Source organism: Pseudomonas sp. TAE6080 (assembly GCF_018732265.1).
In the GTDB taxonomy this organism is placed as follows: Bacteria; Pseudomonadota; Gammaproteobacteria; order Pseudomonadales; family Pseudomonadaceae; genus Aquipseudomonas; species Aquipseudomonas brenneri.
The window spans coordinates 1-41,015 of sequence record NZ_JAHIDY010000047.1 but is presented as its reverse complement, the minus strand read 5'-3'; the positions used below and the strand labels follow the sequence as shown (position 1 = coordinate 41,015).

General features: G+C 59.5%; 34 protein-coding genes, 1 tRNA gene and 1 pseudogene. 19 read left to right on the top strand and 17 right to left on the bottom strand.

What is annotated here, in order from left to right:
- The first annotated feature begins 163 nt into the window (after positions 1-163).
- The gene (locus tag KL786_RS25475) at positions 164-1,462 is read left to right on the top strand and encodes an MFS transporter (RefSeq protein ID WP_154842026.1); all 1,299 of its coding nucleotides are present in this window, start codon (positions 164-166) and stop codon (positions 1,460-1,462) included.
- Between the two features lie 77 nt (positions 1,463-1,539).
- Positions 1,540-2,430 carry a bestrophin family protein gene (locus KL786_RS25470; protein WP_215519388.1) on the top strand — a complete coding sequence of 297 codons (891 nt, stop codon included), beginning with the start codon at positions 1,540-1,542 and terminating at the stop codon, positions 2,428-2,430.
- Positions 2,431-2,485: 55 nt separating this feature from the next.
- Here KL786_RS25470 and KL786_RS25465 read toward each other — a convergent pair whose 3' ends face one another.
- Positions 2,486-2,995 (bottom strand): DUF2938 domain-containing protein, encoded by a 510-nt coding sequence (locus KL786_RS25465; RefSeq protein ID WP_215519387.1) that lies wholly within the window; start codon positions 2,993-2,995, stop codon positions 2,486-2,488.
- Between the two features lie 112 nt (positions 2,996-3,107).
- Here KL786_RS25465 and KL786_RS25460 point away from each other — a divergent pair, with 112 nt between their 5' ends.
- Together KL786_RS25460 and KL786_RS25455 are read left to right on the top strand one after the other, a co-directional pair.
- Positions 3,108-3,794, top strand: a complete 687-nt coding sequence (locus KL786_RS25460; RefSeq protein WP_215519386.1) for an ArsR/SmtB family transcription factor — start codon at positions 3,108-3,110, stop codon at positions 3,792-3,794.
- Positions 3,791-4,228 (top strand): N-acetyltransferase, encoded by a 438-nt coding sequence (locus KL786_RS25455; protein WP_215519385.1) that lies wholly within the window; start codon positions 3,791-3,793, stop codon positions 4,226-4,228. The genes KL786_RS25460 and KL786_RS25455 overlap by 4 nt, the downstream gene beginning before the upstream one ends.
- On the opposite strand, the gene KL786_RS25450 is transcribed toward KL786_RS25455, so the two are convergent.
- On the bottom strand, positions 4,222-4,839 hold the full coding sequence (locus tag KL786_RS25450) for a helix-turn-helix domain-containing protein (protein ID WP_215519384.1): 618 nt from the start codon (positions 4,837-4,839) through the stop codon (positions 4,222-4,224). The genes KL786_RS25455 and KL786_RS25450 overlap by 7 nt on opposite strands.
- Positions 4,840-4,997: 158 nt before the next feature.
- On the opposite strand from KL786_RS25450, the gene KL786_RS25445 reads away from it, so the two are divergent.
- The 3 genes from KL786_RS25445 (at position 4,998) to KL786_RS25435 (ending at position 7,690) form a co-directional block, all read left to right on the top strand.
- Entirely contained in the window at positions 4,998-6,134 is a 1,137-nt protein-coding gene (locus KL786_RS25445; RefSeq protein WP_215519383.1) for an NAD(P)/FAD-dependent oxidoreductase, read from the top strand.
- Positions 6,135-6,161: 27 nt separating this feature from the next.
- Positions 6,162-6,545, top strand: a complete 384-nt coding sequence (locus tag KL786_RS25440; RefSeq protein ID WP_215519382.1) for a RidA family protein — start codon at positions 6,162-6,164, stop codon at positions 6,543-6,545.
- Between the two features lie 83 nt (positions 6,546-6,628).
- Positions 6,629-7,690 carry a YkvI family membrane protein gene (locus tag KL786_RS25435; protein ID WP_215519381.1) on the top strand — a complete coding sequence of 354 codons (1,062 nt, stop codon included), beginning with the start codon at positions 6,629-6,631 and terminating at the stop codon, positions 7,688-7,690.
- On the opposite strand, the gene KL786_RS25430 is transcribed toward KL786_RS25435, so the two are convergent.
- From KL786_RS25430 to KL786_RS25415, 4 genes are read right to left on the bottom strand one after another with little or no spacing between them, the layout of a single operon-like run.
- Positions 7,687-8,796: an agmatine deiminase family protein gene (locus KL786_RS25430; protein WP_215519380.1), complete on the bottom strand. Its 1,110-nt coding sequence runs from the start codon at positions 8,794-8,796 to the stop codon at positions 7,687-7,689. The genes KL786_RS25435 and KL786_RS25430 overlap by 4 nt on opposite strands.
- A gap of 20 nt (positions 8,797-8,816) precedes the next feature.
- Positions 8,817-9,902 carry an extracellular solute-binding protein gene (locus KL786_RS25425; protein WP_215519379.1) on the bottom strand — a complete coding sequence of 362 codons (1,086 nt, stop codon included), beginning with the start codon at positions 9,900-9,902 and terminating at the stop codon, positions 8,817-8,819.
- A 1-nt stretch (position 9,903) separates the two neighbouring features.
- A complete protein-coding gene (gene aguB / locus KL786_RS25420; RefSeq protein ID WP_215519378.1) occupies positions 9,904-10,812 on the bottom strand; it encodes an N-carbamoylputrescine amidase in 909 nt (302 codons plus the stop codon).
- Positions 10,813-10,816: 4 nt separating this feature from the next.
- Positions 10,817-11,869, bottom strand: a complete 1,053-nt coding sequence (locus KL786_RS25415; protein ID WP_215519377.1) for an agmatine deiminase family protein — start codon at positions 11,867-11,869, stop codon at positions 10,817-10,819.
- 135 nt (positions 11,870-12,004) lie between these two features.
- On the opposite strand from KL786_RS25415, the gene KL786_RS25410 reads away from it, so the two are divergent.
- From KL786_RS25410 to KL786_RS25400, 3 genes are all read left to right on the top strand, one after another.
- On the top strand, positions 12,005-12,877 hold the full coding sequence (locus tag KL786_RS25410; protein ID WP_032859362.1) for a LysR substrate-binding domain-containing protein: 873 nt from the start codon (positions 12,005-12,007) through the stop codon (positions 12,875-12,877).
- A complete protein-coding gene (gene mug, locus KL786_RS25405) occupies positions 12,870-13,382 on the top strand; it encodes a G/U mismatch-specific DNA glycosylase (protein ID WP_215519376.1) in 513 nt (170 codons plus the stop codon). The genes KL786_RS25410 and mug overlap by 8 nt, the downstream gene beginning before the upstream one ends.
- A 171-nt stretch (positions 13,383-13,553) precedes the next feature.
- On the top strand, positions 13,554-15,761 hold the full coding sequence (locus KL786_RS25400; RefSeq protein WP_215519375.1) for a TonB-dependent receptor: 2,208 nt from the start codon (positions 13,554-13,556) through the stop codon (positions 15,759-15,761).
- Between the two features lie 52 nt (positions 15,762-15,813).
- Here the strand turns inward: KL786_RS25400 and KL786_RS25395 are convergent, their stop codons facing one another.
- Complete coding sequence (locus KL786_RS25395) at positions 15,814-16,275, bottom strand: hypothetical protein (RefSeq protein WP_215519374.1); 462 nt, start codon at positions 16,273-16,275, stop codon at positions 15,814-15,816.
- A gap of 132 nt (positions 16,276-16,407) precedes the next feature.
- Between KL786_RS25395 and KL786_RS25390 the strand changes: the two genes are divergently transcribed.
- From KL786_RS25390 to KL786_RS25380, 3 genes and pseudogenes are all read left to right on the top strand, one after another.
- Positions 16,408-16,483: transfer RNA gene (locus KL786_RS25390), tRNA-Asn, on the top strand.
- Between the two features lie 172 nt (positions 16,484-16,655).
- On the top strand, positions 16,656-17,978 hold the full coding sequence (locus KL786_RS25385; RefSeq protein WP_032903730.1) for a tyrosine-type recombinase/integrase: 1,323 nt from the start codon (positions 16,656-16,658) through the stop codon (positions 17,976-17,978).
- Positions 17,979-18,887: 909 nt separating this feature from the next.
- Positions 18,888-19,432: pseudogene (locus tag KL786_RS25380) on the top strand (integrase domain-containing protein); the annotation flags it as partial.
- A gap of 161 nt (positions 19,433-19,593) precedes the next feature.
- Here the strand turns inward: KL786_RS25380 and KL786_RS25375 are convergent.
- The gene (locus tag KL786_RS25375) at positions 19,594-20,283 is read right to left on the bottom strand and encodes an isochorismatase family protein (RefSeq protein WP_032903729.1); all 690 of its coding nucleotides are present in this window, start codon (positions 20,281-20,283) and stop codon (positions 19,594-19,596) included.
- Positions 20,284-20,404: 121 nt separating this feature from the next.
- Here KL786_RS25375 and KL786_RS25370 point away from each other — a divergent pair, with 121 nt between their 5' ends.
- Positions 20,405-21,304: a LysR family transcriptional regulator gene (locus tag KL786_RS25370; protein WP_032903728.1), complete on the top strand. Its 900-nt coding sequence runs from the start codon at positions 20,405-20,407 to the stop codon at positions 21,302-21,304.
- A gap of 33 nt (positions 21,305-21,337) precedes the next feature.
- Here KL786_RS25370 and KL786_RS25365 read toward each other — a convergent pair whose 3' ends face one another.
- From KL786_RS25365 to codB, 8 genes are all read right to left on the bottom strand, one after another.
- Positions 21,338-22,843: an NCS1 family transporter gene (locus KL786_RS25365; RefSeq protein WP_032903727.1), complete on the bottom strand. Its 1,506-nt coding sequence runs from the start codon at positions 22,841-22,843 to the stop codon at positions 21,338-21,340.
- Positions 22,844-22,996: 153 nt separating this feature from the next.
- Positions 22,997-24,766 (bottom strand): hydantoinase B/oxoprolinase family protein, encoded by a 1,770-nt coding sequence (locus tag KL786_RS25360; RefSeq protein ID WP_032903726.1) that lies wholly within the window; start codon positions 24,764-24,766, stop codon positions 22,997-22,999.
- Positions 24,767-24,783: 17 nt separating this feature from the next.
- Complete coding sequence (locus KL786_RS25355; RefSeq protein ID WP_215519373.1) at positions 24,784-26,874, bottom strand: hydantoinase/oxoprolinase family protein; 2,091 nt, start codon at positions 26,872-26,874, stop codon at positions 24,784-24,786.
- Between the two features lie 102 nt (positions 26,875-26,976).
- The gene (locus KL786_RS25350) at positions 26,977-28,311 is read right to left on the bottom strand and encodes an MFS transporter (RefSeq protein ID WP_032903724.1); all 1,335 of its coding nucleotides are present in this window, start codon (positions 28,309-28,311) and stop codon (positions 26,977-26,979) included.
- Between the two features lie 161 nt (positions 28,312-28,472).
- Positions 28,473-29,735, bottom strand: coding sequence for a beta-ketoacyl synthase N-terminal-like domain-containing protein (locus KL786_RS25345; RefSeq protein WP_081036845.1), 1,263 nt, complete (start codon positions 29,733-29,735; stop codon positions 28,473-28,475).
- Positions 29,736-29,990: 255 nt separating this feature from the next.
- Positions 29,991-31,235 carry a cytosine deaminase gene (codA, locus tag KL786_RS25340; protein WP_032903721.1) on the bottom strand — a complete coding sequence of 415 codons (1,245 nt, stop codon included), beginning with the start codon at positions 31,233-31,235 and terminating at the stop codon, positions 29,991-29,993.
- Positions 31,232-32,455: a PucR family transcriptional regulator gene (locus KL786_RS25335; RefSeq protein ID WP_032903720.1), complete on the bottom strand. Its 1,224-nt coding sequence runs from the start codon at positions 32,453-32,455 to the stop codon at positions 31,232-31,234. The genes codA and KL786_RS25335 overlap by 4 nt, the downstream gene beginning before the upstream one ends.
- Positions 32,452-33,717 (bottom strand): cytosine permease, encoded by a 1,266-nt coding sequence (gene codB / locus KL786_RS25330; RefSeq protein WP_032903719.1) that lies wholly within the window; start codon positions 33,715-33,717, stop codon positions 32,452-32,454. The genes KL786_RS25335 and codB overlap by 4 nt, the downstream gene beginning before the upstream one ends.
- Before the next feature lie 564 nt (positions 33,718-34,281).
- Between codB and KL786_RS25325 the strand changes: the two genes are divergently transcribed.
- A complete protein-coding gene (locus KL786_RS25325) occupies positions 34,282-34,905 on the top strand; it encodes a hypothetical protein (RefSeq protein WP_215519372.1) in 624 nt (207 codons plus the stop codon).
- A 15-nt stretch (positions 34,906-34,920) separates the two neighbouring features.
- On the opposite strand, the gene KL786_RS25320 is transcribed toward KL786_RS25325, so the two are convergent.
- On the bottom strand, positions 34,921-36,153 hold the full coding sequence (locus tag KL786_RS25320) for a CaiB/BaiF CoA transferase family protein (RefSeq protein ID WP_215519371.1): 1,233 nt from the start codon (positions 36,151-36,153) through the stop codon (positions 34,921-34,923).
- A gap of 282 nt (positions 36,154-36,435) precedes the next feature.
- On the opposite strand from KL786_RS25320, the gene KL786_RS25315 reads away from it, so the two are divergent.
- The 4 genes from KL786_RS25315 to KL786_RS25300 all read left to right on the top strand — a co-directional run bounded on the left by KL786_RS25315 (position 36,436) and on the right by KL786_RS25300 (position 40,851).
- On the top strand, positions 36,436-37,293 hold the full coding sequence (locus KL786_RS25315; RefSeq protein WP_215519370.1) for an IclR family transcriptional regulator: 858 nt from the start codon (positions 36,436-36,438) through the stop codon (positions 37,291-37,293).
- Positions 37,294-37,362: 69 nt separating this feature from the next.
- Positions 37,363-38,517: an acyl-CoA dehydrogenase family protein gene (locus tag KL786_RS25310; protein ID WP_215519369.1), complete on the top strand. Its 1,155-nt coding sequence runs from the start codon at positions 37,363-37,365 to the stop codon at positions 38,515-38,517.
- 198 nt (positions 38,518-38,715) lie between these two features.
- The gene (locus KL786_RS25305) at positions 38,716-39,990 is read left to right on the top strand and encodes an MFS transporter (protein WP_215519368.1); all 1,275 of its coding nucleotides are present in this window, start codon (positions 38,716-38,718) and stop codon (positions 39,988-39,990) included.
- Positions 39,991-40,122: 132 nt separating this feature from the next.
- A complete protein-coding gene (locus KL786_RS25300) occupies positions 40,123-40,851 on the top strand; it encodes an alpha/beta fold hydrolase (protein WP_215519367.1) in 729 nt (242 codons plus the stop codon).
- Positions 40,852-41,015 lie beyond the last annotated feature (164 nt).

Sequence of the window (41,015 nt, the reverse complement as noted above, 5' to 3'; positions counted from 1 at the left end):
TCCACCGCTATCGCAGCCTCGCCGGGGCTCGACAGCTCCCACATTTGATCTTCATTGCCTTGGCAGGTCGGTGCTGACTATGCCAATGACACTTTTGAAGTAAGCCGCTCCGGGCTCTTTCCTGATAATCGAGCGATCACTGACGAAATGCCGAGGCCCCGCCATGACGCGTTCATCTACCGAACAGGTCCCGCCGCAAACCCTGAGAAAAGTCATTGTCGCCGCCGGTATCGGCAATTTTGTCGAGTGGTTCGACTTCGCCGTGTATGGCTTTCTCGCCACCACCATCGCCCAACAGTTTTTCCCCAGCGGTGATGCCAGTGCGGCGCTGCTCAAGACATTCGCGGTGTTTGCCGTGGCCTTTGCCTTTCGGCCCCTGGGTGGGATTTTCTTCGGCATGCTGGGCGATCGCATTGGCCGCAAGCGCACCCTGGCGATGACGATTTTGTTGATGGCCGGGGCGACGACCTTGATCGGCCTGCTGCCCACCTATGCCGCGATTGGGGTCACGGCGCCGATCCTGCTGTCGCTGATCCGCTGCGCCCAGGGCTTTTCCGCCGGCGGTGAATACGCCGGGGCCTGCGCCTATCTGATGGAGCACGCGCCCAGCGACAAACGGGCGTGGTACGGCAGCTTTATCCCGGTGTCGACCTTTGCCGCCTTCGCCTCGGCGGCGGTGGTGGCCTATGCGCTGGAAGCCTCGCTGTCAGCCGAGGCCATGGGCAGTTGGGGCTGGCGCCTGCCGTTCCTGATCGCCGCGCCACTGGGCCTGGTGGGCCTGTACCTGCGCTGGCGGCTGGATGAAACCCCGGCGTTCCAGGCGGTAAAGCAAGAGCATGCCGTGGCCCACTCGCCGCTCAAGGAAACCCTGCGCAACCATGGCGCAGCGATCTGCTGCCTGGGCGCCTTTGTGTCGCTGACGGCGCTGTCGTTTTATATGTTCACCACCTACTTTGCCACGTACCTGCAAGTGGCCGGTGGCCTGAGCCGAGCGACAGCGCTGCTGGTGTCGCTGATTGCGCTGATCTTCGCCGCGGCGATATGCCCGGCAGCCGGCTGGTATTCCGACCGCGTCGGGCGGCGCGTCACGGTGATGACCGCCTGCGGGCTGTTGATGGTGGTGGTGTATCCGTCGTTCCTGATGGCCAGTTCCGGCTCGTTTGCCGCGTCCATCGTCGGCGTGATGCTGCTGGCGGTGGGGGCGGTGTTGTGTGGCGTGGTCACGGCCGCCCTGCTCTCGGAAACCTTTCCGACCCGCACGCGCTACACCGCCTCGGCGATCACCTACAACATGGCCTATACGATCTTCGGCGGCACTGCGCCACTGGTGGCAACGTGGCTGATCAGCACCACCGGCAGCAACCTGTCACCGGCGTTTTACCTGATTGCCGTGGCCTTGCTCGCACTGGCCGGTGGCCTGGCCCTGCCGGAAACCTCGCGCATTTCCCTGCACGAGGCCTGACAAACGACGAACCTTTCTTGCGCAAACACCGTCCGAGCTAGGGCACTGATGCTTTTCGCCCGCTCGGAGGTTTGTGTTTGAAAGCTGCCATCGTCAAAAAGTACCGGCTGATTATCAAGACCATGGGGTATGTAGGCTGGGCATTGTTCTGGCTGCTGCTCTGGGACATTGCGGTCACCGTGGACTTCATGCTGTTCCTCAACGCCAAGATCAACCTGCCGCTGATGCCCCTGACGCTACTCGGTTCGGCGCTGGTGGTGCTGATCAGTTTTCGCAACACCAGCGCCTACAACCGCTGGTGGGAAGCGCGCACGCTATGGGGCTCGATGGTCAACAATTCGCGCAGTTTTGCGCGGCAGGTGCTGACGTTGCTCGATGACCCCGACAGCGAGGTCAACCCGATCAAGTCGACCCTGCTGCGCCGCCACGTGGCCTATGTGAATTGCCTGGCCGCGCACCTGCGGGGTGAGCCGTGCCCGGAGGAAGTGCGGGCGTTTATTCCCATGGATGAGTTCGCGCGCAACGGTGCCACCAACAACTTTGCCAACGACATCCTCACCGGCTCTGCCGCCTTACTGGCCCGGGAGTACAAGGCCGGGCGCCTGGACAGCATTCGCCTGGCGCGGCTCGAATCCACCATGGTCGAGTTGTCCAACAGCCAGGGCGGCATGGAACGCATCGCCAATACACCACTGCCCTACCCGTATGTGTATTTTCCACGGCTGTTTATTTCGCTGTTCTGCCTGATCGTGCCGGTGGGGCTGGTGGAGTCCCTGGGCTGGTTCACCCCACTGGCCTCGACGGTGGTGGGGTTCATGCTGCTGGCCATCGAACGCATCGGCACCGACCTGCAAAGCCCGTTTCGCTCCAGCGAGCACCAGATCCAGACCGAAGCCATCTGCGAAACCATCGAGAAAAACCTGCAGTCGATGCAGCGTGATTCGCTGGATGAGGGGCGCAATAGCTGACGCCTCTTGCCACAGGGTATGTGGCTGCCATTAAAAAGCCTGCATGTTACGAGGATCAATGAGCAACGTGCGCAGACCCTGTAAGCAGGACCAGCGCCCAGGCGGCCAGGTACAGACCCACTCCAAACACCCCATGGGCCAGCGTGCTGCGCAACCGCGCAGTATTAGGCCTGGGGGTTCTGGACGCCGCGATGCCGGCCCCCATCGCCGGTTGCAAAACGAAGAACGGCGCGACCACTGACAGCACACCAAAGGCCAGGGCCGGCAGCAATGTCGGCTGTCGCGCCCATTCAAGCCCCACCATCAACAGCAGCAATGCCGCAAAGAACACCCCGATCAGGTAATGGGTGACCCAACCCAACAATCCCTCCCCCGGCACCGCTGATGATTGGGCGATCCCCGCATGCATCCAGCGCCCACGCGGCAGGTGGCCGACCCAGCGACCGACCATGGAAAAATCCAGGGACGGCACGCCAAGGCAACGCTTGAGCAACAATGCCCAAAGATCCATAACCAGGGTCGCACCGGCCCCGATAACCACCGAATACCCAACAAACTCAAGCATGCCGCGCTTCCTTCTGATCGTGGACGGTGAACGCAGCAGAGAGGCTTAGGCGTCACCCAGACAAACATTCAATTAATTGATTGAATGTTTGGCCGATGCTAGGATCTTTGCCATGAAACCGTCAAGCCCCCTATTCCCCGCCGATCACTTCACCGCCCTGGCAGACATCGCCCGGACCCTGGGCCATGCCCATCGTCTGGCGTTGCTTGAACACATTGCCCAGGAAGAACGCTCTGTCGAACAACTGGCGCAACTGTCCGGCGTGTCTGTCGCCAATGCCTCGCAGCATTTGCAGCAACTCAAGCGCGCGGGCATCGTGCAGACGCGTCGCGATGGCAAACGTGTGCTGTACAGCCTGGGGGCCGGGCCGGTGGCACCTTTGCTGGAAGCATTGCGGGGCTTCCTGGCGTTCCAGCATGCCGAGATACGCGAGGTCGCCCTCGACAGTCTTTCGCGACGTGACCGCCTGGAGGGCATCTCCATCGAGGAGCTGCTGATGCAGATGCAAAGCCAGAGCGTGGTGCTGCTGGATGTGCGCCCCGAAGATGAGTTCGCTTCAGGGCACTTGCCCGGTGCGCTCAACATCCCGGCGCAGGCCCTGCAACAGCGTTTGGCCGAGCTGCCCAAAGGCAAGCACGTGGTCGCCTACTGCCGCGGGCCTTATTGCGTACTGTCCACCGATGCCATCAACACCTTGCACGCCCATGGCTTACCCGCGCGCCGGCTGCGTGCCGGGTTTGACGACTGGAAAGCGGCCGGACTGAGTGTCGAACAACCCCCTGCAAGACTGGAAAAATGATCCGACTCCTGGAACCCAAAGACCTCGACTGCGTCCTGCAAATCTGGCTGGATGCCTCGCTCATCGCCCACGACTTTATCGACCCCGCCTTCTGGCAATCGCAGGTCGAGAACATGCGCAACCTGTATATCCCGGCCTCACAAACCTACGTCATGGAGCGCGATTCAAGGGTCGTGGGTTTCTACTCGCTGCTCGATAACCAGATGGCCGCGCTGTTTGTCGCCCCCGACTGCCAGGGCCAGGGCATCGGTAAACGCTTGATGGCTCACGCCAGGACGCAGCGCCCCGTGCTGACCCTGGCGGTGTATAAAAACAACACCGCCAGTTGCCAGTTCTACCTGTCGCAAGGGTTTGTAGTCACCCATGAACAGGTCGATGAACACAGCGGCCAAGTGGAATATTGGATGAGCAGTGGCGCCTGCGCGCCTCAGTAATCCATCATCACCACCATCACTTCAGCGTCCGCCTCGCTTTCCGCCAGGTAGATATGACCGATGCCGCTGTTGAAATAAGCGGTTTCGCGGCAGCCAATGCTGATGGACTCGCCCGTTTCGAATTGAATCCGCACCCGTCCGGACAGCACCACCGCAAACTCCTGGCCGGGATGGCGGATGTAGTCGTCGAACTGGGTCAGTTCACGGGCGAAGATGCGCGCGTACATCGGCGTCATGCGCCGCCCGGGGAAGTCCCCTGCCATCGGGTGGTAATCATAATTGCCCGTGCTGTAGCCCGCCGCGCTATCAATGGCGGTGCTGACCACTGTGGGCTGCAGCAGGTTCGCCAGCGCCTTCACCGGGCTGAATAACTGCGCAATATCCACACCCAGCGCACGCGCCGCTGCCGCCAGCTTTTCGTAGCTCACCGAGACCTGCGCCAACTCCATCTTCGACAGGGTCGACAGCGCCACGCCCGAACGCTCGGACAACTGCTTGAGCGTCAGCTTCTGGTCTTTGCGGATCCCCCGCAAACGCGCGCCGACCTGGCTGCGATCTATCAGCGGATGGTCCGGGGAACACGAAGCGGGCGCTGTCTGATCGGAACTCATGCGGGCTCTCTGTCGTACAAAAAACGGTGCGGGGATTAGGGCCGGAATATTAACCCACGACGAAGGCTTGACTGGAAAATTCTCATATTCTACATTTCTCTTATGTGAGAATTATCAAAAACGAGAAAACTTCATTCGCACACACAAGGGACGTCGGCATGCAGGACAGTGATTGTTTCGATTTCGCCATCATCGGCGGCGGCATTGCGGGCGCGTCACTGGCCTATCGCCTGGCCGGCGAAGCCAGTGTGGTGGTGCTCGAACGTGAGAGCCAGCCGGGGTATCACGCTACCGGGCGGTCTGCCGCCATGTTCATGGAAACCTACGGCACTGCGCAGATTCAAGCGCTGACCCGCGCCAGCCGGGCCTTCTACGAGCAACCACCGGCAGGCTTTACCGAGCACGCGCTGCTGGAGCCACGCGGCTGCCTGTATGTGGCCAGTCACGAGCAGCAGTCGTTACTGCAAAAAACCTTCGACAGTCATCAGGCAAACACGGCCAATGTTTCGCTGATTGATCGCGAACAGGCGCTGGCATTGGTGCCTTGCCTGCGTCCGGAAATCATCGCCGGCGCCATGCTTGAAACCGAGGCCCGCGACCTTGATGTGCATGCGCTGCATCAGGGTTTCCTGCGGGCCATGCGTCGTGCCGGGGGTGTCTTGCAGTGTGACGCGCAGTTGAGCACCGCCATCCGCCAGGGCCGGCATTGGCTGCTGACACTTACCGACGGCCGACAATTGCGGGCCCGCAACCTGGTCAACGCCGCTGGCGCCTGGGCCGATCAGGTGGCGCAACAATGCGGCGTAGCACCGATCGGCCTGCAACCCTGTCGGCGTACCGCCTTTACCTTCGACGGCCCCGAAGGCCTGGACTTTTCACGCTGGCCCGCCGTTATCGGCATCGATGAAAGCTTTTACTTCAAACCCGACGCCGGCCAACTGCTGGGCTCACCGGCCAACGCCGACCCGGTCCCGCCACAAGACGTGATGCCCGAAGAGCTGGATATCGCCACCGGGATTTATCACATCGAAGCCGTCACCTCCCTGAGCATTCGGCGGCCACGCCACAGCTGGGCCGGCCTGCGCTCGTTCGTGGCCGATGGCGATCTGGTGGTGGGCTGGGACGAGCGCTGTGAAGGCTTCTTCTGGCTCGCTGCCCAAGGCGGTTATGGCATTCAGTCGGCGGCCGGGGTCTCGCAACTGGCCTATGCCCTATTGCTCGATCAACCCTTGCCTGAGGCGCTGCGGCGCCAGGGCGTCGACCCCCAGCGCCTGGCTCCCGCCCGCTTGCGCTGATCATTCACTCTGCCGAGGTTCCCTGTCATGCCAGAAAGTCTCCAGCGTTATCCCAGCCACCTGCCCTACCCGTTTTCCAAAGCCATTCGGGTGGGCGATCTGTTGTACCTCTCCGGGCAAGTGCCCATGGACCCGAAAGGTGAAGTGGTACGCGGCGATATCCAGCTGCAAACCGAAGCCGTCATGAGCCGCATCGGTGAAACCCTCGCCGAATGCGGCGTGGGGTTTGACCAAGTGGTAAAGGCTACGGTGTGGCTGTCGGACATGCAGCACTTCGCCGGTTTCAACGAGGTGTATGCGCGCTACTTCAAACAAGGTTTCCCGGTGCGCTCCACCGTCGGGGCGCAACTGGCGCTGGGGGTCGATGTAGAAATCGAAGTCCAGGCCTGGGTGGGCCCGCCAACCCGCTGATACCTGGCGCAACGCGTTTCATTGAGGTGTTTCACAAGCCAGCTCGCACGCCCCTTAACAACAACAATTCAAGGGAAGTCGTCATGAAAGAAAGTCTGAAGATTGCCGGTGCATTTGTCGGTGTGATCGTCGGTGCGGGGTTCGCCTCGGGCCGGGAACTGTTGCTGATGTTCGTCGATTTCGGCGTGTGGGGATTACTCGGTGCGGTGCTCAGCGCCGTACTGTTCACCTTCCTCGGCATGGCGCTGGCGGGCATGGGAAGCCGCCTGCGCGCCACCTCCCATAAAGATGTGGTGTATGCACTGTGCGGGCGCCACCTGGGGGTGTTGGTCGACCTGATGATCACCTTTTTCATGTTTGCGGTCACCGTGGTCATGCTGGCGGGCGGCGGGGCATTGCTGGAACAACAGTTCGGCATCCCGGCCACACTGGGCAGCGTGGCGGTCACCCTGGTGGTGATCGTTATCGTGTGCCTGGACGTGCACAAGGTCATCGGCCTGATCGGCTCGGTCACGCCGTTTTTGATCCTCACAGCCGTCGGTGTAGCGCTCTACGGCGTTGCCACCCGTGGCCAGGGCTTCGCAGAGCTGGATCAACTGGCCAGCCGCCAGAGTGCCGGTGCCAGCCATTGGCTGCTCGGTGCATTGCTGTACGTGTCCTATAACATCGTGGCCGGCGTACCGATCCTGGCGATCATGGGCGGCGCGGCGAAAAGCGAAAAACAGGCGGTCTGGGGCGGGATTCTCGGCGGCGCCATATTAGGCCTGCTGATGCTGGTGATGAGCCTGGGACTGTTGTCGCGCCTGGACAGCGTGGCGGATCTGCCGATGCCAATGCTGTCCATCGCCAGCGAAGTCTCTCCGGCCCTCGGGCTGCTGATGGCGGTGATTATCTTCCTGATGATCCTCAACACCGCCGTCGGCACCTTGTACTCTTTCTCGGCCCGCCTGCTGCCACCCGGCACCCGCACATTCCGTATCGGTTCGGCCGCCTTCGCGGTGCTGGCCTTTGCCGGCAGTCTGATCGGTTTTATCAGCCTGGTCGGCCAGGTGTATCCGCTGTTTGGCTACCTGGGTTTCTTGCTGATCGCCGCCGTGTTGATTGGCTGGTTGCGCCTCGGGCGCCTTGCCGGGGCAACGGGCTAAACCCAAGGCTGGTGACTGGTCACGCAGTGAATGCCACCGCCGCCGGCCGCAATAGCGTCGATATCCAACTGCACCACCTTGCGTCCCGGATAGAGCCGGGACAACAGGTCGAACGCCTTGCGGTCGGCAGCTTTGTCGCCAAACTGCGGCGCGATCACGGCGCCATTGACCACGAAATAGTTGATGTAACCCGCCGCATAATCCGGGTTGTCACGGCTAAAGCGGTTGCTGCGTGGGTTGAGCGGCGGCGACACGGTGTGTACTTGCAATGGCCGGCCATCGGCATCGCTGGCCTGCTTGAGAATGTCCAAGTGGGCCAAGGTGACTTTGTGGTCGTAGGACTCAGGGTCGGTGTCCAGGTTGGCGATGACCACGCCCGGCGTGACAAAACGTGCGTAAAAGTCGACATGGGCGTCGGTAATGTCCTTGCCCTTGATGCCCGGCAACCAGATGATCTTGCGCAAGCCCAGCCGGGCTTTCAGTTCGGCCTCCACATCGGCCTTGCTCCAGCCAGGGTTGCGGTTGGTATTGATCCAGCTGCTTTCAGTCATGATCCCGGTGCCATGACCGTCCACTTCGATGGCACCGCCCTCGCCCACCCGTTCGCTGCGGATATAGGTTGCGCCTGCCAGCTCGGCAACGTGAGCTGCCAGTTCGGCATCGTCGGCGTGCTGCTGCTTGTTGCCCCAGCCGTTGAAGTTGAAGTCCACCGCGCCCAACTGGCCCTGGTCATCCACGACAAAGTTGGCGCTGGTGTCACGCATCCAGATGTCATCCAGTTCGGCGTGGACGAAAGTGATATTGCGGGTGCCGCATTTTTCCTCGGCCAGCTCGCGCTCCTCTTCGCGGCAGAACACCGTCACCGGCTCGTACTCGGCAATGGCCCGGGCGATACGGCCCAGGGCGTCCTGCACAGCGGGAGTGAAGTCTTCGTGAATCGCCTCCTGGGCGCCAAAAGCGATAAAGGCGCGCTGGTGTTTCTCGCCCTCATCGGGCATGAACCAGCGGCCCTGGAGCGCCGCCTGCACGGGCAAGCCCATGGACGCGACGGCGCCCAGGCTGGCCACCATCGCGGCCTGTTTGATGAATTGGCGACGTGTGCTCATGTGTACCTCTGTGTGAACCTTCATTGACCGATGGCCGTCTTGAATTTAGTCCAAACCCGCATGCGTGCACGCATGTCGGCCTGGGGAATGTCCTGCCCGGCCACCAGCCGCTTGAACGTGGCGTCGTCCGGGTAAATCTGTGGGTTGTTGCCCATGGCCGGCTCAACGCTGGCGCGGGCCTTGGCATTGGCCGTGGGGTAGCCGGTGAAATTACTGATGGCCGCCATGTTCTCTGGGCGCATAACAAAGTTGATGAACGCGTAGGCGTATTCCGGATGCCGCGCATCCACAGGAATGGCCATGGTGTCCATCCACACCGTCGTGCCCTCGCGAGGGATGTGGTACTGGAACTGGGCTTTTTTACCCGCCGCATCGGCCGCCCGTTGCGCCTGGGTCATGTCGCCGCTGTAGCCCAGGGACAGGCACAGGTTGCCATTGACCAGGTCGCTCACCGGCTGCGACTGGAACTTGCGGATAGAGGGCCGCAGCTTGAGTAGCAGTTCGCTGGCCGCCGTCAGGTCCTCGGGCTTGGCACTGCGCGGCTCGCGCCCCAGGTAGATGAGCACGACGGCCAGCACTTCATCCGGCGAGTCGATCAACGAGATACCGCAGTCGGCAAATTGGCGGGCCAGCTCTGGCTTGAACAACAGGTCCAGGCTGTTGACCGGCGCATTCGGCATGCGTTGTAGGATCTGCTCCGCGTTATAGGTCAGGCCAATCGTGCCCCAGGTGTAAGGCACAGTAGCCTGATTGGAGGCTCGATAATGACTGCGCAGCTGTTGCAGGCCCGGCTCGATATCATCCAGCGCCTCAAGCTTTGCCGGATCCAGCAGTTGCAGACTGCCGGCACGCATCAGGCGCTCGCCCACGGTGTCGCCGGGGAAGATCAGGTCGTAGCCACTGCCACCGGCCATCAACTTGGCCTCCAGGGTCTCGCTGCCATCCATCACGTCGTAGATCACCTGGATCCCGGTTTCGGCGGTGAAACGGGCCAGGGTGTCTTCGGCAAAATAGTCGGCCCAGTTGTACAGGCGCAGGATCTTTTCGTCGGCCTGTACCGTCGGGATGACGATGCTCAGGGCCAGGGTGCAGTGGATCAGCTTCATGTCATACCCCTTGGGTCTGCCAGCGTGGGTGCAGGTGGCGACCGTCCTGGGTCAGCAAGCCGCCATACATGTCCGGGCGGCGGTCACGGTAGATGCCCCAGGTCAGGCGCTCTTCGGCCATGGCCGCCAAGTCCAACTGCTGAACCAGCACACCGCTGCTGTCACGGTCGGCCTCGGCCAGCAGCGCGCCTTTGTGATTGCAGATAAACGACGAGCCGTAGAAGTCCATCTGCAAGCTCGCATCGGTGGTCGCCACTTCCCGGCCGACACGATTGGCCGCCACCACCGGCAGCAGATTCGCGGCAGCATGCCCGCGCATTGCCATCTGCCAATGGTCACGGGAATCCAGGCTGGCACAACCGGGCTCGGAACCGATAGCAGTGGGAAACAGCAACACCTCAGCCCCCAGCAACGCCAGGCAACGTGCGGTCTCGGGGAACCACTGGTCCCAGCAGATGCCCACGCCGAGGCGGCCGAACGCGGTGTCCCAGACCTTGAAGCCGGTGTCGCCGGGGCTGAAATATTCCTTCTCCTGATAGCCGATGGCATTGGGGATATGGGTCTTGCGATACACCCCCAGCAACTGACCGTCGGCATCGGCCACGCTCAATGAATTGAAGTAGGCATTGCCGGCCTTTTCGAACCAGCTCAACGGCAGCACCACTCCCAGTTCTTTGGCCAGCGCGGCGAAGCGCTTGAGCACCACGCTGTGGCGGTACTCCTCGGCCAGAGCCAAATGTTTGTGCTGTTGTTCGATGCAGAAATACGGCGTGGCGAACAGTTCTTGCAGCAGGATGACCTGGGCACCCTGGGCCGCCGCTTCACGCACCAGTCGCTCGGTTTGATCAAGGTTGTGCTGCAAGTCCCAGGTGCAGGGCATCTGGGTAGTGGCGATGCTCAACAGCGTCATGGCATCACCCCTGTACCGGCCAGGCCGGCTGTTGCTGGGTGATGCAATGCACACCGCCGCCGCCATGGGCCAGGTGATTGATGCGCACCGGCACCACCACACGATCTGGGAATGCCTGGGCCAGCACATCAGCCGCCACTTGATCCGCCGCGATGCCATAGGCCGGCATGATGATCGCGCCGTTGGCAATATAGAAGTTGGTGTAGGACGCGCAAAACACCTCGGCGTCGGCATCCACTGCCTCGCTGGCTTCATAGAGTTCGATCAACTCGAACCGGCGGCCCTGGGCATCGGTGGCCAACTCCAGGGCGCGGCGGTTTTCCCTGGCCACCTCGGCGTACACCGAGCCCTGATCATGGGTGGCGTCGACCAGCAACACGCCAGGTCGGGCAAAGGCACATACGCCATCGACATGGCCATCGGTCATGTCCCCGGTGACATACTGCGGATCCCCCGGCAGCCAGATGGTTTTTGTCACCCCCAGCCAGCGCGCAAAGATCGCCTCCATCTCGGCTTTGCTCATGCCCGGGTTGCGGTTGGGGTTGAGCAACACCGACTCGGTGGTGATCAGCGTGCCCTCACCGTCCACATGAATCGCCCCGCCTTCATTGCTCAACGGCGTGCCGAAACAAGGCAGGCCCAAATGGTTAAGGGTACGCCGGGCCAGGCCCTCATCCAGGTCGTGGGCCGACTTGCCGCCCCACGCGTTGAAACGCCAACTGACACCGGCCAGGCCCAGTTGCGGGTGGCCAATGAAACTGGGGCCGGAGTCGCGGCACCAACTGTCGTTGACCGCCAGCGCGATCAGTTCAATGTTGGGGCCGCACAGGGCTTGGGCACTGTCGAGTGCAGACGGGTCAACCACCAGTTTCACCGGCTCGAAGCGTGCGATGGCATTGGCGACCCGGGCAAAATCCTCCTGCACCTGGGCCAGGGTCACGCGCCACCCGGATTCCCAGAGCGCCTGGTTATGGGGCCAGACCATCCAGGTCGCGGCATGCCGGGCCCATTCCGCCGGCATCCACCAGCCGCTGTGTGGCATCTCGTTATGCAGCATGAAAACCCCCTTCTGAGTTAAGCCTTTGTGTTCACCAAAAACGGCGTACACGCTATGGGGATCCATGCTACGTTTGGCCAAACCGCCAAACAAACGATGGATTTTGCTGGAAAATGATTAGAAAAACTTATCAGCATGCTTAAGCACTGGCCGCCCCTGGGGGCACTGCGTGGCTTTGAAGCGGCCGCGCGGCTGGGCAGTTTTCATAAGGCTGCCAACGAACTGCACCTGACCCAATCGGCCATCAGCCAGCAGATCCGCAGCCTGGAAGCGTACCTGGAACAGCCGTTGTTCTTTCGCAATGGGCGCAGCGTCGCCCTGACCGATGCCGGCCATGATTTCCTCAGCACCACCCAGGCCCTGTTGCAGCAACTGTCGGTGGGCGTGCGTCGACTGGGGCAGTACCGCAAGGCCAATCAACTGGTGCTCAACACCACGCCCGCCTTTGCCCGCCACTGGTTACTGCCGCGCCTGGGGGATTTTCGCCGGCGCCATCCGGACGTGGACTTATGGCTGTTCAGCACCGATGAAGTGCCGGACATGGCCACCCAGACCATCGACCTTGCCGTGCGCGATGACATCAGCGCCCAGGCCGAGTGCAGCTTCAAAGTGCTGCATGCCGACCGCCTGTATCCCGCCGCCCATCCCAGCGTACTGACCCTGCCCCGCGAACAGCGCACGACCCTGCACGGCGAGCGGGAAATGGACTGGAGCCATTGGGCGGTGGAGGCCGGGATCGATGTCGGCCAGCAGGACCAGGGCCTGAATTTCTCCGACCCCGGCCTGTTGCTGGACGCGGCCTGCGGCGGCCTGGGCATCGCGCTGGTCAGCCAATTGCTGAGCCAGCACGCGCGGGACAATGGCCTGCTGCAACCTTTGGTCGAAGCGACCATTCGCGGCCCCAACTGGGCCTTGCTGACCCACCGTGACAGCGAAAACGACCCATTGGCGCGCAGCTTCAGCCAGTGGCTGATAGGCAACCTGACGCCTGGAGGCTCGGATGAGTGAGGGGCTGGAAGATATTCTGAGCGAACGGCTGGCGGTGATCTTTTGTGGGATCAACCCCGGCATGCTCGCCGCTGCCCAAGGCCATCACTTCGCCGGGCGCGGCAACCGCTTCTGGCGCACCCTGCACCTGGCCGGGTTTACCCCGCATCAAGTGCCCCCCGAGGAGGATCGGACGATCTTGCAGTACGGCTGCGGGCTGACCACGGTGGTAGAGCGGCCAACGGCGCGGGCGGATCAGTTATCGCTGGATGAGTTCAAGGCGGCGGCCGAAGGGTTTGAACACAAGATCCGCCGCAACGCCCCGCGCTATGTGGCGTTTCTGGGCAAGGCGGGGTATTGCGCGTTGTCGGGCCAGCGGGAGGTCGCCTGGGGACTTCAATCCGGGACACTGGGGGATGCTGCGGTGTGGGTACTGCCTAATCCCAGTGGCAGAAACCTCGCATTTACGCTGGACCAACTGGTGGATGCCTACCGTCAGTTGCGCCAGGCAATGGGTCGCAGATAACCAACATCTCTCACAAAAGGGGTCGCCTTGATAACGCCGCTTTACCTGAAAGAGGCCGGTGCAAAGTTCCCATAGACACACCTCAATATGTAACATTTTATGCCAAAAACGTTTTTAGCATAAATTCTCAAATAGTATCTGTTCTCATTTTAATAATTGAGAATAGTTCCCATGCGCGCCGACACCCCCCCTCCGCTCCCACAGCGTCACCTTCTGGCTTCTACCATCAGCGTTGCCATCGCCTCGTCTTCCGGCTTTGCTATCGCCGCCGAAGGCCAGAAGGCCTTGCAATTGGATAGCATCAAGATCGAAGCCGCGCGCAAAGACTCCAGGACCGAGCACTCGGCGTCGAGTAAATATGTGGCTCCGCTACTCGATACGCCGCAAACCATCACCGTGGTGTCGCCTAAAGTGATTCAGGAGCAACAGGCACTGAGCCTGCGCCAGGTGCTGTCCAACGTGTCCGGCATTACCTTCAATGCCGGTGAAGGGGGTGGCGGTTCTGGGGACAGCATTAACATCCGCGGCTTCTCTGCCAACAGCAACATCCAGATCGATGGCCTGCGCGACAGTGCGCAAACCAGCCGCACCGATACGTTCAACGTCGAACAAGTGGAAGTGATCAAAGGCCCCAACTCGGTATTCGGCGGTGCCGGCACCACAGGCGGCAGCATCAATATCATCAGTAAACAGCCTCAGGATCAGGCATTCACCCGCCTTGGCGGCAGTATCGGCACCGACAACTACTACCGTCTGACACTGGACACCAACCAGCCGCTTGAGGGTGTGGGCGACAACAGCGCGGTGCGCCTCAACCTGATGGGGCATCAGAACGATGTCGCCGGCCGTGAAGAGATCGATCGGGAACGCTGGGGGATCGCGCCGTCGCTGCGGTTGGGCTTCAACGAATCTACAAGCCTTACCCTCAGTGCATTTCACCAAGTCGATGACAATTTGCCGGACTACGGCGTCCCGGCGCTCGACGGCAAACGTTTGTCCGGCGTTGACCGCGATGCTTACTTCGGCTGGAAGAATCTCGACAAGGAGAAGCTCGAACAAAGCGCCTTCACCGCCAACTTTGAACATGACTTCAACGACAACCTGCGCCTGCAAAACCTCACACGCTACAGCCGTACTGACCGCGATACCATCGTGTCGGCCTCGCACGTCAACACCGGCGGCGTGCCAGCGGGCCGCTACCGCCCGGCTGGCCCACAAGCTTATGGACGTGATGCCATCACCGAAATGTGGATCAACCAAACCAACCTGATCAGCAACTTTCAACTTGCCGGAATGCGCCATGACCTGGTGACCGGTGTTGAAATCTCCCGTGAAACCCTGGACCTGAAAACCTACAACCACGGCCTCGGTACCTCTTTGTACCCCGGCAACGGTTATGACCTGGGCAACCCGCCTGGCCACTGGAGTGGCCCGGTCAACAAAACCACCAGCGGTTACACCGAAACCAAACTGACCGACAAAGCGTTGTACCTGTTCGACTCCATCGCCCTGCATGAGCAATGGGACCTCAACCTGGGCCTGCGTTACGACAAGATCGAAGGCCGGGCAAACGGATACACAGGCACCCACGTAAAAACCTCCAGCCTATCCTCCACCGACGAAAAACTGAGTGCCCGCACCGGCCTGGTGTACAAGCCGACCGAGAACGGGCGCTTCTATGTTGCCTGGGGCAACTCTTTCAACCCATCGGCAGAAAACCTGGCATCAAACGGCGGCGGCTTGAGTGCGGCGACCGAAAACCTGGCGCCGGAGAAAAATGAGACCTGGGAGCTGGGTACCAAATGGGAACTGTTGGACAAACGCGTGGAACTGGATGCCGCACTGTTTCGTGTCGAAAAAACCAACGCTCGCGAAACGATGTCTGACGGCTCCACCCAGTTGGCCGGCAAACAACGCGTGCAAGGCTTCGAACTCGGCGTGACCGGTCGCGTCACTGAACTGTGGGATGTGTTCGCCAACTACACCTTCCTCGACAGCGAAACCCTGGATGCCGCCAACACGCCAGCCGGTAATGATCGCAAAGGCCAAGCCCTGGGAAATACGCCACCGCACTCATTCAACCTGTGGACAACCTATGAACTGCCGGCTGGCTGGTCTGTCGGTTATGGTGCGCGGTATGCCAGCAAACGAAATGTGACCTCCAGCACCACCGCCAAGCTGGATGCCTTCTGGGTGCACAACGCGATGGTGGGTTATCAGGTCAACGACGATTTGGAGCTGCAGTTGAACGTCAATAACCTGTTCAACAAGGACTATGTCGAGCGAGTACGCCAGCAGAACGGCAACGCTGCACGCTCCTCCGCTATTGAATATGGCGATGCGCGCTCAGCGATTGTTTCGGCGACCTACTCGTTCTGATCAGAACCATTCATACCCCCGCTCACGCGGGGGCTCGGGCCAGGCACGCCGCCTACGCCCGCTCGGAAAGCGGAACACTGCTGGGCAGCAGGCTCAGGACATAAGCCACTCGTGATGCACTGCCCAGGTTCACGATGAAGGTGAACGGCGAGTCGGTGAATTCAAAAATCAGGTTGAAGGTGCCATAGGCGCTGCGCGTGTCCACCAGCAAAATATCGTGAAACATGCGCTGCTTTTGCCGAAAAACCCGATAAATCAACTGCTGACCATCAAGGCGAAACATCGGGTTAAGACTATTGGAAGCCACAGCCACCCAAGGAACACGCCTCAACCCGGTAAAAGTCGCCAACACTGGAATCGCCTTACCATCAAGACCCGTGCCAAGGGCGTAGGCAGGCGCTGCCGACTTGGGTTTTCGTAGCTTTTTAAACAGCCAGTACATGAACCAAAACGACAAGCCCTGGGCGATGATCACCATTGCGCCGAAAGCTAACTCTACCCAACTGAAACTCATGAATTTTTCCTTGGGCAGTCAGCACCGAAGGTATTGCGGTGATAGGCAATCCGTTGCGTACCCTGCCATGCACAGCCATAAAAAACACGAAACGTTTGACTTATCCTTTTCAATCAGTAAGATACGCCGCATTCCGCGATAGCTCAGTTGGTAGAGCAAATGACTGTTAATCATTGGGTCCCTGGTTCGAGTCCAGGTCGTGGAGCCATACAAGGTTCCAGAGAAGGCTTCTAAAATCTCTGAAACCCCCGAAAAACCCGCCTTATGGCGGGTTTTTTCGTTTTGGCGTTCCGTCGGACTCGGGTGAATTCTGGTGGATTCCAACTGTTTTAAGGGTAGAGTTTGGGGTAAAGGTCAATTCGATAAAAGGGAGTACCCTTATGTCGCGCACCACTGCTCCACTCTCCGATTCCGCTTGCCGTTCGGCCAAGCCCACAGACCGCGCCTACAAGCTTTTCGACGGCGACGGCCTTTACCTTCTAGTCCAACCCAATGGCCGCAAAGGCTGGCGGCTCAGATACGTCAAACCTGATGGACGCGAAGGACTGACCTCATTCGGTAACTACCCTGTCGTTGGCCTTGCCGATGTGCGCCGCAAGCGCTTGGAGGTCAAGCGAATGCTGGCGGATGGCATTGATCCCATAGGAGCCAAGAACCAAGCCAAGACGGAAGCCCTGATCAAAGGCCGCACCTTTGAAAGCGTTGCGCTGGACTGGCACACGGAAATGTCAGCCAAGTGGGCACCAGACTATTCCAAGACAGTGATGAGTCGCCTCAAAACCCACCTCTTCCCGCTGATCGGTGCCCGCGCCATTGTCGACCTAGACACCCACGACCTTATGCAGCCCTTGGAAGCGATCAAGAAGCGAGGAACGATAGACGTTGCTTTAAGGGTACAAAACTACCTGCAGAGCATCATGCGCAAGGCAAAGCGCCTCCGGCTTATCACCGTAAACCCTGCTTACGACCTCGAAGGCTCGATCAAAGCCCCGCGGGTCGTCCACCGCCCCGCTTTACCCTTATCGCGCTTGCCTGAATTGCAAGAACGGATCGACACCTATAACGGCCGCGCACTTACCCGGCTGACGGTCATGCTATCTCTGCATGTGTTTGTACGCTCCAGCGAACTGCGCTTCGCCCGCTGGAGCGAGTTCGACCTCAAGCGTGGCGCCTGGGAAATACCCGACACGCGGCCAGCGCTGGAAGGCGTACCCTTTTCCACAAGGGGTACGAAGATGGCAGGTGATATCCATCTTGTACCCTTATCGCCGCAAGCCGCAGCCCTGCTCGAACAGATCCATGTCCTCACAGGCAAATTTGACTTGGTCTTCGCAGGCGACACCAATTCTTGGAAACCGATGTCCGAAAACACTGTGAACAGCGCGCTTCGGAAGATGGGGTACGACACCAAAACAGAGATCTGCGGGCATGGCTTTCGTTCGATGGCCTGCAGCGCACTGATTGAGTCGGGCTTGTGGACGGATGCAGCCATCGAGCGGCAGATGAGCCACAAGGAACGCAACAACGTCCGAGCGGCCTACATCCACAAGGCCGAGTTCATCGAGGAGCGCAGGCTGATCATGAACTGGTGGAGTCGGTACCTTGAGGCTAATCAGCAGGAGCATGTCAGCCCACGCGAATTCGCCAATCAGACGGGTGCGAACGTCACTCGACTAAAAGCAAAACATGGCGCAACTGAGTAAGCGCTCGGTCTTCATATCTCGGTGATCCGCTTGTCCACGCGGGTCCCTCCAAGCAGGGCTGCAACGCCGCCCTGCTTGGAGGGACCTCACTTAAAAAATCTGAAAGCCCACGCAACCGTCTGCAGAAAACCACGGACTTCCAGAGGTGGATAATTTCATCCGCAGCCGCAGAGCTCTCGAAAATTCGAGCCTTGACCCTACCTATCCGCAGGCGTAGAAAAGATCGTGCAAGCGCTGTCGTTGACAGCAACCCAGGTAGCCAGAACCTTTAAGGCTACGCCACACCGTGGTGGTTCTCCCCCAAGTGCGATTAGCGTCCGGCAGCTCGCACGGTCACTACCCATGTGATGGATGCCTACTTCTTCGCTTTGCCTACCTGCGGAAAAACCCACCCTACCCAGCTGTCTTGCAGCAACCTATACGCTTGGCCATTTCACTGCGCCAACCTGCGCCCGTCTCTTTCCCCGGAAAGAGACGGGCGCTCTTACCGCTGCTGCAGCCCACCTCGTACAAGGCTTTGCGGCATTCCCCCTCGTGACAATCGGCGTGACAAACCGAAGTCACCAGCAACAGCGATGCAGATGATGGTGCCGCAGCCCACGGAATGGACTGCACCTGACTGACAGTCAGGCATGCCCCGGTCATCGCTTCACTGCCTTCACCCGACTCAGGATCTCGCGGCATTGGTCTCGTCAGCCAATGCGGCCTCCACCCGCCCACTTCTTCGGAAGTGTTCAGGAGGCCAGATCATGAGATGCCCAAGCTCCCGGTCGTAAGGAGTCGTCAGTCCCGCGTTAGTGGACACCCCTCACAGGTCGCAGGGGCCTTGATCCCTGATAACACTCAGCATTCTTGGCGGGATGACGTGAGGAAGGTTTTAAAAGTTTTGGCTTCGAGAGGAGTTCGATCATGGCATTGGTCGGTAGACGGGATGGGCGCAATTTTGGCTATGGCCGGCAATTGAGCTATGCCGGGCCGCAAGCGCTGAAAGATCTGTTTGGCGGAGGGCATTACGGGACGGTCATAGCGCACAGTGATCGCTGGCAGGCGTTTGTTCAGTGGTGTCGGTCGGAGGATGGACCAGGATTTAACGATGCGCGGAAGATTAATTGGCAGACCTTGCTGGACTACGCCGGACATCTGCGCCAACAAGTTGAACGAGGTGAGCTGGCCATCGCGACTGCGCAAAACCGGTTGTCCAGTGTAAATCGGACCATGGCCGCGCTTCGCGGTGATCAGTATGTGAAAGCGCCGAGCCCGAGTAAGGCGCTGGGACTGCAGCGCACCAGTGTTCGTCGCTCGATGCCGCAAGGCCAAGACCGCGAACACGTGAAGCGGGTCGTAGACGTGCTCACCGGACATCAGCAGTCGCGTGCGGCGGCCATCGCGCAGTTGGCACGCGCCTGCGCGAGGCGATCCTGGCTGACCTGCCACGCCTAAAACGCGAAGCTCAACACCAAGAACTGGCTGTGTAATGGACTGAAAAACAAAACCCCGGAGGTTGGCCCTGCCGGGGTTTTTATAGATGCCTGACATTGGATAAAGGTAAGAAAGCTCCCCCTAGTGCTGGCTATGAAAGGCCGAATCCGACTGCGTAAGACGATAAAGTCCAGACTTATTTCTGGCCAGCGGTGGCAAGGTAGTCGAGGCACGTGTCTACCGTTTCCACATCGGCAAACTTGGCGTCGATGTCAAACAGGTTCCAGGCCACGGCACCCGGTACACGGTCACCAATGCATTCTTTTACCGCGATGGTGCGGAACCCTTCCGCCAGGCCGTCGCACAATGTTGTCCGAACACAAGCCGAAGCGGTCACACCGGTGACCAGGATAGTGTCGACACCGGCCGAACGCAGATAGCCAGCCAGCGAGGTACCGCTGAAAGAGCTGGCGCGCTTTTTCAGCAGGACGAATTCGCCATCGATCGGCGCGATGCGCGAGTCGATGGCCCAGAGATTCTCATCACTCTGATTAACCACATCCACCGGGATCTTGTTGTGCCATTGGCCCATGTCGGTGTTGGGGTCATTGCGATCGGTATTCTGGTAGCAGGTGGTCACATGCACGATTGGAAACTTGTTGGCGCGGAACGCTTTCATCAGGCGCTGCACGCCAGGGATGATTTCGTCGTCGATTTTGTCACAGGTGAACGGGTTACCCGGACGGGTCCATGCGTTTGCCAGATCGACGTTGATCAGTGCCGGGCGTTTGCCAAAACCGATACGGCGCTGAAAGCCTCTCTCCTTGTACAGCTTGGTGGATTCTTCAAAAGCGCGCTCAAGCATGGCCATCAGTTCTTGCGACATAGTAAGTCTCTCCGCTGCTCTGGGAAAAGGTCGGCATCTAAGGTTTGCCTTGACCTGGGACTCACGATAATCTGCGGTATAAATTACATCCAATTCATTATCTGGCATTATTGATACCAATATGAGCATTAATGTCCGTTTCGATCTTAAGCAGATGAAAGCCTTCGTAGCGGTCGCGGAACACCTGCATTTCAAACGTGCGGCGGACGTGTTGTTCATCACTCAACCGGCGTTGAGCCGCCTGATCAAAGGGCTGGAAGAAGAGTTGGGCGCGGAGTTGTTCAAACGCACCACCCGGCAGGTAGCGCTGACAGAAGCGGGTCGTCTGTTCCTGCAGGAATGCAATCAGGCGTTCCGGCATATCGAGCGTGGTGTCGATTTAGCACGCAGCGCAGCGGCCGGTGACATTGGCCATCTGACAGTCGCCTACAACGATTTTGCAATCAATGGCGCTTTACCCGGCATTCTTGAGCGCTTCAAGGAGCTGCATCCGGACGTCACCGTAGAGTTGCTCTACATGCCGTCCCACGAGCAGTACAAAGCCATAAATGACTTACTGATCGACGTCGGTTTCCTGTTGGGCCCGGTGTCCGTGGCAGGGATTGACTCGCTGCCCGTGGCCGAAGAAAGAATGGTGGTCATTCTTCCTGCACGGCACCCGTTGGCCGGACACGCCAGCCTGCGGGTCGAACAACTCAAGGACGAGCGTTTTATTTTCGGTGCGCAAAGCGGCTGGAGCCTGTTCCGCGAACAGTCATTCCAACTGTGCCAGCGCTTTGGATTTACGCCGAACATCATCCAGGAAGCGACCACCAGCATCGGCATCTTTGGCCTGGTCGCCGCCAACATGGGAGTGTCCATTTACTCGGAATGCGCCTACAAGATCCAGCGCGAAGGCGTGATCATCGTCCCGTTGGCGAATGACCACCCGCGGGTGCAAACCATCGCAGCCTGGAACGAGGATTACGAAACCCCGACGGCACGACGGTTCAAGGCATTACTGCGAGACTTGACCGCCTAGGCGGCTGGACTTTGCGATGCCGGCACGCCGGTCTCAGTCGGGGTTGTTGACCGCCGTGCGGTGAAAGCTGTCGGTGTGCCGATCATAGTTCCAGTTCATTCCGACGCTGGTCGCCAGCAGTTCATCACTGTCGGGGCTGAGCAATTCGAGTTGCGGATAGCGCTTGACCACCCAGTACTTCATTAACACGGCGTAAGTCACCAAGCCGCCGATAAAGCCAGTCACAAACGCCCAATCCCCGGAAAAAAACGCCAATGCGCTGGAAATGCTCCATGCCAGCAACCCTGCCGGATTGAAGCCGCGCCAGTAGAAAAACTGCCCCTGCACTTCATAGAGTGCAGGAACGTTCAGGCGCCTGCGTCTCAGCAAATAGTAGTCAGCGATCATGATGCCACCGATCGCCGACAGAAATGATCCATAGGAAAACAGGAAGGCAAACAGATTATCTAGGATGGCCCAAGGCATGGACAGCGTGCCAATGATGCCGGCGATCACCACGGCCACGGGGTATTTTACATACGGCGCGCCCGCGTTGACGAAGGTCAGTGCCGCCGGAATCAGATTGGCCGCCGTGTTGGTTGACCACTGTGCCAAAACGACCAGCAGCATCAGTACGATCAGACTGATACCCGTGCTTTGCGCCTGGATAACATTGATCGGGTTCCAGTCGCCAGCCGCGATGAACGATACCGCGCCGATCAGGGCAATCCAGGTCTGGGTCAATGGCAACGCGAGCAACTGGGCGAGCAGCACATGTTTATTGCGCTTGAAAAAACGCCGGGAATCCAGGGGTGTCTTGAGATAGCGCGTGATGTTCGGAATATCGATGGCCAGGGTTGACCAGAACGCCACGTTAGCCAGAAACAGCGTGGTCAATGTCAGTTGCCTGTCACCGACAAAGGTCCAGATATTCAAACCCTTGGTGGACGCGAGTACATCAAGGGTCAGGTACATCCATACCGAGATGGCGATGATCGCAGGCGCCGCAATCGAGGAAAGAAACTCCACTGCCTTGATACCCATCGCCGTGTTGATGATCTGCACCGTGGCAAAGATCACATACCAGAGAGGCCAATTGTCGAACCCCGTCAGGTATTCGATGATGCCGCTCAAGGCCAGCGCGCCGAGATAGGTCTGGATCCCGAACCAGATCGCCGCAATCACCCCTCTAAACAGCGAAGGGATATGCGTGCCATAGATGCCGAAGGGTGCGCGCAGGTAAACCGCAAAGGACAGGCCATGCTCGGTGCCGATATCTGCCGTCAGCGTCATGAGCAAGGCCAGCATGAAGTTGGCCAGCAGAATGACCAGCACCACCTGGATCAGCGAGAGGCCGGAAACTCCAGTGGCGCCTAACTGAAAGGTCGCGATCATGAATGCGATGCCGATCCATATCCAGGTAAACCCCAGCGTTCCGATCGAGCGTTGTTGCCGTTTGATCGGCAGAATCGCCGGCTCCAACAGATTTTTGCGGGACACAGCAGCATGGCTGATCGGTGATGCCAAACCAGCCGCGGTTTCAGTTGCATTGGCGGTCATTGAAACTACCTCTCCGTGAGTTCTAGGCGCACAGCGGTGCTGGCCTCGTCGAAAGAGGCCAGGCCGTGCAGGGGGTCTTCAGGGAAAACAGCGCTGGGTCAGTTCGACCTCGCCCGGGCCAACCGGTTACCGGGCGAGTCGGGCTCTAGCGCCTCAAGCCGTGCGAGCCATCAGCTGTGCGCGTCGCTGTAGCGTGGCGTCGAGATCCAGTTGCACGTGCTGGTCGAGCACCACTCCGTAGACTTCATAGGCCTGTTCCAAGCTGCAGAAGTCGTCCAGCACGTCTTCCACCACTTGGTGTGCGCTGCGCTCGAGCGGGTTGCCATAGCCGCCGCCGCAGGGCGAGTAGTACGCCATGACGTCACCCGCCCGTGAGGTATGGCCGGAAAATTTCGAGGGCATCGAGACAATGTGGTCCGGGGTCGCGACATTATAAATTTCGGTCTTCCCGACCACCCCATCGCAGCCGCCAAAAATCCCCCAGGGCACGTCGAAATGGCGTTCGCTTTCGTGGGTGATAAAGCCGTCGGTCAGCACCCGCTGAGCTTTCACCACGCCGATGCCACCACGGTATTTACCGGCGCCGGGCATGACGTCATCGCGCAACTCGTAGCGGTCGCAGATCATCGGCAAGTGCATACCCAAGTCTTCAATCGGATTGTTGCGCGTGTTGGCCATCAGGTTGTCGATGGCATCCGGGCCATCGGATTTCGGCCGCCCCCCATAAGCCCCTTCGTTAACCTCCAGAAACACCCAGTAATCGCCTCCGGGCTTGATACCGGAGTACGCGGCAAACGATATCGACGCCGAACTGCCCGCGATAATTCGTTCTGGCAGTACCGGTGCCAATGCCTTGATGATCAGGTCGATCATGCGGTTGCACTGGGTAAAACGCGCCTCTGCCGCCGCCGGAAAAATCGGGTTGAATATGCTGCCTAGCGGTGCGACGACGCTAATCGGGCGGAATGAACCTTCGTTAGACGGAACCGGACTTTGCGTCGTGTAGGCATCAAGCAGAATCTTGCGAAACGCGGCAAACGCCGCCACTTTGCACGAGCCTTCGAACGGTACGTTGTAGGCGGTCAGCGTCTGCGGCGCCGAGCCCGTCAGGTCAACGATGACCGAGTCGCCTTGCACCTTGACCGTCACCACCACTGGCAAGCGTTGATCACGATGGCGACCGTCGTCATCGAGAAAACCCTCGGCGCGATATTCGCCGTCCGGAATCTCCTGGATCTTCTGACGCATGATCGTTTCGGAGTAATCAATCAACTGGTTGATCGCGTCAAAGCTGAAATCCTTGCCATAACGCTGGAGCAATTCCTTGAACCGTTTTACCCCCAGTTGCGCCGACGCGACCTGGGCTTCGATATCACGAATCAACTGCGTGGAGGCGCGGCTGTTGTACTTGAACATCTGCACCAGCGCTTCGTTGCGAACGCCCTTCTCGTACAGTTTCAGGCCCGCCATCAGCATGCCCTCGGCGTAGACATCGCCGACATCGATGATCAGGCCCGGCGTCGCTGCGCCAATATCGATGTGGTGCGCGGTATTACCGGAAAAGCCCACCAGTTCACCGTCATGGAAGATCGGAATGATGATGGCCAGGTCAGGGCTGTGGCTGGAGCCGTGATAGGGATGGTTGTGCACGACCACATCGCCTTCATGCCAGGCGCTGCCCTGCAGCGTGGCTTCGATACCGCGCAAGTACGCGGGGATCGAGCCGATGTGCATCGGCGTCGACTCGGATTCGCAGATGGTCTGGTAACGGGTATCGAACAAACCAGCCCCCATGTCCTGGGACTCGCGAATGATCGATGAAAAGGACATGCGGTACAGCACGTGACCCATCTCTTCGGCGATGGTTTTCAACGCACCATTGATAACTTGCAGGGTAATGGGGTCAACCTTTTGCTGGCTCATGGCTTGCTCCTCAATGATTACGAACGGGAAATGATCAGGTTGCCGTATGCACTCACTTTGGCGATCCAGCCGGGGGGCACCAAGGACGTAGAGTCGTGCTGCATCAGCATCGCCGGACCTTCGATGTATTGCCCCGCGCGCAACTTGCTGCGGTCATAGCGTGGCGTCGGCAGACGCTGGCCGTCATCGAAACACGTCGTGCGCTCATAGAGGAAAGCCTGCCGGGTGTCGCTGTCCTGCGCCTGCGGCAACGGTTGCCACTCCAGTTTTCGCGAATGCGAATGGCCTATCACCCGCAAGCTGACGACCTCGACCGTGGCGTCTTTAAAGCAGTAGCCGTAGTCTTTTTCGTGCTCGCGATGGAACTGCGCCATGACCTCCTCGATCGCCCCACGGTCGACAGCGCCGCTGGGTACCCGCGAGCGCAACTCGAAGCCTTGCCCGTCATAACGGCACTCGGCGATGCGTATCAGCTGCATGTCGGACTCGTTGACGCCATCGTTTTCCAGCTGCTTGCGAATGTCGGTTTCAAGCCCCTGAAACGCCTTATCGATGTGGCCCATGTTCAGCTCGCTGATGTCGTTCAGGTTGCACAGCAGCGACCTTAGCGCCTCGTATTGCAGATCGGTGGTCAGCAGCCCCGCGGCGGCGGTGATGCCTGGCGCCGGAGGAATCAGTACCGACTTGGCATTGACCTCGTCGGCCAGCGCCGGGCCATGCACGGGACCGGCGCCACCGAAAGGCATCAACACGAAATCACGCGGGTCGATCCCTTTGGCTACCGAGTTGGAACGTATTGCCAGGGCCATGTTGTTGTTAACTATCTTGAGGATCCCCAGCGCGGCCTGGTACACGTCCATCCCCAGCGGCTTGGCGATTTTTTCTTCAATGGCCTTGTAGGAAAGCGCGGAATCGACCTGCAGGTCGCCGCCGAGCATCTGGTCGGAATCAAGCCGTCCGAGGACGATGTTAGCGTCGGTGACCGTCGGCTCCACGCCGCCACGGTTGTAACACGCAGGCCCCGGATTGGAGCCCGCCGAGCGCGGGCCAACCTGAAAGCCGCCGGCGGCATCGATGAACGCCACCGATCCGCCGCCGGCACCGATGGTGATGAGGTCGATCATCGGCACCAGCACCGGGTGCCCGGAGACGTAGGAGTCGCGGGGGTTCATGATTTTGATCTGGCCATCGACCAGCGTCGAAATGTCCGCCGAGGTTCCGCCGATGTCGACGGTGATGATATTGCGTTCGCCATCGAGGCTGGCGAAGTAGTGACCGCCCATGACCCCGCCGGCAGGGCCGGACATCAGGATATTGACCGGCCGTTCGCAACAGCTTTCCACGGTGGCCACGCCGCCATTGGATTGCATGATGCGCAGATCCGCGTGGATACCGTTTTCGCGCAACTGAGTCGACAAGTGGGTCAGGTAACTCGACGTCCGGGGTCCCACGTAAGCGTTCATCGCCGTGGTGGAAAAGCGCTCGTACTCGCGCATGACATCCACCACTTCGCTGGAGCAGCAGACGAACGCTCCTGGCATGACCTCCTGAACGATGGCCTTGGCCCGTAGCTCGTGGCTACGGTCGAGAAACGAGTACATGAAACCGATGATCACCGCTTCGACACCACGGACCTTGAGCGTCAATGCTGCGTTGCGCACTTCCTCGTCGTCCAGTGGGGTCTGGATCTCGCCATGGGGTGGAAGCACCCGTTCATTGATCGCGATGCGGTTGCGCCGACGCACCAGCGGTGCACTCTGCCAAGGAACATCGAAGTGCAGGGAAAAGTTGAACGGTCGCTTGTGCCGTCCAATGTGCAGAATGTCGCGAAATCCCTTGGTCGTCAGCATCCCGACATTCGCACCATTGTGCTCGATGGAAATATTGGTCGCGACCGTGGTGCCATGAACGATTTGCTTGATCTCATCAGTACCAATATTTGCCTTGGCGCACAGTTCCAGGATCCCGCGCATCACGGCGATCGATTGATCCTCGACCGTCGTCGGGACTTTATGGGAGAAAATTTTCCGGCCGATCGAGTCTTGCTCGGTGGTCTCCAGAATCAAGTCTGTGTTGGTGCCGCCGACATCTACGCCAATGCGTGCCATACCCTGCTGCTCCTGCCTTATCGCGAGTGCTTCGAGCGTAGCGCCCGTTGCTGGTTCGCCAGTTGGTTTTTTTATGTCGCAAGTTCTTCGATGAGGTGCCGTTCAGTGCGCTGGCTTGAATCGGGCCCGTTGCTGCGTGGCATTCTCTTGCAGTGAACACCCGCAGGTTTCCGGCAGGGCAAGACCACCGGCCAAGGCGAAGATCGCAATACCGGCCAGGTAAAAAGCCGGTGCCATGGGGTTGCCGGACAGTTCGATCAGCCAGGTCGCCATGAACGGTGCCGTACCGCCAAACAGCGTGTAAGCCATGTTGTACGTGACGGCCGAGGCCGTGTAGCGGGCGTGCGTCGGGAACACTTCGGACAACAGCACGGCCGTGACGACACCGCACAACACCGCGCCTACCGCCAACAGCAATGCACCCGCCAGCGCCGACACAAAGAACCTTGAACCGGCGAGCAGGAAGGCTGGATAGATCGTCACCAGCAGCCATACGGCGGCAGTCAGCATGGTGCGGCGGCGGCCGACGCGATCAGAATAGGCACCGGCGAACGGACACAGCGCAGCGGCGAATATCAGCGTGAGCACCGAAATCAACAGCGCTGTCGGCCGTGGCAGGCCGCCTTGCAGTTGCAGATAAGTGACGAAGTACGTGGTGCAAATATAGAAGGACAGCGCCGTCAGCGAGATGAACGCCCCCAGGCAGCCCATGGCGCCCGCCTGCTGGCGCAGCGTTTCTTTCAACGGTGCATGAGCGCCGCGCTCGGTGGCGGCAATGGCCTTGAAGGCAGGGGTTTCGTCGAGTTGCCAGCGCAGGTACAGGCCCACCAGACCCAGTGGTGCAGCGATCAGAAAAGGAAGCCGCCAGCCCCAGCTCGCCATTTCTTCAGCGCTTAACAAGGTATTGAGCGCATAGGTGACGATAGCGGCCGCCGCAAAAGAGGCAAAGGTCGACACTAGCGCCGCGCTGCCGTATTTAGCACGTTTGTCGGCGGGTGCGTGTTCGATCAGGTAAATGCATGCACCGGCATACTCTCCCCCGGCAGAAAAACCCTGTACGCAACGAATCAGGGTCAACAGCACCGGCGCCAATAAGCCAATGCTGGCGTAGGTAGGCAACAGGCCGATCAGGGTCGTCGCGCCCGCCATCAGCAAGATCGTCAATGACAACACTCGCCGCCGCCCAAGCCGGTCGCCCAGCATGCCGAAGACCAGGCCACCCAATGGCCGGAAGGCGAAGGCCACGGCGAACACCGCGAAGGTCTTTAACAGCGCGGTTGTGCTATCGCCACTGGGGAAAAACACTTGCGCAATCGTGGTGGCGAGAAAGCCGTAGATTGCGAAGTCAAACCATTCGACAAAGTTGCCGATCGACGCGGCCCACACCACTTTTTTCAATGCCACCGGCGGCTGCGGCGCACAGGTATTAGTTGTCATATCCACCTCACTGTCAGTTGTCTAAACAAGCGATCGGCAGTTGCTAACTAAACAAAAAAGAGCTGGGCAAAGTCGGCCTCTGGCGGGCCGTAGTTGCCTTCAATCGGTGACGTAAAGCAACTGCACGCGACGCTTTTCGTCCGGACCGGGTACGAACCAGGTCAAACCGGTGACGTGTCGAGCGCACGCTTGCTGAAAATCAGGCTGGCGTTTGCTCCGCCAAAGCCAAAACTGTTACTCATGACGCAGTTCACTGGCTGGTTCAAGCGCGTGTGGCGGATGATCGGCAATGCCTCGACTTCAGGGTCGAGGTGCTCAATGTTATGAGAGGCCGCCATAAACCCGTGCTGTATCATCAACAGCGAGTAAATGGCCTCATGCACACCCGCCGCACCGAGCGCATGCCCGGTCAACGACTTGGTCGAACTGAACGCAGGCAAGTGTCCATGGAAAGCAAGCGCAGCGGCACGCAGTTCGACCAGGTCTCCCGCCTGGGTGCTTGTCCCGTGGGTGTTGAGGTAATCGACCGACTCCGCGCAGGTGCTCAGCGCCGCCTGCATTGCCCTGAGCGCGCCGTCACCGCTGGGGGAAACCATGTCCTGACCATCGGATGCCGTGCCATAGCCAATCACTTCGGCGTAGATCGTCGCCCCTCGTTCGAGCGCATGCTCGAATTCTTCGAGGACCAGCACGCCGCCACCGCCGCTGATAACAAAGCCATCGCGCGCGACATCGTAAGGGCGGCTGGCCTGGGTCGGTACATTGTTGTAGCTCGTGGAAAAAGCCCCCATCGCATCGAACATGCAACTCTGGCTGACATGCTCGGCCTCGGCCCCGCCGGCAAACACGACGTCCTGTTTGCCAAACTGAATCTGCTCAAACGCATGGCCGATGCAATGGGCGCTGGTTGCGCAGGCCGATGCGATGGAATAGTTGAGACCCTTGATCGCAAAGAAACTGGCCATGCACGCCGAGACGGTACTGGTCATGGTGCGAGGCACCCGGTAAGGGCCGACTTTGCGAATGCTTTGGCCAAGCAGTTGGTTGGCTTCGACGATGTCCTGGCTGGACCCTCCTCCCGATCCCATCACACAACCCGTCCGAGGATTTGACACCTGCGAGGCGTCCAGCCCTGCGTCGGCAATGGCATCGCGCATCGCCAGGTAGGCGTAAGCAGCGGCATCACCCATGAAGCGGCGCTGGCGACGGTCTATCTGCTCCAAATCCACGTCCAATCGGCCACTGACATGGCTGCGCAGACCCGCTTGCGCATAGTCTGGATTGAAGCCGATCCCGGAGCGTCCTTCGCGCAACGCTTGCAAAACGTCCACCTGAGAGTTTCCCAGGCAGGAAACGATACCCATCCCGGTCACTACGACCCGACGTAACCCTGTGGTGTGCCTGGAGGCTTTATCAATCTGCAAGGCGTATCTCCCTTCTCTTTTCACCGCGTGAACAACGCTGTGATGTGCCCGAGTCTAATCGTGATGTTTAATTCTGATAATTCGTATGTCTGACAGCTTTATTACCAAAATAAGTATCAATATAACTTCGCTACCGCCCCGCTGCTGACAGCCTTGAACATCAGCGCTCGGGCATTGCCGATAGCAGTGCACGGGCATGGAAAGGGGGCCGCATGGCCCCCTCGAAAAACTTAATGTGGCCTGTTGCGCGTTGGCTTAACCGACAAACCGCTCCACACGCGCAGGACTGCGCTGCATCAGCACTTTGCCGTCTCGGATCGACATTAATACCTGGCCCTGGCTACGAATCATCTCGTAGTCGTCCGGCGCTGAAAGAATCAGCAAGTTGGCCGGGCGCCCTACTTCCAGACCGTAGCGCTCGCCCAGGTGCAAGGTTCGGGCGCTGTTGTCCGTAATCAGGTCGAGGGAACGCTTGAGGTCGTCGTAGCCGAGCATGTGACAAATGTGCAGGCCGGCCTCGAGGATGCGCAGGATATTGCCATTACCCAGTGGATACCAAGGGTCGACGATGGAATCCTGACCGAAGCAGATGTTCATCCCCGCCCGGTCGATTTCAGCGACTCGGGTCAAGCCCCGGCGCTTGGGATAGCCGTCGAAACGACCTTGCAAATGAATGCTTTCAGTCGGGCACGAAATGAAATTGATCCGCGACCGTTTGAGTAGGCGGAACAGCTTGTAGCAATAGGCGTTGTCGTACGAACCCATGGCCACGGTATGGCTGGCGGTGACCCGTTCGCCCATGTCGCGCACCCGCGCTTCTTCGGCAAGCACTTCGAGAAAGCGCGACTGCGGGTCATCGGTTTCGTCGCAATGCACGTCCACCAGGCAGCCCGTTCGTTCGGCCAGGTCCATCAGAAACTTCACCGAGGACTCGCCCTGCTCCCGGGTGTTCTCAAAGTGCGGAATGCCGCCCACGACGTCGGCACCCATGGCCACCGCCTCGGTCATCAAGGCGCGGCCGTCCTTGAAGGATTCAATGCCCTCCTGGGGAAAGGCGACAATCTGCAAGTCGATCAGGTGCCGGGTTTCCTCGCGAACCTCCAACATGGACTTGAGCGCCGCCAGGGTCGGGTCGGTGATGTCGACATGGGTACGCACGTGCTGAATACCGTTATCGACCAGCATGTCGATGGTTTTGCGCGCACGAACCTTGGTGTCTTCGTGGGTGACCAACGCCTTGCGCTCGGCCCAGCGCTCAATGCCTTCGAACAGCGTGCCGCTCAGGTTCCAGTTCGGCTCGCCGGCCGTGAGCGCGGCATCCAGGTGAATGTGCGGTTCAACGAAGGGCGCCGTCACCAGATTCTGCCCCGCGTCCAGATCCGTCGCATGGGTGGCTTGCACCACCTGCGTCTGGGCGACGATTGCCGCAATCTTCGGGCCATTGAGTTCGATGTGATACAAGCCGGTTTTACCGCGCAGACGCGCGTTGATGATGTTCATGTTGACTCCTTGCTGTGGACTTCGGTCATGCGCCATACCAGCAGCGCAACCGATGCATTCATTCGAAAAAGGGGATCGTCCAGCGACTGTCCGCTCTGCTGCTCGATACGCTGGATACGTTGATTGATGGTGTTGCGATGGATGGCCAGGCGATTGGCTGCCCTGAGGGCATTGCCGTTTTCCTGGAGCAGCGCGTCGAGGGTTTCCAGCAGCGTGAAGGGCTGCTTGCGGGACGGCTCGATCAAGGAGCCGAGCGTTTGCGTCACAAAGTGATCGATCACCGAACGGTCGCCGATGCCTTGCAACAGGAGCAACACCCCCAGCTCGCTGAAATCGCAAAAACCGCTCGCCGGGTGCAGGCTTTCCGCGACGTCCAAGGCCTGCCGTGCTTCATTCAAGGCCTGGCGGTAGTGCCCGCAATGCTCCACGCGGTTTGCCATACCCATGTACAACGTCATGTCGCCGATCATTGCGGTGAGTTCCCGGTACAGCCCCTGGAGATCGGCACGCAGGGTTTCCTGATCAGGCAACAGCATGATGAACAGGTCGCCCTGAAGGATCACCGGTAGCCTTTCTGACCTGATACGGCTCCATGCCTCCAGGTGGTCCTGACAGGCTTGGCGAGTGTGCTGTAACAGACGCTCAGCTTCGATCGGCGGATGGCGCTCGAACAACACGCTCACCGAAGACAGGCGCAGGGCTACTAGACGCCGCGGTCCATCGATCGGCAGTTGAACATGCTCGGCGCGCTGCTGCGCGATGGCCAGGCTGGGGTAGTCGCCGGTGAGCAACTGGCTGAGGATATCGTGACGTGTACGCCTGGCCTGCGCTATATGCACCAGCGCCGTACCGATGGCATGGGTGACGATGACCATCTTCAGCAGGTAAGGCTGCTCGATCAACGGCAAGCCGTGGTGCTCTGCCCGTTCGATAACGGTCTGGGGGATGCGCTGGATGAACGCCCCCCCGGTAAGGATCACCAGACCGGCAATCCCCATGGCAATACCGTCCTCAATGACGCTCAGCAAGTTGGCCTCATCTCGCGCGTGATTGACGCCAGTGACAAACACCAGTTCGCCGCCCATGACCCACTCGGCGATACCCTCGTTCTCCGCCACGTATGGCCAGCGCACGGTGCGTTGCAGGTGCAGGTGACCGGCACGCACAATCAGTCCTTCCAGGCCCGGCAGCTTGAGGACTTCTCCGACCGTCAGACTCACAGTTCCCCCGGCGTGGTGCTGACCGCAGCGCGGCGACCGCTGAATTGAAGCAAACCGACATAGCAAACGGCGGACACGACGATTCCCACCAGTGGGGCAACCCAGGGCGAGCAATAGGCAACCACCGCGCCGATGGCATAGGCCGAAAGACCGACGAAGTTGTAGCGCGGCAACCTGGCGCTGGCGAGCAGCGGGTATTGGCCACGATGGCGATACCAGAAATCGGCCATGATCACGCCGCCGACGGGAGGGATGATAGAGCCCAGCAGCACCAGAAATGGGATCAGCATCTCGTACATGCCACCGATGGCAAGCAGCACCCCGACGCCGGCAGCAGCCAGCGTCATCGTCCGGCGGCGCTCACTGCGCAGTAAGTGACACGTGGCAGCGGAGACGTTGTAGATCGTCGGCCCCTGAATCGTCCAGAGGTTCAGGCAGAGCATGATCACCGCTGCGAACGACAGGCCTTGCAGGATCATCACTTCGACGATATCGGCCTGTTGATAGACGATCGCACACCAGGCGCCCGCAACCACCATCAAGCCGTTGCCGAGCAAAAAGCTGACCACGCTCGCGATAATTGCCACACGGCCGGTACGCGATAGTCGTGTCCAGTTGGTGGCCTGAGTGGCACCGCTGGCGAAGGTACCAAACACCATCGTCACCGCCGCCGAAAACGTCATGGTTTCATGGGGGATGACGGCCGCGAGCGCCTGAAACCCGCCCACATCATGGGTGGCGATGTACATGGAGATCACCAGCAGGACGAACATCAACGGCACGGAAATCCGCGAGAGCAGGTCCAGGCCTTTGAAGCCGATGATGGCGGTGAGGCTGAATCCAAAGCCGAACAGGATCATCAGCGGAATCGTCAGTCCGCCTGCCAGACCGAGCATCTTCACCAGCACGATCGCCACTGTTGCCGTCCCCCAGGCATACCAGCCCAGTTCGGCGAACCCCAATAGAAAATCGGAAAGTCGGCTGCCCACTTCGCCAAAGCAGAACCGTCCCATTAGCACGGTATTGAGGCCGCTACGGGAGGCGATAAAGGCAAGCGCCGCGGCGTAGAGTGCCAGCAAGCTGTTGCCGATGGCGGCGATCGATAACATGTCGACGAAGTTGAAAGCCAGCCCCAGCTTGCCACCGGCAAACATGGTGCCGGTGAAAAAAGTAAAACTGAACAGCACCATGGAAATGGACAATAACCCCTTGCGCGCTTCGCGCGGGGCTTCGGTCAACGGATAGTCGCCAGTTGCACTCATATGTTTTTCTCCAAATCGATAGCGGGTTGGCTAGGCTCACTTGTGTCAGAGCAATTACCAGGCCCGTTTTGGCGCCGCTTTGAAATGAAGAAAAAAGGGTGCGCGAACGACATAGGAGTATGTGCAGTAAGCACATTTTTATAGAGCATCTGGAGGATTTTGTGTGCCAATCGCCCTATTCTGTGGCGCCTGTGCACTATTCAGGTACGTAGATTAGGGGGACGTTGGGCGCTCGCTTGGACGTCAATGGCTGTCGTGCCGGAAGGGATACAGTCTGTTGCTGTCAACTGCCTATGCCCGCCTTCGTTAGAATTGGGTCTGGCAGCATTCGGCTGCTGTAGTGCTCATAGGGTATCGAAAGAATTTGCATAAAATACGGGCTTTATTAGGGATAATCGTAGGGATATAAATTTTAGACATCAGCATGATTTCATTATAAAACAGGCGCTTACTTTTCTATTCGAGTCCAGGTCGTGGAGCCATACACTAGAAGAAGCCTGCAGAAATGCAGGCTTTTTTTTGCCCGGAATTTCTCGTGTAACCCTATCGACAAGGAGTCGACCCGTGAAAAAACTGCATGACCATCCCTTTTTCAAACCGCGCCGCCCCACCGCCGCGCTGACACAGAAAAAGCCCAGATTTTCCTCCGGCACCCTCCTTTCACTGGCAGCAGTGGTGATTTCCATTGCCGCCGCGTCGATTTCCTTCTGGCAACTGGGCTTGATGCGCGAGCACAACCGACTTTCCGTACGGCCCTACCTGATGATTACACCGCATTTGACGGCGAAAAAAAGCGGACTGTATTTGTCCAACGAAGGGATCGGGCCGGGCATCATCACGTCGTTCACTGTTCGCGTCGGCGACGAGCAGTTCGACGGGCTGGGGGACAGTCGCTGGCCCGCCGTGCTGGAGAAGGCGCGATTGAATCCCGAGTGTTTCGCCAAAGGCTGGCCTACCGAAGGCGCAGCGGTCAGGCCTGGAAATGACATCGTGATTCTGGAGCCGACTAAAAGCACGCAGTTCGGCCCCTTGTGCCTGCTGCAAATGAGCCTGTTCCTGCAAAGGAATGACGTGTTTGTGGAGATGCACTATGAATCGCTCTACAAGGAACCCTTCACCTTTTCCGGCCCGTTGAGCATGAATGAAGCCATGGATATGGGCGCGTTGGGCAAAATATTGCAGCGGTGACCACGCGCGCCCTTGTTACGGCAACTGCTCAATCACCCCACTGCTCTTCAACAGCCCCAACTGCTCACTGGACAACCCCAACCGCTCACCCAGCACCTCATCCGTATGCTGGCCCAACATCGGCGCCGGTCGCACGTACTCCACCGGGGTGCCGGACATCTTGATCGGGCTGCCGACCATGGCGAAGTCCGGGTTTTGCGGATGGGGAATCTTCACCATCAGTTCGCGGGCGATTACCTGTGGTTCTTCCAGGGATTGGGCGATGTTGTTGATCGCGCCCACCGGGACTTTCGAGGCATGGATACAGGCGACCCACTCATCCGCCGTGCGTCCAAGAAAGTGCGCCGACAACAGTTCGACGATCTCGGCGCGATGGGCAACACGATCGGCATTGCGCCGAAAGCGCGGATCATCCGGCAGGTGTGGCAGGCCGATGCTCTGGCACAACGCGATAAATTGGCTGTCGTTGCCACAGGCGATGATGAAGTCGCGGTCGGCCGCACGGAACACCTGGTACGGCACGATGTTGGCGTGGGCATTGCCAAAGCGCTGGGGCACTTTGCCGGAGGCCAGGTAGTTCATGCTCTGGTTGGCCAGGGTCGCGACTTGCACATCCAGCAGGGCCATATCGATATGCTGGCCGACGCCGCTGCGTTCGCGGCTGAGCAGCGCGGCCTGGATCGCCACGGTGGAATACAGCCCGGTCATCAGATCAGAAAATGCCACGCCGACCTTTTGCGGGCCGCCGCCCGGCAAGTCATCGCGCTCGCCGGTGATGCTCATCAGCCCGCCAATACCCTGGATGATGAAATCGTAACCGGGCTCTTCGGCACGTGGGCCGGTCTGGCCGAAACCGGTGATGGAGCAATACACCAAGCGTGGATTGACCTCGGCCAGAGTCGCATAGTCCAGGCCGTAGCGCGCCAGGGAGCCGGCCTTGTAGTTCTCGATCAGCACGTCGGAGCTGGCCGCCAGCGCCCGCACCAGTTCCTGGCCTTCGGCGCTGGCCAGGTCGATCGCCACCGACAGCTTGCCACGGTTGGTGGACTGGTAATACGACGCCTGCCCGGACGACTCGCCGGTGTCGGTCTTCATCCACGGCGGCCCCCAGCCACGTGTGTCGTCGCCACTGTGCGGGCGTTCGATCTTGATCACTTCCGCGCCCAGGTCCGCCAACACCTGGCCACACCAGGGACCGGCCAATACCCGGCTCAAATCCAGTACCCGCAAACCTGTTAAAGCACCCATTGTTTTTATTCCTGAAGGTCTGTATCGCCGACTGTGGGCTATAGATTAAAAATCCATGACTTATTTTGCAGTGCGAAATAACATTTCGTATTTTCCATAAATGATATGTAGCGGCATGGAGGATGTAAACGTAAAAACCTAAAACCCCAATAAAAATAACCATAAGTGACTGTTTTAAAATGAATAAATATGAAGGCACAGTTAAAGCTCAATAAATTCAATTGTTTCGCACAGCGGAATATGGTTTTGTTTTGTTGATTTTATAAAAGAAGGATGTCTACCATGCGCCGTCGAAGCCTGGACCCGAACACACCAGAGACACCTGCAGGCAGCACTGCTTTCGAACACCTGCTGGTGGATCCGATGAACACCGAAGAGGAGGAAGACAAGGATCGCCAGTTCATCACGGCACTGGCCCGTGGCCTGGAGTTGCTGCGCTGCTTTACCCCTAGCGAAAGCGTGTTGAGTAATCAGGAACTGGCGCGCAAGACCGGCCTGCCGAAACCGACGATTACCCGCATGACCCACACCCTGACCCGCTTGGGTTACCTCAAGCACCTGCCGCAGTCGGGCCGGTACCAGTTGAATGTGGGCGTGATGGCGTTTGGTTACGCGATGCTTTCCAACCTGTCGGTGCGGGCCGTGGCCCACCCGGTGATGGAGACCATGGCCAAGTACGCCCAGGCCGCCGTCGCGATGGCTACCCGGGACCGCCTGGACATGGTGTACCTGGACGTGGTCCAGGGCGAAGCGAACATGACCATGCGCCGCCAGGTCGGCACGCGCTTGCCGCTGCACTTGAGTTCTGCGGGCCGTGCGTGCCTGGCGGCGATGCCGGGGAACGAGCGTGAATTCATGCTTGAGCATATCCGCCAGCGCCATCCGCAGGATTGGCCAAAGATTCGCAAAGGGCTGGAGCGCGCGTTCCGGGATTACACCGACTTCGGCTACTGCATGTCGATCGGTGAGTGGCACCGCGATGTCAACGCCATCGCCGTGCCCATGCTGCACTCACAACATGGGCTGTTGACGTTCAACTGTGGCGGGCCGAGTTTTCACCTTTCCCGGGAAAAACTCGAAGACGACATCGGGCCGCGTCTCAAGCACATGGTCAATAACATCGAGGCCGCCGCCCGCTAGACAGACCGGTGCACGGCCTCGGCAGATTCAATACAACAGGCCCGCCGAACGGGCCGCCAAGGAATGTACATGATCCGAGACCCGCAAACGCTTGACCTGCTGCTGGACTCCATTCGCCAGTTCGTCAACGAAGCGCTGATCCCCCGGGAAAACGAAGTCGCCGAGACTGATGAAATCCCGGCGGATATCGTCCAGCAATTCCAGGACATGGGCCTGTTCGGCCTGACCCTGCCCGAAGCCTATGGCGGCCTGGGCGCAACCATGGAAGAAGAAGTGAGCATTGCCTTCGAGCTGGGTCGTACCTCGCCGGCGTTCCGCTCCTACTTCGGCACCAACAATGGCATCGGCGCCATTGGCATTCTGCTGGACGGCACCGAGGCGCAGAAACAACACTACTTGCCCAAGCTTGCCAGCGGCGAGCTGCTCAGTTCGTTCTGCCTGACCGAACCGGATTCCGGCTCTGACGCCGCCTCGCTGAAAACCACCGCCGTGCGCGATGGCGAGTATTACGTGATCAATGGCACCAAGCGCTTTATCACCAACGCGCCCCACGCCGGGGTTTTCACGGTGATGGCTCGTACCAACCCGCACATCAAGGGCTCCGGTGGCATCAGCGCATTTATCATCGAGCGCAACACTGCGGGTGTGTCCCTGGGCAAGCGCGACCATAAGATGGGCCAAAAAGGTGCCCATACCAGCGACGTGATTTTCGACAATGTACGGGTGCCTGCCGAGCAACTGATCGGCGGCGTCGAGGGTGTGGGTTTCAAGACGGCAATGAAGGTACTCGACAAGGGTCGGCTGCATATCGCGGCAATCAGCGTCGGTGCAGCAGAGCGCATGCTCGACGATGCCCTGCACTACGCCATCGACCGCAAGCAATTCGGCCAGCCGATTGCCGAGTTCCAGTTGATCCAGGCCATGCTCGCCGACAGCAAGGCTGAAATCTATGCGGCCCGCTGCATGGTGCTGGACGCCGCGCGCAAGCGTGACGAGGGCCTGAATATCGGCACCGAAGCCTCCTGCGCAAAAATGTTCGCCACGGAAATGTGCGGTCGGGTGGCTGACCGTTGCGTGCAGATCCACGGCGGCGCGGGCTATGTGAGCGAATACGCGATCGAGCGGTTCTATCGCGATGTGCGCCTGTTCCGGCTGTATGAAGGCACCACGCAGATCCAGCAGTTGGTGATCGCGCGCAACATGATTCGCGAGGTCCAGCGCTAAACCCCGATCCTATGTGGGAATCGGATTTGTGTGGGAGCGGGCTTGCTCGCGAAAGCGCAGTATCAGTCAACTATTTATTAACTGACCCACCGCCTTCGCGAGCAAGCCCGCTCCCACACAAGCCCGCTCCCACAGTAGATCTTCTTTGTTCATGCAACACCCATAACCAGTGCCCTACAACTACAACAAGGTATCGCTATGGAAGTCGCCACATCGACGGGTGCGTTGTCGCCCGCAAAAAACAACCTGTGGATCATTGTCTTCATCTTCTGCTTCCTCGGTCTTTTGATCGACGGCGCAGACTTGATGCTCCTATCCTACAGCCTCAGCAGCCTTAAGGCCGAGTTCGGCCTGACCAGTGTCGAGGCCGGCAGCCTGGGCAGTTTCACCCTGGCCGGGATGGCGGTCGGCGGGATTTATGGGGGCTGGGCCTGTGACCGCTTTGGCCGGGTCAAGACCGTGGTGTGGAGCATCGTGCTGTTCTCGGTGGGTACCGCGATCCTCGGCCTGACCCACAGCTACTGGCAGTTCGCGGCCACCCGCTTTTTCGCCTCCCTCGGCCTGGGCGCACTGTATGTCGCGTGCAATACCCTGATGGCCGAATACGTGCCGACCCGCTACCGCACCACCGTGCTCGGCACCCTGCAGGCCGGCTGGTCGGTGGGCTATATCGTCGCCACCTTGCTGGCCGGCTGGATCCTGCCGGACCACGGCTGGCGCTGGCTGTTCTACGTGGCGATCATCCCGGTGATCCTCGCCGTACTGATGCAGCGCCTGGTGCCAGAACCCCAGGCCTGGCTCAACGCCCAGGCTGAACGTGCGCGGGAAAAGGCCGAAGGCATCCAGCGCGTTTCGGCGAAAAAGCCCGATGGCATGTTCAAGCTGATCTTCAGCGACCCCAAGGCCAGCCGCATGTTCCTGCTCTGGGCGCTGACCGCAGGTTTCCTGCAGTTCGGCTACTACGGGGTCAACAACTGGATGCCGTCCTACCTGGAAGGCGAACTGGGGATGAACTTCAAGTCGATGACCAGCTATATGGTCGGTACCTACGCGGCGATGATTTTCGGCAAGATCCTCGCCGGCCTCGCGGCTGATCGCCTGGGTCGGCGTGTGGTGTTTGCCTTCGGTGCTCTCGGCACGGCGGTGTTCCTGCCGGTGATCGTGCTGTACCAGAGCCCGGACAACATCCTCTGGCTGCTGATTGCCTTCGGCTTTTTGTATGGCATCCCCTACGGCGTGAATGCGACCTACATGACCGAGAGCTTCGAAGCGAAATTCCGCGGCTCGGCCGTGGGCGGTGCCTACAACATCGGCCGGGTTGGCGCGGCAGTAGCGCCGGCGGCCATTGGCTTCCTGGCGTCCCACGGTTCGATTGGCGTGGGCTTCATGGTGATGGGCGCGGCGTACTTTATTTGCGGGGTGATCCCAGCGCTGTTTATCCGCGACAAGCAGTTTGATCCGCAAAAACAATAAGCCAAACCTGGGCGGGAGCCGGGTTGCCGGTTCCCACCTGGGTCAGCAGGAAAACCTAGCCGTTTTGCCAGTTACTTAAACGTTTTGTTCACACTATCGTGTCCCGACCAATTGTTGATGGCAGGGCCGGAAATGGAATTCATCGAACAGACTCATCAGGGCTACGCCGCCTTTCGCGGCTATCAGACCTGGTATCGCGTGACCGGGAACCTCGACAGCGGCAAGCCCCCCTTGGTCATCCTCCATGGGGGTCCAGGCGGTACCCATGACTATCTGGACGCTTTCAAGGACGTGGCTGCCAGTGGCCATGCGGTAATTCATTACGACCAACTGGGCAATGGCCATTCCACCCACCTGCCCCACCTGCCCGCCGATTTCTGGACGGTTGAACTGTTTCTCGAAGAACTGAACAACCTGCTCGACCATCTGCGCATCAGCAACCATTACGCGCTCCTCGGGCACGCCTGGGGCGCCAGGCTCGGCAGTGAACACGCAATTCGCCAACCCAAGGGCCTGTGTGCATTTATTGCCGCCAACCTGGCTGCCGGCTTCGATGACCAACCCCTGTGCCGGATCAATCCGTGGCCTGAAGAAGTAGCACGCACCTTCGCCCAGATGGCGGCCGATCCTACGGTGTACAACGCCCTGCACGGCCCGATCAGGATTGGCCAGCTAACGCAGATCCGAGTACCGACCCTGATGATTTGCGGGCGGCATGACCAGGCCACGCCGCTGGAGATCAAGGGTGCGCGCCGGGCGCTGTTCGAAGACTCCAACCATATGCCCCATGTCGAAGAGCGCCAGGCCTGCATGGGCACGGTGGTGAAGTTTTTGGATGAAGCCTGTCGCCCCCGATTTTGAAACCACCCACATCAAATGTGGGAGCGGCGGTGCGACGATTCGACTTGCCCGCGATAGCGGTTTTTCAGTCGCCGGATGTACCGACTGATCCACCGCTATCGCGGGCAAGCTGAACTGGCCTAATGAATTTGGACACATCAATAGGGCGCTATGATGGCGCCCAA

What these genes read in the sequence shown, in the direction of transcription:
- KL786_RS25475 (WP_154842026.1), top strand. Translation starts at nt 164, where the DNA reads ATGACGCGTTCATCTACCGAACAGGTCCCGCCGCAAACCCTGAGAAAA.
- KL786_RS25465 (WP_215519387.1), bottom strand. Translation starts at nt 2,995, where the DNA reads ATGCTTGAGTTTGTTGGGTATTCGGTGGTTATCGGGGCCGGTGCGACC.
- KL786_RS25460 (WP_215519386.1), top strand. Translation starts at nt 3,108, where the DNA reads ATGAAACCGTCAAGCCCCCTATTCCCCGCCGATCACTTCACCGCCCTG.
- KL786_RS25455 (WP_215519385.1), top strand. Translation starts at nt 3,791, where the DNA reads ATGATCCGACTCCTGGAACCCAAAGACCTCGACTGCGTCCTGCAAATC.
- KL786_RS25450 (WP_215519384.1), bottom strand. Translation starts at nt 4,839, where the DNA reads ATGAGTTCCGATCAGACAGCGCCCGCTTCGTGTTCCCCGGACCATCCG.
- KL786_RS25445 (WP_215519383.1), top strand. Translation starts at nt 4,998, where the DNA reads ATGCAGGACAGTGATTGTTTCGATTTCGCCATCATCGGCGGCGGCATT.
- KL786_RS25440 (WP_215519382.1), top strand. Translation starts at nt 6,162, where the DNA reads ATGCCAGAAAGTCTCCAGCGTTATCCCAGCCACCTGCCCTACCCGTTT.
- KL786_RS25435 (WP_215519381.1), top strand. Translation starts at nt 6,629, where the DNA reads ATGAAAGAAAGTCTGAAGATTGCCGGTGCATTTGTCGGTGTGATCGTC.
- KL786_RS25430 (WP_215519380.1), bottom strand. Translation starts at nt 8,796, where the DNA reads ATGAGCACACGTCGCCAATTCATCAAACAGGCCGCGATGGTGGCCAGC.
- KL786_RS25425 (WP_215519379.1), bottom strand. Translation starts at nt 9,902, where the DNA reads ATGAAGCTGATCCACTGCACCCTGGCCCTGAGCATCGTCATCCCGACG.
- aguB (WP_215519378.1), bottom strand. Translation starts at nt 10,812, where the DNA reads ATGACGCTGTTGAGCATCGCCACTACCCAGATGCCCTGCACCTGGGAC.
- KL786_RS25415 (WP_215519377.1), bottom strand. Translation starts at nt 11,869, where the DNA reads ATGCTGCATAACGAGATGCCACACAGCGGCTGGTGGATGCCGGCGGAA.
- KL786_RS25410 (WP_032859362.1), top strand. Translation starts at nt 12,005, where the DNA reads ATGCTTAAGCACTGGCCGCCCCTGGGGGCACTGCGTGGCTTTGAAGCG.
- mug (WP_215519376.1), top strand. Translation starts at nt 12,870, where the DNA reads ATGAGTGAGGGGCTGGAAGATATTCTGAGCGAACGGCTGGCGGTGATC.
- KL786_RS25400 (WP_215519375.1), top strand. Translation starts at nt 13,554, where the DNA reads ATGCGCGCCGACACCCCCCCTCCGCTCCCACAGCGTCACCTTCTGGCT.
- KL786_RS25395 (WP_215519374.1), bottom strand. Translation starts at nt 16,275, where the DNA reads ATGAGTTTCAGTTGGGTAGAGTTAGCTTTCGGCGCAATGGTGATCATC.
- KL786_RS25385 (WP_032903730.1), top strand. Translation starts at nt 16,656, where the DNA reads ATGTCGCGCACCACTGCTCCACTCTCCGATTCCGCTTGCCGTTCGGCC.
- KL786_RS25375 (WP_032903729.1), bottom strand. Translation starts at nt 20,283, where the DNA reads ATGTCGCAAGAACTGATGGCCATGCTTGAGCGCGCTTTTGAAGAATCC.
- KL786_RS25370 (WP_032903728.1), top strand. Translation starts at nt 20,405, where the DNA reads ATGAGCATTAATGTCCGTTTCGATCTTAAGCAGATGAAAGCCTTCGTA.
- KL786_RS25365 (WP_032903727.1), bottom strand. Translation starts at nt 22,843, where the DNA reads ATGACCGCCAATGCAACTGAAACCGCGGCTGGTTTGGCATCACCGATC.
- KL786_RS25360 (WP_032903726.1), bottom strand. Translation starts at nt 24,766, where the DNA reads ATGAGCCAGCAAAAGGTTGACCCCATTACCCTGCAAGTTATCAATGGT.
- KL786_RS25355 (WP_215519373.1), bottom strand. Translation starts at nt 26,874, where the DNA reads ATGGCACGCATTGGCGTAGATGTCGGCGGCACCAACACAGACTTGATT.
- KL786_RS25350 (WP_032903724.1), bottom strand. Translation starts at nt 28,311, where the DNA reads ATGACAACTAATACCTGTGCGCCGCAGCCGCCGGTGGCATTGAAAAAA.
- codA (WP_032903721.1), bottom strand. Translation starts at nt 31,235, where the DNA reads ATGAACATCATCAACGCGCGTCTGCGCGGTAAAACCGGCTTGTATCAC.
- codB (WP_032903719.1), bottom strand. Translation starts at nt 33,717, where the DNA reads ATGAGTGCAACTGGCGACTATCCGTTGACCGAAGCCCCGCGCGAAGCG.
- KL786_RS25320 (WP_215519371.1), bottom strand. Translation starts at nt 36,153, where the DNA reads ATGGGTGCTTTAACAGGTTTGCGGGTACTGGATTTGAGCCGGGTATTG.
- KL786_RS25315 (WP_215519370.1), top strand. Translation starts at nt 36,436, where the DNA reads ATGCGCCGTCGAAGCCTGGACCCGAACACACCAGAGACACCTGCAGGC.
- KL786_RS25310 (WP_215519369.1), top strand. Translation starts at nt 37,363, where the DNA reads ATGATCCGAGACCCGCAAACGCTTGACCTGCTGCTGGACTCCATTCGC.
- KL786_RS25305 (WP_215519368.1), top strand. Translation starts at nt 38,716, where the DNA reads ATGGAAGTCGCCACATCGACGGGTGCGTTGTCGCCCGCAAAAAACAAC.
- KL786_RS25300 (WP_215519367.1), top strand. Translation starts at nt 40,123, where the DNA reads ATGGAATTCATCGAACAGACTCATCAGGGCTACGCCGCCTTTCGCGGC.